The sequence below is a fragment of the Nocardia rhamnosiphila NBRC 108938 genome (assembly GCF_000720425.1).
Classification (GTDB): domain Bacteria; phylum Actinomycetota; class Actinomycetes; order Mycobacteriales; family Mycobacteriaceae; genus Nocardia; species Nocardia rhamnosiphila.
In genome coordinates, this window is record NZ_JOAJ01000005.1 from 341,574 (window position 1) to 399,244 (window position 57,671).

The following is a 57,671-nucleotide window of genomic DNA, read 5'->3' on the forward strand; positions in this document are numbered from 1 at the left end:
GGGTGCGGCCGAAGATGTTCCGCCGGGCCGGTTCGCGGCCGAGTTCTCTTGCCGAGGCGGTTTGCGGCAGGGGTTTTTGCCGAGCCGGTCGGTTCCGGTCCTCGGCCTACGGGTCTGACCGTTGTTATTGCTTGCCGGTTCGTGGCGCAGTCGTGTCGATATCCACCGCCGCCGCGCCCTCCGCGCGAAATGCTCCGACCCCGTTCCGGCCCGGCCGCAGTGGTCTGATTCGGCGGAAACCGGTACCGGTAGTAGGGGTGCCGAGTGGAGAGCAGCGCCCGGACCTGTGGTTTCACGAATTCCCTGACTTAGGCGGCCGTTTCGCGAGCGTATCCATGTAAGGTAAGCCTATGCGAAGTCGGGTGGATCGGATCGCGCCTGTGTGCGATCGCCACCACGCCGTATGAGGCGCGACGCCATGGGGTTGTCGGGAAAGTTGGGAGAACCAGTGGACAGACTTCTGGTCGTCGGTGCGGGTCCGAAAGCCATGGCGGTAGCTGCCAAAGCGTATGTGTTGCGGGAGCTGGGATTGCCCGCGCCGCGGGTCACCGTCGTGGAACCGCATGCGGTGGGCGGGAACTGGCTGGCCGCGGGTGGCTGGACCGACGGCAGGCATCGGTTGGGGACGAGCCCGGAGAAGGATATCGGTTTCCCCTACCACTCGACCTGGGCGCGTGGTCACAACCACGCGGTCAACGAGGCCATGATGGCGTTCGGATGGACGGCTTTCCTGGTCGAGCGCGGCACCTACGCCGAATGGGTCGACCGCGGCCGGCCGAGCCCGGAACACAATCTGTGGGCGAAATACCTGCAGTGGGTGGCGCGCCGATCCGGCGTCGATATCCTGCGCGGCCGGGTGCGGACCATTCGCGCCGACGGGGCGGGTTGGCGGGTCACGGTGGCCGATGCCGAGGGCGCCGCGGTGGAAACCGCCGCCGACCGGCTGATGATCACCGGACCGGGCGACAGCCGGCGTGCCCTCGCGCAGCACCCGAAAGTGCTGAGTATCGCCGATTTCTGGGATCTCGCCGGGCGGCGGCAGCTGCCGGTGTCCTCGCGGGCCGCGGTGATCGGCGGCGGCGAGACCGCCGGATCGGCCATGGACGAACTGGTCCGCCACGATGTGCTGACCGTCTCGGTGATCTCGCCCGGGGCGACCATCTACACACGTGGCGAGAGCTATTTCGAGAACTCCCTGTTCAGCGATCCCGCGAAATGGCGGGCCCTGAGTATCGCCGAACGCCGGGATGTGGTGCGGCGCACCGACCGCGGGGTGTTCTCGGTGCGGGTGCAGGAGTCGCTGCTCGCGGACAACCGGGTGCACCACCTGCAGGGCCGGGTGGTGCGGGTGGCCGATCAGGGCGACGGCGTCGCGCTGACTCTGCGCAACGAGTCCCGTCCCGACCAACTGCACGCCTTCGACCTGGTCGTGGACGCGACGGGTGGGCAGCCGCTGTGGTTCCTGGACCTTTTCGACGAGGAAGCCGCCGATCTGCTCGAACTGGCCGTCGGGGGGCCGCTCACGCAGGCCAGGATCGAGGCGGTGATCGATCACGATCTGTCGGTGGACGGATTGCCCGCGAAGTTGTACCTGCCGAATATGGCCGGTCTGGCGCAGGGGCCGGGCTTTCCGAATCTCAGCTGCCTGGGCGAGCTTTCGGACCGGATTCTGGCGAACTCACCCGCGACGGTGTCCGCGTCCGGGGTGTCGGGCGTGCGGCCCGGTACCCACCCGGCGGGTATCTGAAACTAGGCTAGGCTAGCCTTACTTTTATCGGCTATATGAGGATGAGGTTGGTTCATGCGTATCGTCTCGTTCGGGTTCCAGACCTGGGGGCGAAAGACTCTGCAGGCGCTGATCGACTCGGAGCACGAGGTCGTGCTCGCGGTCACCCACCCCGCCAGTGAAGACTCCTACAAGGGGATCTGGTCGGATTCGGTGGAAGAGCTCGCCCGCGAACACGGTATCCCCGTCCAGCTGACCGAACGGGCCGATGCCGAGACCATCGACCTGGTCAAACGCGCCGAACCGGACGTCATCGTGGTGAACAGCTGGTACACCTGGATGCCGCCGGAGCTGTACACCATGCCCACCCACGGCACCCTCAATCTGCACGATTCGCTGCTGCCGAAATTCACCGGTTTCTCCCCGGTGCTGTGGGCGCTGATCAGCGGCGCCTCCGAATTCGGTCTGACGGTGCACCGGATGGACGAGCAACTCGACACCGGCGATATCCTCGTCCAGCATTCGCTGCCCATCGGACCGCGCGCCACGGGTACCGAATTGGTGCTGGCCGGTATGGAACTCATTCCCGGCGCGGTGCACGAGGCGCTGGAAGCGCTCGCCTCCGGCACCGCGCAGTGGCGGCCGCAGGACAAAGCCGCGCGCACCTACTTCCACAAGCGGTCCGACCGCGACAGTCGTCTCGATTGGGCCTGGTCCGCGGTGGACCTCGAGCGATTCGTGCGGGCCCTGTCGGCGCCGTACCCGCGGGCGTTCAGCCACTACCGGGGCGAGCGGATCGAGGTACTGGCGGCCGAGGTGTCCGCCGCCCGCTACGGCGGCACCCCGGGCCGGGTCATCGTGCAGGAGAACGGCGGCGTCGTGGTGTGTGGACCCGAAGCCCATCGCGGTGACAACCACGGCCTGCTGATCACCCGGGTCAGTACCGCCGACGGAACCGAACACAGTGGCGCCGAATTCTTCCGGCGCGGTGGGTATCTGACCGACACGCCGGAATGACCCGGTCCAGCCGGTGCGCCCGCGCCGGCCGCACGGAAACGAACCAGTTCACGGGCCGAAGGGAATCATGTCGATCATCGCCAACGACGCGAATCACGAGGCCCGTCACGTCGAGACCGTTCCATCGGGACCGCTGGCGCCGCGGCGTCCGTTGTCGGCCGGGCAGCGCCGCGCCTGGTACCTGCAGACCCGCGATCCCGACGACAGCACGCTGAACGTTCCGGTGGGGTACCGGATGCGCGGCGCCCTCGATACCGAACGACTCTGCGCGGCGGTGGAGTCGATCGTCGAACGCCAGGAGGTGCTGCGCACCACCTATGGGCTGGGCGCCGACGGTGAGCCCTACCGGGTGGTGCGCGCGGATCTGCCCTTCCAGTGGCACGAACACGATCTGACCGCACTGGCCGAGGAAGCCGCCCGCCGCCGGGTCGAGGTGCTGACGCGGCGCGCGCTGGCCCGGCCCTTCGACCTGGCCGGTGAGGCGCCGCTGCGGATAATGCTGATCCGCCGGGGCGTACAGGATCATCTGCTGCTGCTGGTGGCGCACACCATCGCCTGGGACGACGTATCGGCGTCGGTTTTCGCCGCCGAGTTGACCGCGGAGTACAACGGCACCGCGCCGCCGGCCGGGCCCGGGGAGCGGCCGGCCGAACCGGACGTGGACGGCGGCGGTATGCAGTACTGGCGCCGGACGCTGCACCCGCTGCCCGAACCGCTGGAACTGCCGGGCAAACCCGCCGCGCGGTCGACGGGTCCGGATACCGTGGGGCACACCGCGGTTCCGCTACCCCCTGATCTGCTCGGCCGGATACGGGCGACCGCGGCCGCGCACGACGTGGACGATCACGCGGTGCTACTCGGCGCGTTCGCCGTACTGATCCATCGCTATACGGCCACCGGCGATTTCCTGGTCGCCGTCCCTGCCGATCTGCGCGGTCCGCGCGAAACCGGAACGATCGGATACTTCGGCAACACCGTGCTCGTCCGGGCCGTGCCGCGACCGGCGGATACCTTCGCCGAGTTCCTGGGCCGGATCGCCGGCACGGTGGCGGCGGGCCACGAGCACCGGCATATCGGCATCGATCGGGTGGTCCACGCGCTCAACCCCGACCGCACCGGCGCACGAGACGGCTTGCAGCAGATGGCCCGGGTCGGTTTCGGGGTACGCCCGCCGGTCGCGCTCCCCGACCTCGACGGTGTCACCACCACACTGGAAACCTTCGGCTCGCCGGTCGTGCCGGTTCCGCTGCGGGTGACGGTGGTGCTCGATCCGCGGCAGCCGCGAGTGGAAGCCGATCACCGGCTCGCCCAGCTGGACGGGCGACTGGCCGAACAGATGCTCGCGCACTACATCCAGTTGCTAGGCAGCGTGACGGAGGATCCGCGGGTCCGGCTGGGCGAGGTCGACCTCTTCGGCGCGGGGGACCGGGCCCGGTTGCTGGCGCGCTCACACGGCGAACTGGTCCCGGCCGGTGCCACGACCCTCGTATCGCTGTTCGAGGACCGGGCCGCTCGCGCCGGCACCGCCACCGCGGTGGTGGCGCCCGGCACGGACGGCGCACCCGATCTCGAACTGACCTATGCCGAGCTGAACATCCGCGCGAACCGCCTGGCACGCTGGTTCGCCGCGCGGGGGATCGGGCCCGAGGACCTGGTCGCCCTGCGTATCGCCAACTCCACCGAATTCGTGGTGGCGGTGCTGGCGGTGCTGAAGGCGGGCGCCGCCTATCTCCCCATCGACCCGTCCTACCCGGACAAGCGCATCGACTTCCTGGATGCCGACGCCCGGCCGCGGCTGGTGCTCGGCCGGGCGGAGTTGGCGGCCGCGGAGGCGGACGCCGGGGAACTGGCGGGGCACGACCTCGGCGACGCCGAACGCGTACGGCCGTTACGGCCCGGCAACCTGGCCTATGTCATCTACACCTCGGGTTCGACCGGAAATCCGAAGGGCGTCGAGGTCTCGCACGCCGCGATCGCCGACCATCTGATCGGGTTCGCCGCCGAATGGGATATGACCGCGGCCGACCGGCTGCTGCAGACCTCGTCGGTGAGTTTCGACGCCTCCCTGCTCGATATCTTCGTGACGTTGTCGCTCGGCGCCTGCATGGTGGTGCCCGAACCCGACGCGCTGCGCGATATCCCCTACCTATCGGACCTGATCACCCGGCACGGGGTGACCGTCCTGCACATGGTGCCGTCGTTGCTGAGCACCTTCCTGATGCTGCCCGAGGCGACCGAATGGCGGGCGCTGCGCCGGGTCCCGGTCGGCGGTGAGGCGCTGCTCGGGGAGGTGGCCGACCGGTTCGCCGGCGTCTTCGACGCCGAACTGCGCAACCACTACGGGCCGACCGAGGGCGTGGTCTCGGCCACCCATCTCACGGTGCGGGGGCCACAGGGCACCCGGATCGTGCCGGTCGGTGTACCCAACCGCAATGTCTACGTCTACCTGCTGGACCACCGGCTGCAGCTGGTTCCCGACGGGGTGATCGGGGAGATCTATCTCGGCGGTGGGCAGTTGGCCCGCGGCTATCTGCACCGCTGCGGGCTGACCGCCGAGCGGTTCGTGGCCGATCCCTTCCTGCCCGGGCAGCGGCTGTATCGGACCGGTGATCTGGCGCGGCGCAACAGCGCGGGGGAGCTCGAATTCGTCGGCCGCGCCGACGAACAGGTCAAAATGCGGGGCTACCGGATCGAATCGGGCGAGGTGCAGGCGGCTCTCTCCGCGCATCCCGGTGTCGGTGCCTGCGCCGTGGTGGCCTACCAGGACCCGGCGACCGGCACCGCGCTGGCGGCCTACCTGGTCCCTGCCGCGGGTGAGCTGGACGCGGCCGAGATCCGGGCGTACGCGGCGCGCTCACTACCCGGCTACATGCTCCCCACCGCCTGGGCGGTGATCGACGAGATCCCACTGACCGAACACGGCAAGCTCGACAAACGGGCCTTGCCGACGCCGCGGCGGCTCGGGACCGCGGCGGCCCGGCCGCCGGGCACGCCCACCGAGGCCCGGCTCGCCGCCCTGTTCGAGGAGCTCTTCGGGTGTGCGGGGGTGGGCGCGCACGATTCGTTCTTCGAACTGGGTGGGCATTCGCTGCTCGCGAATCGCCTGGTGCTGTCGGTGCAACGGGAATTCGGTGTCGTGGTCGACGTCCGGGCGTTGTTCGACGAGCCGACCGTGGCCGGTCTGGCGGCACTCGTGGACGCCGGCCCGGTGCGCGGAACCGGTCGTCCCGAACTGGACCGCGGGCCCCGGCCCGAGCGGATCCCGCTGTCCTACAACCAGCGCGCGGCCGCCGGGCCCGGCGTGGTCCGGGCGGCGGTGCGCCTGGCCGGTCCACTGGATCGCGCCGCGCTGACCGCGGCATTCGGTGATGTGTACGCGCGGTACGAGATCCTGCGCACGGTGATCGTGGGTGGCGGCGCGACGGGGTACCAGGTGGTGCTGCCGGAACTGCCGCCCGAGCTACCGGCCGCCGACCTCCCCGAGAGCGATTTGGCCGATGTCCTCGCCGCGCCGGTGGTATTCGATCGGGCGACCGGTCCGCTGGTGCGGCCGCGACTCTTCGTGCTCGGCGCGGACCGGCACGTACTCGTGCTCACCGCCGATCGGCTGGTGGCCGACGACCGGTCGCTGCGTATCGTGCTCGCCGATCTGGCCACGGCCTATCGCAGCCGGGTGGGCGCCGGGGCGGCGCCGCGATGGTCGGGCCCGGCCATCGACTACGCCGACTACACCCTGTGGCAACTGGCGGTCGCCGAATCGGCGGGGCCGCAGCTGGAGCAGTGGCGCGCCGCGCTCGCCGGATTGCCCGCGGTGGCGACTCCGGGCGTGCCGGAACTGGTCCGGTCGGCGGAGTTCGAGGTGACCGCGGGCCTGCGCCGCCGGTTGCGGGCCCACGCCGAAACGGTGGGGGCCTCGGAGTACATGCTCTATCAGGCGGTGGTGGCGGCCCTGCTGTACGGCCACGGCGCGGGAGTGGACATCGCGCTGGGCGCGCCGTTGTCGGGGCGGGCCGACAGCACGGTGGCCGAAGTGGTCGGGCCGCTGTCCGCGATGGTGGTGCTGCGCCACGATCTGTCGGGTGACCCGACCCTGCGCACAGTGCTCGACCGGGCCCGGGCGACCGCGCTCGGGATCTACGGCCGTCAGGACATGGTGGTCGACGGGATCGCCGCCGCCGTCCATCCGGACCGGTCTCCGTACGACCTGTGCCGTGCCGTGGTCGAATTCGGTGAGCAGTCGTGGCCGGACCGGGTCTGGCTGGGCGACGAGGTGGAAGGCCGGATACTGGACACCGGCGCGGCACACGCGCATCGGCTGGTCTTCGCGTTCGCTTCCACGGTCGCGGGGGATCTGCGGGTGACCGTGCGGACCGCCGCGGCGCTGTCCGGCGCGGACGGGGTGGAATCGCTGTCGCGGCAGCTCCGGCAGCTGCTGGCGGCCTTCGTCGACGCGCCGGATGTCCCGGTGTCGGAGGCGGTTGCGCTCGGCGATACGACCTCCGGCGGCTTCTGACCCTGGTGTGTTCCGGATTATGGCGTGAAGTCTCCACAACGCTTCCGGCATCGTTTAGGATAGGCTAACTTACCTCGGCGGGGCGCCGACACCGCTGTTCGTGCCCCTCGGGGTTTCGATCGGTGAGCTCGAGGATCGCAATGCCAGATTCGCTTGTGCAGCAGACGGTTACGCAGGAAACCGCCGGGGTACGCCCGGGGTCCGAGCGGGCCGGAGTGGGGCGCGCGGTGCCGCTGTCGCTGTCCCAACAGGCGGCGCTGCTACCGGAGCGGCTGCACGGTCCGGCCGGCCGAGGCGGGTCGCCGGTGCCGAATCTGTTCGTCGCGGTCGAGATCACCGGGGCGCTGGATCCCGTCGCGCTCGAGCGGGCGGCGGCGGCCCTGCTCGCCGAGCACGAGATCCTGCGCAGTGTCTTCCCCGACGACCGGCGCCTGCCGTATCAGAAACCGTTGCCCGTGCCGGAATCGGTGCTGGAGATCGTGCCGGGCACGACCGAGGAGGCCGCGCTGGTCGCGGCCCTCGCCGGCGACGCCGGGCACCGCTTCGACCCGGTACGGCGGATCCCGCTGCGGATGCGGCTGTACCGGCTCGCAAGACGCGATGTCCTCACTGTCGCCGCGCATCCGGTCGCGGCGGACAACCGCGCTCTGGACCTGATCGTCGCCGGCCTGTTCGCCCGCTGTACCGGTGAAAACGTGGAGGTCGAGGGGCAGTATCGCGATTTCGCCGCCGCCCAGCTGCGTCATCTCGCCGCGACCGCGACGGACGATCCGGCACTTGCCTATTGGACCGAGCGGCTTTCCGGCGCTCCCGAGCGGACGCCTGTCATCACCGTGGGCGCGGGCGGCGGTCTCGCGCATCGCACGGTGGAACTGCCCGCGGAGACCGTCGCGGCGCTGACTGTTCCCGGGGCGCCGAGCGCACCGCTGCTCGCGCTGGCGGCCGCCGCCCTGCGCGGCGCCGGCCTCGGCGACGATATCGTCGTCGGACTCGCCGACCCGGCGCGCACCGCGGAATCGGCGCAGGTAATCGGGAATTTCACCAACTATCTGGCGATACGCCTGGATGCCGCGAGCGGCACCGCGCGGGATTCGATCGACCGGGCGGCCGCGGCCGTCGCGGCGGCGAACGAATACCCCGGCCCGCGGATCGAACGACTGACCCATCTGCTGCGCGGGCACGCGGTGCCGGCCGAGGGCGGTGTGTTCCAGGCGCAGGTGCAGATCCGTGCCGAGGGCGCTCTCGCGCTGGAGGGGCACGGGTTGTCCGTCCGCGAGATCGGGCGGCAGGTGGCGCGTCCGTACGGTGTGGACATCGTCTTCGATATCGTGCCGGCGGCCGACGGTTCCGCCGCGGTGCATATCGTCTTCCCGCCGCAGCTGGCCGGTCGGCCGGAGATCGATGGTTTCGCCGCCGGATTCGCGCAGCGGGCCGCCGCCTGGGCCGCGGATCCCGGTACCCCGATCGGTGTCGACGACGCCGCGCCCGCCTTGTTCGCCGCGGCGACCGCGGGATTCGTATTCATGACCTCCGGTCTGGGCGGTCCGCCGCAGTCGGACGCCGAGCGGGTGATCGCCGCGGCGATCCGCACGGTGCTCGACCTGGACGAAGAAGATGAGATCGGCCGGGAGGACACCTTCTTCTCGCTCGGCGGCGACAGTATCGCGGCGCTGCGCATGGTGACCGATCTGGCCGAGCAGGGGTACGCGCTCGATGTGCAGACCGTTTTCGGCCATCCGGCCGTGCACGATCTGGCACGGCAGCTCGAGCGTGAGGAGACCCGCTCCGGCGCCGGCGCGGAGGCGGAACAGGCTCCCGCGGTGGCGCCGATGGGCGCATCGGGTCTGGACGCGGCGACCTTGAGTGCGCTGGGGAAGAAGTTCGGCGCTCGGTGAGCGACCCCGGGTGATCGCGCCCGGAGCCTCGCGGTAGTTCCGGCGCCGGTTCTATTCCGGTGTCTTGGCAGGTGAATCGGACTTTCCGGGCCGATTTCCGGTGCTGATCGGGAGGTTCCCCACTAGTGGGCATCTCCGCTATTGTTAGGCAAGGCTTGCCTATATTCTTTGCGCAAGTTCTTGTCGTTGAGGAGTGGGATGCTCGACAAATCCGAGGTACGCGATGCGGTGGCGGCAGCCATCGGCGTACCGCCCGAGTCAGTGGGTTACGACGACGATCTCGTCGGCCTGGGCATGCACTCGATGCAGCTCATGAAACTGTCGGCGACCTGGCGCAAACAGGGGTTGGACGTCCGGAGTTCGCAGCTGGCGCTGGAACCGACGATCACCGCCTGGGCCCGCCTGCTGTCGGCGGGCGAGAACACCGCACCCGCGGCACCCGCGGAGCCGGCCGCTGCCGAACCCGTCGAACAGGCCGGTGAATTCGCGCTGGCGACCATGCAGCACGCCTACTGGATGGGCCGGCGCGGTGACCAGCGGCTCGGCGGAGTCGCCGCGCATCTGTACGTCGAGTTCGACGGTCACGGTGTGCAGGCGGATCGTCTCGAACGCGCGGTCGCCCGGGTGGTCGCCCGCCACCCGCAGTTGCGCGCGCAGTTCCTCGACAGCGGTACCCAGCGGGTTCTTCCCGCCCCGCCGCCGGTTTTCGGCACGACCGATCTGTCCGGTCACGCCGATCCGGCCGCGGAACTGGAGCGGTTACGTCAGCACAAGAGTCACCAGCGGATGGATGTCGACAAAGGGCAGGTGGTCGATATCGCCCTGACCCTGCTGCCCGGCGGCCGCCACCGGCTACACCTGGACGTGGACATGCTCGCCGCGGACGCCCAGAGCTACCGGCGCATCCTGGACGACCTGGCACATCTCTACGAAGCCGATGCCGACAGCCTCGCGCCGCTCGGCTACACCTTCCGCGAATACCTCGCCGACACCGGACGCACCGCGCCGGACAACAGTGCCGATCGGCAGTGGTGGACCGAGCGCCTGGACGAACTGCCGGATATCCCGGCGCTCCCGGTGGTTCCGGAATCCGAGCGCGCCGATCCGACCCGCAGCATCCGGCTGCATCACTGGTTCGACGCCGGTACCAGGGCGCGGTGGCAGCGGCACGCCTACGGCAACGGGGTCACCCCGGCGGTGGCGCTGGCCACCGTTTTCGCCGAGGTGATCGCGCGCTGGTCGGTCCGGCAGCGGTTCCTGCTCAACGTCCCGCTGTTCGCACGGGAACCCCTGCACGACGAGATCGACTCCGTGGTAGGCGATTTCACCAACTCGGTACTGGTGGATGTCGACGCCACCCGGCCCGAATCCATGGCCGCGCGGGCCGCCCGGTTCCAGCGCGCGCTGCACACCGGGGCCGCGCATGCCCGCTACGAGGGCCTGGACGTACTGCGCGACCTCGGCCGGCTGCGGGGCGCGCCGGTTACTCCCTCGGTGGTCTTCACCTCGGGCCTGGACCTCGGGGAACTGTTCTCCGAACGGGTCACCCGGCTTTTCGGGGAACCGGTGTGGATCCTGTCGCAGGGGCCGCAGGTCGATCTGGACGCGCAGGTCGCCGAGGTCGGCGGCGGCCTGCTGGTGAACTGGGATATCCGCCGGGACGCGCTGCCCGACGGGGTCGCGGCCGCGATGTTCGAGCAGTTCCGGCTGACCCTCGAGACCCTGGTCGAACCGGAGGCCGACTGGTCGGCGCCGCTGGCGATCGCGCTGCCGGAGGCGCAGCGGGCGGTCCGGGCCGCGGCCAATGACACCGCGGCCGATTTCGGCGCGCGGACCCTGCACGGATCATTCTTCGACCAGGCGGCGCGGGAGCCGGGGCGCCTCGCGCTCGGGTGGCGGTCGGGCACACTCACCTACGGGCAGCTGGCCGCACAGGCGCTGGCGGTGGCCGGCGCGCTGGATGCCGCCGGGGTGCGGGCGGGCGATACGGTCGCGGTGGTCGTGCCCAAGGGGCCGCGGCAGATCCCGGCGGTGCTGGGTGTGCTGGCGGCCGGCGCGACCTATCTGCCGATCGGTACCGGCCAGCCGGCGGTGCGGCGGGACCGCATCCTGCGGCGCGGTGGAGTGCGGGTGGCGCTGGTGGACGGCGCCGGCGACTTCCCGGACGAGGTCGCCGAGCTTCCCCTGGATCGGGCCCTGTCCGCCGATCCGCTCGCGCGGCCCCGCGACTGCGACCCGGCCGCGGTCGCCTATGTGCTGTTCACTTCCGGTTCCACCGGCGAACCGAAGGGAGTGGAGGTCGGGCACCGTGCCGCGGCCAATACCGTGGACGCCCTCGCCGCGCATTTCGGTCTCGGTCCCGGTGACCGGACGATCGCGCTGTCCTCGCTCGAATTCGACCTGTCCGTTTTCGATATCTTCGCCCCGCTGGCGCTCGGCGGTGCCGTGGTCTGTGTCGACGAGGCCACCGAACGCGACGCCCAGGCCTGGAGCGCGCTGATCGAGCAGTACACGGTCACCGTCGTGAACTGCGCGCCCGGACTGGTCGCGATGCTGGCCGATACCGCCACCGCCGCTCATTCGGCCGCGGTGCGGCTGGTGATCACCGGCGGCGACCGGGTCCCGGCCGAACTCGGGCATCGGCTGCGGGCCCGGGTGCCGGGCCTGCGTTTCGCCGGACTCGGCGGTACCACCGAAACCGCCATCCACTCCACCGTGTACGAGGTCACCGACGAATTCCCGGCCGGGTGGGCCACCGTGCCCTACGGTGTGCCGCTGGCGAATGTCGCGCTGCGCGTGGTGAACGAACGCGGCGAGGACTGCCCGGACCACGTGCCGGGCGAGCTGTGGATCGGCGGGGTGAGCGTGGCCGACGGCTATCGCGGCGACCACGCCCGCACGGCCGACCGCTTCGTCGAGCTGGACGGAACACGCTGGTACCGCACCGGCGACCAGGCCCGCTACCTGCCCGACGGCACCGTGGAGTTCCTCGGCCGGGCCGACCATCAGGTCAAGATCCGTGGTTACCGGGTCGAACTCGGCGAAGTGGAAACAGCGCTGGGTGCGCTGCCCGGTATCCGCGCGGCCGTCGCGCTGGTCACCGAATCGGGGCGACTGGTCGCGGCCGCGGTCGCCACCCCCGGTGCGGAGCCCGCCGACCCGGTCGGCCGGCTCCGGGAGCTGCTGCCCGCGCATATGGTCCCCGAATCGGTCCGTCTCCTCGACGAGATGCCGCTGACCGCGAACGGGAAATCCGATCGCGCCGCGATCCGCGCGCTGTTCACCGATGCCGATACCGGGCGCGGTGCCGCCTACGTCGAACCCGAGGGCGATATCGAGACGGCGGTGGCCTATATCGCGGCGCAGGTGCTCGGTCTGCCGCGGCTCGGGGTGGAAACCGATTTCTTCGACGCCGGCGGTAATTCGATCCTGGCGACAACGCTCACCGCCAAGATCCGTGGTCTGCTCGCGGTCACCGATTTCGGGGTCACGGTGGTGCTGGAGGCGCGCACGGTGCGCGGGATCGGCGCGGCATTGCGCGCCGCCGACACCTCCGGCCGGCTGGAGCGGGTGGCGCGCATTCTGCTGGAGGTCGCCGCGGTGGGTGCTTCCGAGGACATGGAGGTCGCCTGAGATGCCGACACTGGATGAACTCGCGGAACTCATGCGGGTCCGGCTGGCCGCGGAAGGTCTGGACGCCGCACCCGAGGTGCCGGCCCGGCGGGATCCGCAGCGGGCCCCGCTCTCGTTCGGTCAGCGGTTCGTCTGGGCGCATCAGCAGATCGCGCCGGACAGCACCGCCTACAACGTCTGCCAGGTCCTGACCTTCCGCGGCGAGGTACACGACGCCGCCCTGCGCCAGGCTTTCCTGGCGCTGGCGCACCGCCACGAGGTGCTGCGCACCACGTATCACGTCGACGAATCCGGTAACCCCTACCAGCGGATCCATACCGAGCTCGCGCCCCGGGTCACCGAGGCGGACCTCACCGGCATCGATACCGCGACCGCGTGCCTGCGCGTCGACGAACTCGTCGCCGCCGCCGCGCACGGGAAATTCGACCTGTCCGCGGAATCGTCCCTGCGGCTCGCCTTCGTCCGCCTGGACGCCGAGACGGTGGTCGTGGCCGTGGTGATCCAGCACATCGCCTGGGACGGAATGTCGCTGGCGGCGTTGTCGCAGGATGTGCAGCGGTTCTACCGGGAGGCGCTGACCGGCGAGATCCGGGCCGAACCGCTGTCCCGGCAGGTCGCCGACTACGCGGAATGGGAACAGGACCGGTACGCGAACGCCGACCACACCGCCGCGGACGAATTCTGGGCCGGGCAATTCGACCGGGACCTACCCGAACTGCCGCTGCCCTACGACCGGCACCCGAGTGCGGTCACCGAACGGGGCATGCGGTCGGACCGGCTGCTGGGTCCCGCCGCGGAAGCGACACTGCGCTCGGTCGGCGAGCGGTTGCGGGCCACCCCGCTGCAGGTGTTCCTCGCCGCCTGCTATCTCTCACTGCGACAGCTCACCGGTTCCCGGGACATGGTGGTCGGGACCGCGGTCGCCAACCGTGAGGAAGCCGGGACCGAACAGCTGATCGGCAACCTGATCAATATGCTGCCGCTGCGGCTCACCGGCGGGTCGGCCGAGACGTTCGCCGACCTGGTCCGCCATATTGGCGAGGTGACCAACGCGGCCTTCGCGCACAAGCATTTCCCGCAGGAGGCGATCGTCCGGGCCGTCAACCGTGCCACCGGCAATATCGGCTCGCAATTGTTCGACGTGCTGGTGCTCTTGGCCCAGCAGCAGTTCCAGGGGCCCCGGCTTCCCGGGGTCACCACCACCTGGCGGCTGGCCGACCACGGCGCGTCGCTGCTGCCGCTGGCGGTCGAGGCGTTCGTGCACGCCGACCGGGTGGAAGTACAGATCACCTATCGCACCGACCTCTTCGACGCGGCGACCGTCGACCGGCTGCACGACTACCTCGACCGGACCCTGGCGCACGCGGACGCGGACACACCGCTGGACCGGCTGCTGGTGCTCAGCGATACCGACCGCGACAGGCTCGATGCCTGGTCGTCCGGCCCGCGCGTGCCTATCCAGCGCGACACCCTCGACGGCATGATCCGGGCCGCCACGGCCGACCATCCGGACCGGGTCGCCGTGGTGTTCGGCGATCTCGAGCTGACCTACGCCGAATTCGGTACCCGGGTGGCGGCACTGGCGCGGCTGCTGACCGAGCGCGGGGTCGGGCCCGGGGATCGGGTCGGTGTGTTCGCCGAACGCAGTGAACAGCTTCCGGTGATCTTCGCCGCGGTGTTGCGGGCCGGGGCGGTGTACACGCCGATCGATCCGAGCTATCCGGCCGACCGGATCGCGTTCCTGGTCGCCGACGCGGCGCCGGCGCTGCTGGTGCGTTCTGCCGGTGCCGAGCGCGCGCTGCCCGCGGCCGACGGAATCCCGGTCGTAGACCTGGCCGACGACGAGATCGTCGGCGCGCTGGAGCGGGCGCGGGGCCTGCCGGCCGAGCCGGTCCGCCCGGTTCATCCGCTGGACGCCGCCTACCTGCTCTACACCTCCGGCACCACCGGGCGGCCCAAGGGCGTCGTCGTCGGTCACCGCGCCGCCGCCAACCATGTGCAATGGATGCGCGACCATTTCGGTTTCGGTGCCGAACGGATTCTGCAGAAGGCGCCGATCGGGTTCGATGTCTCGGTATTCGAGCTGGTCAACGCCCTGTGTACCGGATCGGCGACAGTTCTGCCGCCACCGGACTGGTGGCAGGCCGATGTGGAGGCGCTCACCGAGATCATCGACCGGCATCGGATCACCCAGATCTCGCTGGTGCCCAGTGTGGTGCGCGCACTGCTGGACTCGGGCCCCGATCCGGCGCGTCTGCGCTCGATGCGGTTCGTCTATCTGGGTGGTGAGGCGGTGCCGCCGGCTCTGGTCGCGGAGTCGAGCCTCGTATTCGGCGGAACGGTACTGGGTCTGTACGGCCCCACCGAGGCCGCCATGGACATCACCCACGAAGATTTCGCCGGGGCTCCGGAAGAGGGTCCCGCGCTCATCGGTGTGCCGGAGGCCAACTCCTCGGTATTCGTGCTGGACGAGCAGCTGCGGCGGGCGCCCGCGGGGGTCACCGGTGAGCTGTACCTCGCGGGAGTGCAGCTGGCACAGGGCTATCACCGTCGCCCCGGTACCACGGCGGCGACCTTCGTGGCCTGCCCGTTCCTGGGCGAGGCCGGGGCACGGATGTATCGCACCGGCGATATCGCGCGGTGGAACTCCCGCGGCCGCCTGGAATACCTCGGGCGCGCCGACGACCAGGTGAAGATTCGCGGGCATCGGATCGAACTCGGCGAGATCGGTTCGGTCCTGCGCCGGGTGGCCGGGGTCGCGGACGCGGCGGCGATCGCGGTGGCCCACGGCGCGGATACGGCGTTGGCCGGCTACTACGTACCCGAGGCCGGTTCGACGCTCGCGACCGACGGCGAAGCCGAGAACGCCACGTTCCTCCGGGCCCGGCTGGCCGAACGACTACCCGACTACATGATTCCCGCGGCACTGGTCCGGCTGGACCGGCTCCCGCTGACCGCCAACGGAAAACTCGACCGCAAGGCATTGCCGCTGCCCGACCTGAGCAGCGACGCCGGGCGGGGTCGTGCGCTGCGCGATGCCGCCGAAAACACGGTGGCCGGGGCAGTCCGGTCCGTGCTGGCGCTCCCCGCCGCGACAGTGCTGGCCGCCGACGACGATTTCCTCGCGCTGGGCGGGGATTCCATCAGCGCGATCCGGTTGGTGTCGGCGCTGAAGAAGAGCGGTCTGGCCATCACCACCAGCGCGCTGTTCGAGGCACGCACCGTCGCCGCGATCGCGGCCGCCGCCGCACCGCTCACCGCCACCTCCGCCCTACCCGACGTGGGGGACACCGGCTGGATCCCGTTCGTCCCTTCCCCCTCCGAACTGTCCGATGCCCGCCCCGGGTACAGCCGGGCGGCGGCGCTGGTGACCCCCGCCGACAGCACGGCCCGGCAGCTCACCGCCGCGCTCGGCACCCTGGCCGAGCGGCACCCGCTGCTGCGGGCCCGGATCGGCACCGGTCCGGACGGTCGCCGCGCCTACTACGTTCCCGGGCCGGACGAGGGCATCGTGCGCCCCGCGGTCAGGGAGGTCGAACTACCCGCCGGGCAGTGGGATCGCGTCGCGGAGGTGCTGGCCGAACAGTCGCGGGCCACGGCGGCAACGCTCGATCCCGCGGGCGGGATCGTGATGGGGGCGGTCTGGGTCCGTACCCCGGACCGGACGGCCGGACGACTACTGCTGGTGATCCACCACCTGGTGGCCGACCGGGACTCCTGGCGGATCGTGCAGGACGATCTGCGCCGGCTGTGGTCGGGCGAACCGCTCGGCGCCGCCGCGGGCACCTCGGTGCGGACCTGGAACACGAACCTGCTCCGGTACGCGGAAACCGAGGCGGTGACCGGTGAGCTCGGCTACTGGCAGGCCGCTGCCGCGGGCACGGACCGGCTGGTGGAAACAGCGGCGTTCGACTCGGCCGACGCCACCGTGGAGGTCACCACCGAACTCGACCGCGACGACACGGTTTTCCTGGCGGAGACCGTGACCGAGGCCTTCGGCTGCGATTTCGATACCGTCCAGATCGCCGCGCTGGCGGTGGCCGTGCACCGGTTCCGGCGCGCTCGCGACCGGGACGCCGCCACCGTATCGCTCGCCGTCGACGGACGCGGCCGGGCCGAAAACCTCTTCCCCGGTGCCGATCCGGCGCGGACTGTCGGACGGCTGGCGAGTCAGTACCCGGTGATACTCGATATCGGCGGTGGGGGCGGCGAGCCGGATACGGTCACCGCGGTCAAAGCGGTGAAGGAACAGCTGCGCGCGGTCCCCGGCGCCGGGATCGGTTACGGCCTGCTGCGCGACCGCGCCGACGCGGTACTGCGGCAGGCACCCGCGCCACAGCTGAAATTCGGCTATCTCGGCACCCTCACCGTCGGCTCGGCCGCCGCGGTGGGCGGGATCGCGCCGGAGTTCGGTCTCCCGGGCGAGTTCACCGGACCGGACCGGCCGGTGGAGGCACTGCTCGATATCGCCACGGCGACGCTGATCGACGACGGCGACCCGGTGCTGCGCGCCACGGTGCGCTGCCCGGCGGGGGCGCTCGCCGCGGCCGAGGTCCGCGAACTGGCCGACCACTGGCTCGGTGCCCTGCGTGACCTGGCGAAGACGGTGCGGGAGAACCCGGGCCGCCGGCTCACCCCCGGCGATGTACTCGCCGGCGAAGTGACCCAGCTCGACCTGGACCGCTGGCACGGCACCTACGGCCCCTACGAGGACGTGTATCCGCTGGCGCCCATGCAGGCGGGTCTGTTCTTCACCGCACTGAGTGCCGGGTCCGCCGACCTCTACAACGTGCAGACGCTGATCGGTGTCCGCGGTGAACTCGATATCGATCGACTGGCCGCGGCCTACGACACGGTGCTCAACCGCTACCCGAATCTGCGGATCACGGTGTCGGTGTCCCATGCGGGGACCCCGTACGGCATCGTGGCCCCGCACGTCGGCATCCCGGTGCGCGAACTGGATTTCGCGGCGGACCCGGACCCGGCCGCGCGGCTGGCGGAGTTGTTCCGGACCGATCAGGCCGAACAGTTCGACCTCGACCGGGGTCCGATGTTCCGGGTCACGGTGGCGCGGTTGCCCGAATCCCGCCACATGATCGTGCTGACCATGCACCACCTACTGCTGGACGGGTGGTCCGGGCAGCTGCTGACCCAGGAGATATTCGCCGAGTTCGCGGTACCCGGCGCCGAGCCGATCGCCGATCCGGCGACTTTCGCGCGTTTCCTGGACTCGGTCCGTCGCGGCGCGCCGGCCGCCGAGTCGGCGTGGGGCCCGGTGCTGGATGGTGTCGAACCGTGTCTGGCCGCGCCCGGGCGGGCTCCGGGCGGTTCGGCGCCACCCGTCGCGTGCGAATTCGCGATCGAGGACGAACTGGTGCGGCGGCTCACCGCGCTGGCGGCCGAGCTCGGGACCACCTTCGGGGTGGTGTGCCAGCTGGCCTGGGCCAACACGCTGCGGTATGTGACCGGGGCCGAGACCCCGGTATTCGGGGAGTCGGTATCGGGCCGCCCGGCCGATCTCGACGGTGTGCACGAGGCCATCGGCTGTTTCGCCAATATCGTTCCCGCCGTGGTGCCGCTACGCCGGGAACGCACCTGGCGCGAGCATCTCGCCGACACCCGATCGCGGCGGGTGGAACTCATGGAACACCACCAGTACCCGCTGACCGCCGCCCTCCGGGCGACCGGGACGCGCAAACTCTTCGACAGCATGTTCGTGCTGGAGTCCTATCCGGCGCGCCGCCGGGAGCTGGCGGGTCTGCTCGGTGACGCGGGGCTGGAACTGGTGTCCTTCGACGCGGGTGGCGCCACCGACAACGCGCTGCTGCTCATGATCTTCCCGGCGAATTCGCTGCTGCTCAGCGATCAGGTGCAGGCCATCATCTTCTACGCCGAGGACGCCTTCGAAGCCGATGACGCGCGGATTGTGGAAACCGCCTTCCGCAACACCCTCCGCGATATCGCCGACCATCCCGACCGCCCGATCGAGGCGGCCCGGATCCTCACCGACGAAGACGAAGGACTGCTGGTGATGCGGAGGATGTGGCAGTGAACGCCGAGATCGAGGACGTCCTGGCGCTGAGCCCGCTACAGGAGGGGCTGTTCACCCTGGCGCAGCTGACCGCCGCGGGACACGATGTGTACACCATCCCGTTCGCGGTCGATATCACCGGACCGCTCGATACCGGGGTGCTGCGCGGGAGTCTGGCGGCACTGCTCGTCCGGCATCCGAATCTGCGGGCGGTGTTCTGGGACGAGGACCTGCCGAAACCCGTGCAGATCATTCCGACCGCGGTCGACCTGCCGTGGACCGAGCTCACGGCGACCGACGACGAGGTGGACGCGGTCACCGAGGCGGAGACCCGGCGGCCGTTCGATCTGCGGAAGGGCCCGGCGCTGCGCGCGGCACTGGTGACCCTGCCCCCGGCCCCGGACGGCGCGCAACGCCGCCGGCTGATCATCACCGCGCACCACATCCTGCTGGACGGCTGGTCGCTCGGCCTGTTCTTCGCCGAGTTGCGTGTGCTGTACGCGGCCGGCGGCGCGCCGGAGGTACTGCCGCCGGTACGGCCCTACCGGGATTACATCGGCTGGCTGGCCGGGCGCGATACCGACGAGGCACGACAGCAGTGGGTGCGCTATCTGGAGCCGGTGAGCGGCCCCCTCATGGTCGCCGAAGGCGGAGCCGCGCCCGGCCTGGGCGGGCCCGCCGAGGCGGCACCGCCCGAGGTCACCCGGGTCGGGCTGACCGTGGAGGAGACGCGGACACTGCGGAACTGGGCGCGCGAGCGCGGGCTCACCCTGAACACCGCGGTCCAGTTCGCCTGGACGGTGGTGCTGTCCCGGCTCACCGACCGCGCCGACACCGTGTACGGCACCGTGGTGACCGGGCGCCCCGACCAGATCTCGGGCGTGGACCGGATGATCGGCCTGTTCATCAACACCGTCCCGGTCGCGTTCCGCCTGGATCCGTCCGAAACCGTGACCGCGAGTTGCCTGCGCCTGCAGCGTGAGTCCAGCACGATGCGCGAGATCGGTTATCTGAGCCTGTCGTCGGTGCAGCTCGCCGCCGGGCACAGCGCGTTGTTCGACACGATGTTCGTCTTCCAGAACGCGCCGCTGGACGCGGTCGGTGATACCGGCGACAGCGGCGTCCACTTCGAACCCGTGCTGTCGAAGAATCTCACGCACTATCCGTTGACGGTGGTCGCCCACGTCTACGCGGACGAATTGCTGGTCGCGGTGGAGGCCGTACCCGGCGCGCTGCCCTACCGGCCCGGCGATATCGGGTCGATGATGCTCACCGTGCTGCGCCGGCTGCCCGGCGCCGCCGATAGCCCGACCGGTGCGGTAGAGGTCCACTCCGCTACGGTCGCGGCCGAATTGCTGCGCGGCGTCGCGACACCGGAACTGCCGGATACCGACGCCGCGGCCACGGTATTCGAGCTGTTCGAACGCCAGGTCGCGGCCACCCCGGACGCGGCGGCGCTCGCCGACGACACGGCGCGGTTCACCTACCGGCAGGTGCACGACGAGGCGACCCGGCTGGCCCGGGAACTCGTCGCCGCGGGAGTCGGGCCGGAAGACGCGGTGGCGCTGTGCCTTCCGCGCGGCGCGCGCTCGATCGTGGCCGTCCTCGCGGTATTCGCGGCCGGCGCCGCCTATGTCCCGGTCGACATCACGCTGCCGCCGGCACGGATCGAATCCATTCTGCGACAGTCCCGGCCGCGACTACTGCTGACCGCGGCGGGATTCACGGCCGACCCGGCCGGCCCGCCGGCACTCGACCTCGACGACCCGGCGGTCGCCGGCCGTATCGCGCGCCACCCGGCGGGTGCGCCACCGGTGCGCCGCCGGCCCGGTCACTGCGCCTACATCATCTTCACCTCCGGTTCGACCGGGGAGCCGAAGGGAGTGGCCAACACCCACCGGGCGCTGGTGAGCTATTTCGCCGACCACCGGGCCCGGGTGTACCGGCCCGCGGTGCGCCGGCTCGGGCGGCCGCTACGGATCGCGCACGCGTGGTCGCTGAGTTTCGACGCCTCCTGGCAGCCGATGATCGGGCTGCTCGACGGGCACCGCGTGCAGGTGTTCGGCGAGGAGACCATGCGCGACGCCGCGGGTCTGGTGTCGGGGCTGACGCGGTTCGGGATCGACATGATCGATACGACGCCGTCGATGTTCCGGCAGCTGGAGGCCACCGGGTTGCCCGGAGAGCAGCTCACCGTGCTGGCGCTCGGCGGCGAAGCCATCGACGGGCAGCTGTGGTCCCGGTTGCGCGCGCTACCCGATATCGCGGTACACAACTGCTACGGCCCGACCGAGACAACGGTGGAAGCGGTGGTCGCGGACGTGACCGCGCCCGGCGATCCGGCGACGGCCACCATCGGCCTGCCGACCGCCGGAATGTCGGCCTACGTCCTGGATTCGCGGTTGCGTCCGGTGCCGGCCGGGGTAGTGGGGGAGCTGTACCTGGCCGGGCCGCAGGTGGCGCGTGGCTATGTGGGGCGGGCCGCGGCCACGGCCGGCCGTTTCGTCGCCGATCCGGTGCACCCCGGCGAACGGATGTACCGCACCGGCGATCTGGTGCGGTACCGGCCCGAGGGCGGCCTGGAATATCTCGGGCGCGCCGACGACCAGGTGAAGATCCGCGGCTATCGGGTCGAGATCGGTGAGGTGGAGACCGCGCTGCGGAATCTGGCCGGGATCTCGGCCGCCGCGGCGATCGTGCAGCGCCGTGGTGAGAGCGCCGGACTGGTGGGTTTCGTGGTGCCAGAGGCAGGTGCGCCGGTGGATCCGGCGCGGATGCGTGCCGCGCTGGCCGGGGTGCTGCCCGCCTATATGGTGCCCGGACGGCTGGTGGCACTACCGGAACTGCCGGTCAACGCCAATGGAAAACTCGACGTCCGGGCGCTGTCCGGCCTGGCCGAAGAGTTGAGCACGCGGCATGGGGAGCGTGGGGCGGCGGCACCGGCCACGGCGACCGAACACACACTGAGCGCGGTACTCGCCGAGGTGTTCGACGGTGCCGCGCCGGGTGTCGAGGACGACTTCTTCGCGCTCGGCATGGACAGCATTGTCGCGATCTCGCTGGTCAACCGGGCCCGGCGGCACGGACTGCCGGTGACCCCGCGCATGGTGGTCACGGCGCCGACGATTCGCGATCTGGCCGCCGCCATCGACGCGGGTGCGGCGGTGGCGGCGGAATCGGACGGTCCCGACTACGGACCGGTACCGCCGTTGCCGATCGTGTCGTGGATGTACGCGCAACCGCACTTCCGGCGGCTCGCGCAGGGTGTGCTGCTCACCCTGCCCGAGGGGATGGCGCGTACCGAACTGGAGTCGGTGCTGCAGGCCGTGCTGGACGGGCACGACATGCTGCGTGCGGTGCTGGCCGAGACCCCGGACGGCCCGCGGGTCGTCACCCGGGAGCCTGGGGCCGTTTCGGCGGCGGAGGTACTGCGCGATCTCGACCTCGGTTCGGTCGGATCCGGGTTCACCGACGCGATCGGGACCGCGGCCCGCACGGCGATCGACGAACTCGATCCGTACCGCGCGCAGCTGGTGCGCGCGGTACGTTTCCGCGGTACGCCGCGCGGCGATCTGCTGTTGCTGACCGCCCACCACCTGGCTGTCGACGTGGTGTCCTGGCATATTCTGCTCGCCGATCTGGAACATGCGTGGGCTCAGGTCGCGGCCGGCGCCGCGCCGCGGGTTGCCGCGGAGAGCACCTCCTACCGGCGATGGTCGCGGTTGCTGTGGCAGCGCGCCCGGCAACCGGAGGTGCTGGCGCAACGGGACTACTGGGTGGCTCAGGTGCAGGCTCCTGATCCGCTACTGGGTGGTCGTGCCCTGCGGCAGAGCGATACGTGGGCGTCCCTCCGGTTCACCGGCGTACCGACCGCACCGGCGACGACCGCGCGGATCCTGCGGTCCGTCGCCGGGCAGGACGGCGTCCGGGACCTGCTGTTGGCGGCGCTGACCACGACGCTGGCGTCCTGGCGGCGCGAACGCGGCCAGGATCACCGGGCCGGCGCGCTGGTGGCGCTGGAGAGTCACGGGCGGCCGGATATCGCCGCCGACTGTGACACCTCCGCCACGGTGGGCTGGTTCACCAGTGTCTTCCCGGTCCGCCTCGGTACGGGCGAGCATGCCGTGGAGGTCGATCGGGCCGAGTCGGAACCGGCCGCCGCGCGGGCGCTGTTGGATGCGGTGAGCGCGCATATGCGCCGAATCCCCGAACAGGGCTTGGATTTCGGTCTGCTGCGCGATGTCGCCGGTGTGCCCAAACTGCTGGACGCCGCGTATCCACAGATAGAGCTCAATTATCTCGGCCGGATGGACCTCGGCGGGCATCGCGACCGCGCCTGGTCGATGATCACCGATCCGGACCTGGCGCAGGCCCTGCCCGTGGACACCGAACCGGATCTGCCGGTGCGGTCGGCCACGAGCCTGGTCGCCACTGTAGAGAGCACCGCCCAGGGCCCACAGCTGATGACCCGATGGGGTTTCAGCGAGGGGATCTTCACCGCTGCCGAGATCGACCGGATGACCGAGTTGTGGTCGCGGGCCGTCGCGGCACTGGCGGCGGCGGTGGACCCGTCCGGTGAAGCGGCGGGAGATCCGTGAAATTTCTCGACCTCGAACACCAACCGGTCCCGAGGTTGCGCCCGGCGGAAGTCGCTGGACGCGCCGGGCCGATCCGAGCAGCCGCGCCGGGCACCGTATTTCGCCGGCCGCCTCGACACCGAACCAGAGCGGAGTGATCGTATGCAGAGTCCAGGGTGGATCCGGAAATTCCACAGATCCAGAGCGGCCGATCCGCTTCCGTTGCTGATCTTCCCGCACGCGGGATCGGGGGCCTCGGCCTACCGGGCGCTGTCCAAGGCGTTCAGCGCGGATTTCGATGTTTTCGTCTTCCAATACCCGGGCCGCCAGGATCGGGCGAACGAACCGGCGCTCACCTCGCTGGCCGATATCGCGGCCGGCGCCTTCGCCGAATTCCGGGCGTCGGCGATACACCGTGGGCTGCCGTTCGTCACCTTCGGGCACAGTATGGGCTCGCTGGTGTCCTTCGAGTTCGTGCAGCTCGCCGAGGCGGCCGGGATGCCGGTGAACCAGGCCGTGATCTCGGCCGCGGTCGCGCCCTGCCGCGGCGAGCACCGCACACCCGCCCCGACCGACGACGACGAACTGCTCGACCATCTCGCCAAGCTCGAGGGCACCGGCTCCGATGTGCTCGCCAGCCGCGAACTGATGCGGATGGCGCTACCCGCCATCAAGGCCGATCACCGGGCTTCCGACGCCTACCGGTGCGACCCCGGGATCAAGATCGCCACCCGGATCCACGCGATCGGCGGGGACCGCGATCCGATCGTCGGCATCGCCGACCTCAACGGCTGGCGGCAGCACAGCGGTGAGGTCGAGGTGACGGTGTTCGACGGCGGCCACTTCTACCTGAACGACCACATCGCCGACCTCGCCGACCTGGTGGCCGAGAGCGCGCGCTCCGGATCGAACGCATGACACGAGGAGCAGCAATGGCTCAGGAATCCGATATCGACCATGTCGTCATCGCCGGTATGGCGGTCGAGGCGCCCGGCGGGATCGAAGAACCGCGCGCGCTGTGGGACGCGCTCGTGGAATCCCGGGAACTCATCGGCCCGTTCCCGCGCGACCGCGGCTGGAATATCGACGAGTTGCTCTCGCTGGACCGCAACGAGGGCTGGAGCCGGGTCCACGACGCCGGCGGATTCCTCGACGCCGCTGCCGAATTCGATCCCGCTGTCTTCGGTATCGGCAAACGGGACGCGCTCGCGGCGGACCCGCAGCAGCGGGTCGTCCTCCGCGCGGTGTGGCGCGCGCTCGAGAACGCCGGAGTGAATCCCGGCGATCTCGCCGGTGCGGAAGTCGGTTGTTTCATGGGTGCCTCGCCGATGGAATACGGTCCGCGCGGCTCGGCGGTCAACGAGTACTCCGGTCACCGGACCATCGGCTTCAGCACTTTCGGTATGGCGGGGCGGGTTTCGCACAGCCTCGGACTGGTCGGCCCCTCGGTGAATATCGATTCGGCGTGCGCTTCGTCGCTGACCGCACTGCATCTGGCCGCCGCGTCCATCCGCGCCGGAGAGTGCGACTGGGCTGTGGCGGGCGCGGTGAGCGTGATGGGGTCGCCGGGTGCGTTCTACGAGTTCTCCCGGTTGAACGCGCTTTCGGTGGATGGGCACTGCCGCTCCTACGCCGACAACGCCTCCGGCACGCTGTGGGGGGAGGGCGCGGGCGCGGTGGTGCTGGAACCGGAATCCCGCGCCCGCCGCCTCGGACACCGGATCTACGGCCGCATCCTGGCCTCCCATCACAACCACAACGGCGCGGGCAAACCGATCCTGGTGCCACGGACCGACGCACAGGAACGGGTGATCCGCCGGACGATCGCCGCGGCGGGTATCGATCCCGCGGTGATCGGCATGATCGAAGGACACGGCACCGCCACCCGCGCCGGCGACCCGGTCGAGATCCGGGCGCTACAGAACACCTACGGCGAGGCGGGCTCGTCCGCCCCGCTCGGCTCGGTGAAAGCCAATACCGGGCACGCCCAGGCCGCGGCCGGAATGCTCGGCCTGACCAAACTCCTGTTGTCCGGCCTGCACGGACAGATCCCCCCCACCCTGTACGCCGACACCCCGACCACCCGCGTCGACTGGGATCGCACCGGCCTGCGGCTGGCCACCGAACTCATCGAGTGGAAACCGGTGGACGGCTACCGCTACGGCGCCATCTCCTCGTTCGGAGCCGCCGGAGCCAATGCCCACGCGATTATCGCGATGCCTGCCTGTGAGGAGAACGGCGATGTCTAGCCATCGGATGCCCGACGGGTCCATTCCGGTCCTGTTGTCGGCGGATACGCCGGACCTGCTGCGCGAGGAGGCGGCGGCGATCGGGGCCTACGCGCGCGAACACACCGCGGTCACCGCGGGCGAGATCGCCGATATGCTCTTCCGGACCCGGGTGGCACGCCGGCACCGGGCCCTGGCCCTGGTGGACGGCGGGGAGACCCTGGCCGCGGCGCTGGCGGCGGTCGCCGCCGGACGGGAACATCCCGCGGTGGTCCGCAGCAGTGCGGTGACAGCCCGCAAGCACACATTCGTCTTCCCCGGACAGGGTGGCCAGCGACCGGGTATGGGCGCGGTGTTCTACGACCGTGCCCCCGTGTATCGCGAAGAAGTGGACCGTTGTGCCGCCGAGTTCGCCGAACTGTTCGGGAACGCGCCGCTGGATTACCTGCTCGACGATTCCGTGGCCGCCGACGATTCGGCGCGAATTGTGCAGCCCGCGCTGTTCCTGCAGATGGCGGGGCTGGCGGCGCTGTGGCAATCGGCCGGTGTGCAACCCGCCGCGGTGGTGGGGCACAGCCAGGGCGAAATCGCCGCGGCCTATGTGTCCGGGAGGATGACGCGCCGGGACGCGCTGCTGGTCGTCGGGGCACGGGCCGAAGCGGTGGACCGGATCGCCCCCGAGGACTACGCCATGGCGGTGATCGAGGCCGACCGGGAGGAGGCCGAGGCCCTGCTCGCCCGGCGGTCCGGCCGGGCCGAGGTGTCGTTGGTCAACTCGCCACGCATGGTGGGCATATCCGGCGATCGCGCGGTGGTCGGCGAGGTGGTCGACACCCTTGCCGAGGCCGGCCGGTTCGGCCGGGTCATCCGGGTCCGGTATCCGGCGCACACCGGCATGGTCAACAGCCTGCGCGCCGATCTGCGCGCGGGCCTGGGGGACCGGCTGACCGAGCAGTACTTCCGGGACAGCCCGATCGCCGCATTCGGCGCCACCCTGGGCGAGGCGTTCCCGGCCGAGACGACGCTGGACGACTACTGGTTCTGGAATCTGCGCAACACCGTCCGGTTCGACCGGGCGATCGCGGCCGCGGTGGAGTCCGGCTCCGATTCGTTCGTGGAACTGGCCGAACATCCCACCCTGCAGCTCCCGCTACGGGAGAATCTGGAAACCCTGGCGGCCCCGGCCGAGACCACGGTCACCGGCACTTCGAACCGGACCGCCACCGATCTCGCGCTCTTCACCCGGAACCTGGCGACGCTGGCGGTGAACGACCAACACTACCGATGGTCGGCACTGGCCACGGACACCGGCGGCACACCCCGGCCACCGCTCCTGGATTTCCCGAATCTGCGGATGAGCCGGCAGCGGCTGTGGCTGACGCTCGGATCCGATCCCGCGGCGGCACCCCGTCGGTCCGCCGACCCGGTTGTCGCCGCGCCGGTGGCGGTGACTCCGGCTCCCGGGCGGGTGATACCCGCCCAGCTGCTCGTCGAGGAATGGACCCGGCTGTCCCGCCGGAAACTGCTGGCGCCGCGCGCCCTCGGGCTGGTGGACGCCTCCGGTGCCTGCGCCGAACTGGCCGAAGCGCTCTGTGCGCAGGCCGAGAACCACGGGGCGACCGCCCGGCTCGTGTCCGCCGAGGCCGGCGGCGACCTGGCCGGTATCGACGCCGTGGTCGTCCTGCTGCCCCAGGCCGCGGACGCGGAGATGAGCGAAGCGGTCGCGGAATTCTTCGGCACCCGCGCCTGGTGGTCGAAACCGGATCCCGCGGTGTCCGACTTCTGGCTGGTCACGGTGGGCGGCGAAGCGGTGGTTCCCGGTGACGAACCGCATCCGGTACCCGCGGCCGCGGCGGCCGGCTTCCGGTCGGTCGGTGCCGAGCACCCGGGTATCGCCTTCCGGCACCTGGACCTCACCGCCGCGACCGCGGAGACGGCCGGGGCGGTGCTCGCGGCGCTGCACACCGCGGACGAATCCGAACTGGCGGTACGCGACGGGAACCTGTACGCCAAGCGGCTGACCGAGACCGAGCCCGGCGCCGGCCCACTCGCCGTACCGCACAATGTGCTGATCACCGGCGGCACCGGCAAGGTCGGCCTCGAGTTCTGCGCGCATTTCGCGCGGGCCGGGGCCCGGCAGATCACACTTGTCGGCCGCACCGGCGAAACGGCGGAGGTGACCCGCAAACTGGCACCGATCCGAGCGACCGGCGCCACCGTACGGGTGCTGTCCGCCGATATCGGTGACCCGGCCGCGGTACGTGCCCTGGCGGTCGAATTCGGCACTGCCCCGGCCGATCTCGTCCTGCACGCCGCCGCCGATTACGCGGGTATCGAGGGCATCGAACTGGCCGAGATCACCTACACGCAGGTGGTCGAACTGCTGCGTGCCAAGGTCGGTGGGCTCACGAATGTGCTCGACGCGCTCCCACTGGCCGCGAATGCCCGGGTGCTGCTGTGCTCCTCGCTGGCCGCGACCCTGGGCGGCCGCGGCACCGTTGTCTACGCGGCGGCCAACCGGATGCTGGACGCCCTCGCCTACCGGTTACGTGCCGCGGGTGTGGACTGTGTGTCGGTGCAGTGGGGGCAGTGGGCGGTCCACGAAGGTGTGGGCGCCTCCGATATCGCGACACTCGCCGAGGTCGGGTATCTGCCGATGGGTTCGGCCGATGCCATCGCGCTGGGGCTGAGCGGACTGTCCGGCAACGCGGTGATCACCGCCTTCGATTGGGACCGCGGCCGCGCGACGTTCGGGGCGTTCGGTTACGGGCCGCTGCTGTCCGGATTGGCCACCGCGGCGGCCACCGCGGCCGCCCCGGAACCGGCCCCCGCTGTGCCGGCCGCCGGCGCGGCCGTCTCCCCGGCCCGCCGGATCGTGGAACTGTTCGCGGAGGTCCTCGGGGAGGACGATCTCGACTCCATCGATACGACCAAGCCGCTGGTGGCGCTCGGCCTGGACTCACTACAGGCCCTGGAACTGCGTCGCCGTGTGCACCAGGAATTCGGGTACGAACTGCCGGTCGGCGACCTCGTCGGCGGTGCCACGCTCGACGATGTGGTCCGCCTGGTGGGAGACCGGCCCGCGCTGCGGCAGCCCGCGGCCGCGGTGCCGGCGGCCCCGGCCGCGGCACCGGCGCCCGCCGCGGCGTATCCGGTGGCCGCCGCTCCCCTGGACGCGGACGATCTCGGTGCCCGGGCCCGGTGGGCGGCCGAACAGGTCGTTCCCGCTGATCTGGATGTCGAGCGGCTCCGCTCCGCCCGGCGCGACCTCGACCTGTTCGGCGCGCGCGCCATGCTCCGCGCCCTGGAACCGGTACTGCGGGACCGAGCCGTGCACAGCGTCGAGGACATCACCGAACGGCTGAAGGTCGCGGCCCGGCATCGTTGGCTGCTGCGGCAGTGGTTACAGGAACTCGCCCGCCACGGCGCCCTGACCGGTGACCCGGACAGCGGTTACCGCTATGAGCGGGAGTTACCGCCGACGACGAGGAACGAACTGGTGCAGGCGTGCACCGATCTCGGCTACGCGCCGGAACTGGCCACCTTCGTGGGCGCTACGAACGGCCACCTCACCGAACTGGTCCAGGACCGGATGCGGGTGCAGGAGTTGCTGTTCCCGGGCGGCGATATGGTCACCGCGGAAGCGACCTATCGCGAGAACGCGATCAGCCGCTACCTCAACCACGCCGCGCGCGAGCTCGTCGCCGGGGTGGTCACCCGCCTGCGCGCGGACCGGTCGCCGGTGCGGATCCTGGAGCTGGGCGCGGGTGTCGGCGGGACCACCGACGACGTGGTGGCCGGGCTCACCGGTCTGCCGGTCGAGTACCACTTCACCGATGTGTCGAATTTCTTCCTCGACGCGGCGCGCCGGCGGTTCGCCGACCGTCCGTGGATGCGGTTCGCCATCGTGGACATGAACGCCGATCTCGCGCAGCAATCGCGCTACGACCTGGTGATCGCCTCCAATGTGCTGCACAACGCGCATCACATCGGTCATACGCTGGGCGAACTGCGCGAACTGCTGAACCCCGGGGGCGCGGTGGTGTTCATCGAGACGGTGGTGGCACACAGCCAGTTGCTGACCTCGGTGCACTTCCTGATGTCGCCCGCGCCCGGGCAGCCGCACGCGGGGGCGGCCGATGTGCGGGCGGGGACCGACCGGATCTTCCTGACCGAGGAGGAATGGGTGGGCCAGCTCACGGCAGCGGGCCTGCGCCCGGTGGTGGTGCTGCCGGCGGCCGATCATCCCTTGGCGCTGCTCGATCAGCGTGTTTTCGCCGCCGTGCGCGACGCGTAGGCAGCCCCGGATGTGAACGCGAAGTCGCCGGGTCGGCGGCGGGGAACAGCGAATGGAGAACACGATGTCAGAGAAACGGGCGGACTCCGGTGACGCGATAGTCGTCGAGTCCGTCGTGAAGTCGTTCGGCGAGGTGAAAGCTCTGCGCGGGATCGACTTCCGCGTACCGGCCGGGAGCGTGCTCGGTGTACTCGGGCCCAACGGCGCGGGGAAGACCACCACGGTCTCGGTGCTGTCCACCCTGATCCGGCCGGATTCGGGCCGGGCCGTGGTGGCCGGGTACGACGTCGTCCGCGATGCCGCCGAGGTGCGCAAATCGATCATGCTCACCGGCCAGTACGCGGCACTGGACGAGATGCTCACGGGCCGGGAGAACCTGGTGCTGTTCGGACGACTGCTCGGCCTGCGCCGCCGGGCCGCCCGGCAGCGCGCCGACGAACTGCTGGAACGCTTCTCGCTCACCGAAGCGGCCGACCGGCGGGTCGGGCAGTACTCCGGCGGTATGCGCCGGCGTATCGATATCGCGTGCGGACTGGTGCGCTCGCCGCGGGTGGTGTTCCTCGACGAACCCACCACCGGCCTGGACCCGGTGAGCCGGCAGCAGCTCTGGGCACTCGTGCGCGAGCTCAAGGCCCAGGGGGTGACCATCCTGCTCACCACCCAGTACCTGGAGGAGGCGGATGCGCTGAGCGACAACATCATCGTGGTCGACAAGGGCACGGTGATCGCGGAGGGCACCGCCGATGTGCTCAAGGCGCGTTCGGGTTCGAGCTACTGCGAGGTCGTACCGGTGGATCCCGGCGATGTGCCCGCCGTGGTGGCCGCGCTGTCGCCGCTGGCGGAGTGCACCGTCGCCGATTCCGCCGACCGGGTGTCGCTGCCCGCCCCCGACGGTGCCGCCACCCTGACCGCCGCGCTGGCCCGGCTCACCGAGGCCGATATCGAGCTGATCGATATCGCGCTGCGGCGTCCGTCGCTGGACGAGGTATTCATCCGCCTCACCACGCGCAGCGAGGAGACCGACGCGGTCGAGGTCACGGCATGAGCGAGTCAGGCCCGGAGGCGGTAGCGAAGCGTGACCACGCAGGGCCCTCGCTCATGCCCGGCAAACACGGCATGAGTGTCCTGGTGGCCTCGCCCGCCGCACAGCCGCCGGTGCAGGACCTGGAGGTCGCACCCGGTGTGCAGTGGGCCGCGCTCAGCGAGCGTTCGATCCGGGCGGCCGTGCGAGAGGGCGATCTGATTCTCGCCTTCGCCGCGCCGCTGACCTTCTTCGTCTGTTTCTATGTGCCGCTGCGGAAATCGGTGGAGGCCGGCGGTGTCGACTACGCGCAGTATCTGCTGCCGCTGATCGTCGTGCACGCCATGTTCTTCAGCTCCATGTTCGCGGGAGACCGCGCGGCGCGGGAGGTGGCCGGCGGTATGGGTACCCGGCTGCGGGCCATGCCGGTGGCGGCCTGGGTGCCACCGGCCGCCCGGGTTTCGGCGAATCTGGCCCGGGCGATCACCGCGATCTGCGGTGCGCTGGTGATCGGCACCCTGTTCGGGTTCCGTTTCCACGGCGTGGTCCCGGCCCTGGTGTTCCTGGCGCTGGTGCTCGGCTTCGGGGTGGCCATGATGCTGGCCACCGACGCGCTCGGTACCGCGACGGCCAACCCACAGGTGGGGGCCACGGTGCTGTTCGTACCGCAGCTGCTCCTGGTCATGATCTCCACCGGTTTCGTCCCGGCGGAGGGTTTTCCGGGCTGGATCCAGCCGTTCGTCCGCAACCAGCCCGTCTCCCAGGTGGCCGACGCACTGCGTGGGCTCGCCGACGGGCGGTATCCGGAAGGACTGCCGGTGGCCGTGGTCTGGGTCGCGGGTCTGCTGGTGGCGGGCGCGGCCCTGGCGGTATGGACGGAAAGGAAGCGGCGGTGACCGATTTCTTGGAGCAGGCGCTGGTGGAGACCGGCCGGCTACTGCGGCGCTGGAGCCGCCAGCAGGAGGTGCTGTCCACCACGCTGGTACTGCCGATCCTGCTGCTGCTCATGTTCGAACTGGTGCTCAGCCGTACGCTCGGTGTCCCCGGCGACGCGGAACCGCTGTACGGTTTCGTACCGCTGATCGCCGTCGCCGGCGCGATGTACGGCGCCATGGGCACCGGGGAATCGCTGTTCGGGGAGCGGCAGAGCGGCTTGCTGCGCCGCTTCTGGGTGTTGCCGGTGCACCGGGCCAGTGCGCTGCTGGGCAGGTTGATCGCCGAATGCGCGCGGGCCGCGGTCGCTACCCTGCTGGTGATCGTGGTCGGGGTGCTGCTGGGGCTGCGGTTCGACAACGGCTGGGCCGGGGTGCTCGGCGTGATCGCGGTCCCGGTGATCGTGGTCGCCGGCTTCACCCCGCTGGTGGTCGCGGTCGGCGTGAGCCGGGCCGGTGGTCAGGCCGTGCAGGTGTTCGCGATCGTGGTGCTCGTCGGCATGTTCTTCAATTCCGGTTTCGTACCGCTGGAGAACTATCCCGGCTGGCTGCAACCCATCGTGCGGGGACAACCGATGAGCTGTGCCATCGAGACCATGCGCGGCTTCCTGCTGGGCGGGCCGACCGCCACGCCCCTGGCGCAGACCGTGGCCTGGGCGGTGGGCATGATCGCGGTGTTCGGGGCGCTGGCCGTCCGCGGCTACCGCAAGGCGGCCGAGAGCTGAGCTCGGGCAGAGAAAGGGACCGCGGGCGGGCTGCCCGGCCCCGCGGTCCTTTCACTGCCTGGTTACGGGTGCGCCCCCGGTGCGCTCACAGCTCGATGCGCTGGTCCTCGGGCAGGAAGAGCTTGTCCGCTTCCACCACACCGAATGTCCGGTAGAACTCCGCGATATTGCGGACCACCTGGTTCACCCGGAACTCGTCGGGAGAATGGGTGTCGCCGGCGAGTAGCCGTTCGGTGACCTCGGGGGTCTGCTTGGAGCGCCAGATCCGCGAATACGAATTGAACATGGTGCGGTAGTCGGGATTCGTGACACCCTGGCGCTGCTCGGCGATCCGGTAGGCGGCCAGCGCGATCTGCAGCCCGCGCAGATCGGCCAGGTTCTCGCCGACGGTGAGCGCGCCGTTCACATGCTGTTCCGGCGGCAGCCCCTCGGGGACCAGGGTGTTGTACTGCTCGATGAGCGCCTGGGATTTGGCGTCGAAAGCATCCCGGTCGGCGGGAGTCCACCAGTCGCGCTGGTTACCGTCCCCGTCGAACTTCGAACCCTGATCGTCGAAACCGTGCCCGATCTCGTGCCCGATCACCGCGCCGACCCCGCCGTAGTTCACCGCGATCTCGGCGTCCTTGTCGAAGAACGGCGGCTGCAGGAACGCGGCCGGGAACACGATCTCGTTGTTGGTGGCGGAATAGTAGGCGTTCACCGTCTGCGGTGAGGCACTCCACTCCGCCTTGTCCACCGGCTTCCCCAACCGGTCGAAGGACCGCTTCACCTCGAAATCGTTGATGGCGCGCAGGGATTCGATCAGCTTGCCGCGGGTGACCTTCAACCCGGAGTAGTCCACCCACTTGTCGGGATACCCGAGCTTGGTGCCGATCTTGTCCAGTTTCTCGATCGAGGCCCGGCGGGTTTCGGGCGACATCCAGGTGGAATCGGTGAAATTCTCCCGGTAGGCCGCCATCAGATCGTCGACCATCGCCTCGACCCGTTCCTTGGCCTCGGGCGGGAAATGCTTGTCGACGTACAGCTTGCCGAGCTGTTCGCTCAAATTGCCGTCCACCGAGCCGACGGCCGATTTCCAGAGTTCGGGCCGCTGCTTCAGCCCGGACATCAGCCGCCCGTTGAAATCGAAATTGGCGTCGGAGATCTCCTTGGGCAGCACGTTCGCATAGGTTTTGAGCACCGCGAGCTTCAGATAGTCACGCCAGATCGCGATATCGGTCGCCGCCCAGATCTTGCCCGCCTCGGTGACGAACGAGGGCTGGTTCACCACCACCTTCGCGAACAGGTCCTTGGGTCGGTCGGTGATACCGCGCAGCCACGGGTCCCAGTCGTATTCCGGGGCCAGGGCGGTGGCCTTGTCCCAATCGAAGACGTTGTAGGTGGCCTCCGCGTCGCGGTTGCGCACATTGTCCCAGTGCGCGGCGGCGATCCGCTTCTCCAGATCCAGCAGCCGCCCCGCCACCCCGGTGGGGTCGGGCAGATCCGCGCCCTTGGCCAGGCGTTCCAGATAGGTCCGGTAACCGGCCAGTTCCTCGGCGAACTGCGGGTCGCGGTAGTACTGCTCGTCCAGGCCCAGCCCGGATTGTCCGATCGCGGGGATATGGGCCGAGGAGTTCTTCTGATCGACGCTCACCCCGATACCGATCAGCCCGCCGATCGGCAGCCGGCCCATCACCTCGGCCAGGGCCGGCTTGTCCTTCGCGTCGTCGATCTCGGCGAACATCGACTCCAGGGGCGTCAGGCCCAGCCGCTCGATCTCGTCCAGGTCCATCCGCGCGTCGTAGAGGTCGCGGATCTGCTGGGCCTCGGTCCCGTCCTCCGGGTCGCTGATGCTCTCGATTATCTCCCGCAGCTGCTGCTGGGTGCGTTCTCCGGCCTCGCTGAACGCCCCGTAGGCGGTTTTGTCCGGCGGCAGCTGGTACTCACGCAGCCATTTACCGTTGACGTGCCGGTAGAGATCGTCCTGGGGCCGGATCGCCGGATCGGAACCGCTCATATCGACGGTCACCAGCTTGATGGGTTGCGCCTCGGAACAGGAGGCCAGCCACGCGGCCGCGGGCGCCAGCCCCAGCGCGACCAGGAACCCACGGCGATCGAGTACCAATCGACGATCCGATGATTTCAACGAAACCTCTCCCCGATGCGGGACCCGCACCATCTCCTTGGCGAACCGGCCCCATGAGGCTACCGGCGCCCCATCCCGACGTCGCGCCGGGAGACACGGACCGGCTCGGCCCCGCGGTCGTGGCAGTCGGCAGCCGGGCTCGGGCTCCGCCGGGATTCCGAAGTGACAACGCGACGGATCGCAGCGGCCAAGCGCGTGCGGTCGTCTGTCCATAGATCGGCGACCATTGAGCACTTACAGTGATGTGAGCCTGCCCAGGCCGGTCGAGGCGCGACCGCATGCACGTTCTGTCTATTCCGGATGGTCCGCCCGCGCGCCGGAGGCGCGCAAATCAACACAGCCCCCGATTTCGGTTTGAGCTGCGGGTTCGCTATCCTTGACCGGTTGCCTGCGGGCCCGGTGCCCGCGATTCGGCCGCGAACCCCCGGTGGTTGATCGTCGAGATCGTAGAGAACCGCTGGTAGGCGTGCGTTCGGATGGCGACAGACCATGCCCGTCGGGTCGGCAATCCGGCGTGCTTATCGTCCAGGTCGAGGAGGCTGAAGTGATTCAGCAGGAGTCGCGGCTGCGCGTCGCCGACAACACGGGTGCCAAGGAGATTCTCTGCATCCGCGTTCTCGGTGGTTCGTCGCGCCGCTATGCCGGTATCGGCGACGTCATCGTCGCCACTGTGAAAGACGCCATCCCCGGCGGCAACGTCAAACGGGGTGACGTCGTGAAGGCCGTCGTGGTGCGCACCACCAAGGAACGGCGCCGTCCGGATGGTTCCTACATCCGTTTCGACGAGAACGCCGCCGTGCTCATCAAGGCGGACAACGACCCGCGCGGCACCCGCATCTTCGGCCCGGTCGGGCGCGAGCTGCGCGACAAGAAGTTCATGAAGATCGTTTCGCTGGCCCCGGAGGTGCTCTGACATGAAGGTGCACAAGGGCGATACCGTGCTCGTCGTCTCGGGCAAGGACAAGGGAGCCAAGGGCAAGGTCATCCAGGCCTTCCCGAAGGACAACCGGATCCTGGTCGAGGGCGTGAACCGGATCAAGAAGCACGTCGCGAACTCCGCGAACCTGCGTGGCGCCTCCTCCGGCGGCATCGTGACCCAGGAAGCGCCCATCCACGTGTCCAACGTGATGGTCGTCGACTCGGACGGTAACCCGACCCGGATCGGCTACCGCACCGACGAAGAAACCGGCAAGCGGGTTCGGATCTCCCGTAAGAACGGGAAGGACATCTGATATGACCACCACCGAGAAAGTGCAGCCCCGGCTCAAGCAGCGCTACCGTGCCGAGATCAAGGACGCGCTGAACAACGAGTTCAACTACGCCAACGTCATGCAGATCCCGGGCGTGGTCAAGGTCGTGGTGAACATGGGTGTCGGCGACGCCGCCCGGGACGCGAAGCTGATCAACGGCGCGGTCGACGACCTGGCCCTGATCACCGGCCAGAAGCCGCAGATCCGCAAGGCCACCAAGTCCATCGCGCAGTTCAAGCTGCGTGAGGGTATGCCGATCGGCGCCAAGGTCACCCTGCGCGGCGACCGGATGTGGGAGTTCCTGGACCGCCTGGTCTCGATCGCCCTGCCCCGTATCCGCGACTTCCGCGGCCTGTCGCCCAAGCAGTTCGACGGCAACGGCAACTACACGTTCGGCCTGAGCGAGCAGTCGATGTTCCACGAGATCGATGTGGACAAGATCGACCGTCCGCGCGGTATGGACATCACCGTTGTCACCACCGCGACCAACAACGAAGAAGGCCGTGCCCTGCTGAAGCACCTCGGCTTCCCGTTCAAGGAGAACTGAGACATGGCCAAGAAAGCACTGATCAACAAGGCCAACCGCAAGCCGAAGTTCGCTGTCCGCGCCTACACCCGCTGCCAGCGTTGCGGCCGGCCGCACGCCGTGTACCGCAAGTTCGGCCTGTGCCGCGTGTGCCTGCGCGAAATGGCGCACCGCGGCGAGCTGCCGGGCGTGCACAAGAGCTCCTGGTGAGCTGACGCACCGGTTCGTCCGGCGCGCACACTCGAACGAGGACCCGAGTCGACGACTCGGGTCCTCGGCGTGTTCGGCTGCCGGCCGCTTCTCGGATCCCGATCCGGTCTGGCACACTTGCTCGATGGTTACCGTGCTTTCGACTGCTGTCCCGACGGGGTTCGTCACAGTGGGCCGGATCGCGGCTCGGCTCGGTTGACCGGCCCCGGCCGATAAGGCGATCGCCGAGGTGATGACATGGACAGCTCCGGGCCGAGTCGAGACGATATCGCCTCCGTACTGAAAGATCTGAGCCCCGGAATGCTGGAGGCCAGAGCACTGGCTCGGCGTTTGAATCGAATTGTTTCGGAAATGGGCGAGGGCATTTCCGAGACGCTCTATCGCAGGGCGAGTGAGGCGGCGCGGCAAGGCGACCATCATTTGATCTTGGCCGACTCGAACAACAACCGGGTACTCGGAATGCTTTTACGGCAGGGGCCACCCGCCGCCCCCTCACGGATGACACGTCCGGATATCGGGTTGCCCGGTAATCCACGGCAGCTGCGGGACGCCTGGGAAAATCTCTCCTCATCCGACAGGTCGGAGCTTTTCCATTTGGATCCTTTTCTTGGGAACCGGGGCGGAATTCCGGCGGCAGACCGAGATTTCTACAACCGCCGCAATTTGGATGCGCTTCTACGGGAAGCAAAGGAAGCGAAGGATCGGCCGCGCGTCGAAAATTACGCCGGAATAAAGGCGATCCTGGACGAACCCGGGCTTTTCCTCACCCACATCGACAGCGATGGAGGGCTGGCGTTCTCGCGGGGCAATCCGGATTTCTCCCGTAATAACGCCATACTGCTGCAACCTGCTCACCGACCTGAATTCGTGCTCTCCTACGCGAGATCGATCACAGATCAGTTGCAGCAGGTCGCGCGGCTCGTCGCACCCAATTCCAGCACGGCGGTGAGCTACTGGGGTGGCTACAATCAGCCCGAGTCCATGGTGCAGGCGATATTCCCCCAGCCGGCCCAGGCCGGTGCTGCCGGAGTGCGCGATTATCACGAAGGTCTGCGCGCCAGCCATGAGGGGGCGCCCGCGCACACCACCACGGTCGGCCATTCCTACGGGAGTGTCCTTGCCGCCGAGTCGGCCGGTCGAGGGGCGACGCTGCATACCGACGATGTCGTTTTCATGGGCAGTTGGGGAACGGGCGCGGATCATGTCGGCGATTTGAGACTTGCCGGCGTTTCGCCGGAGAACAATGGCGATCATGTATTCGCGACCATTGCGTCCAGCGACTTCGTGAAACTGATGCCGGATACACACGGCCGATTACCGACAGACCCGGCATTCGGTGCGACGGTGTTCGGCTCCACGCCGTTGATCCCTGACCATTGGAACCAGTGGGACCATTCAGCGGAAGCATATCTGCACTCCGATAACCCGGCGTCGAGAAATATCGGTCTCATCATCACCGGGCACGGCAGCCTGGTGGCATGATTGCCCGCCCGGGCGCGGCCGGAAAACAATGAGAGGAGGCCGAAATGAATATCGAACCGACGCAGATGAAGGCGCGGGAACAGCTGTATCGGCACTTCCTGCGCACACTGCGTATGCTTCCGGCAGGGTCGGCGTTATCGCTTTCGCATCCCGAGCTTCCGCAGGCGCGACTGCATTCGGGAGTGGTCCTGCCCGTCGACGACTCCGCCGGCCGGGTCGATGCCGAGTTCTTCGATATTGCGTACTGGCTCGTCGCGGCAACACCCGGGGCAGAGAGCCGATACTTCGATTCGATCGTGCGGGCCTGGGAACGATTCGGATGGCCGACTCGCGCCGATCGCGATTTCCGGCCACGGGCGGCCTATACCCGCACTCCGGACCACGTCGGTTTTTCCGTGCAGGAGAGTGTGGACGGATTCGTGAGTCTTTCCGGTTCGACCGCTCCGTTCGCGGTCGGGTCGGCTGCCGGCCCCCCGTTCCCGGAGTTGATCGAACACCCGCTCATCACACCGGAGGTGCCGCCGAAGGGAAGTTCCGGCGGCGCAACGGATCCGCTGACCGGCCGGGCCCACCCGCGATAGCGCGACGGCGCCGAGGGCGGCTGTCCGACGCGCAGCAAACCGCGACGAGCGCATGCCGTGCCTGTGCACAAAGGATGGCTTCGCCTTTCGATGTGGGCGACGGTGGGTCTCGCCCCGGGAACAGCGCTCGGCGCGAGCCGGTAGGTGAGCTCGCGAGCGAGCCGAGCCGTTCCGTCGGATGTCGCCGGCAGCCGTCTCCGCGATCGGAGCGGCGGATGGGCTTCCGTGGACGTCGTAGCGGTAGCTATTGCGGCATAGTCGAATTCGTTCCCAAGCTCGAGGAGAACCGGAAAAATCGGGCGCGGGTGGCGTCGGTTAGTATCGGCGATTGTGAGGCAAATCGCGCGTGCGCCGCAGCTGCTGCGGGTGCTCGTGCTCGTTTTCGCCGCGGTGGTGCTGACGCTCGAGGTTCGCGACGGCCAGATGGTCGATCCGCGGGAAACCACCTATGTCTCGCTTGTGTCCTTCCTTGTCGCGGAGAGGAATTCGGTCGAGGCCGAGGACGAACGGCCCGGCGAATCCGGCGGGCAGTCCGTGCACTGCCGCTACGCCTGCGCACGTGCCGCGGTACCGCGTCCCCGGCTGGACGACCTGTGGCCGGTTGCGCTGATCCTCATGGGTCTCGTTGTGGGACTCCTGGATTACGCGCGCCGCGCCTCGCCGCGGGTGCTACCGGCGTCCGGTCCGGCCGCGACGGGAGAAGAGACTTTGCTGCGTCTGTGCGTCTGCCGGAGATGACAGATCTACATCGCACGGGCGCACCGCTGCCCGCACGCCGCTGAGAGCTGCCCGACACCGGGACGCGCGATCCAGGAGACAGCTGCCCCGGGTTGAGGCGCGTACCGCGGGTGAATCCGGGTACCGGTCCGTGATCGTGGCCTGCCGGGCGCGGGCCGAGTCGAATGAAGAGTCGGTGTGCGGCCCGGGCCGGACATGCGAATCGATTCGTTCGTAACGAACCGCTTCCGCCCGCTCGCCGCTGCCGGCTTCTGCTCCGGCGGTCCCCGCGGGTTGGCCGTCACGCACCCGAAAGGCGTCGGCGGAGCTGTCCGGTGACGGACGCTCCCGTCCCGGCGCCGGTCCCGCAGAAAGGAACGCGCCGAACGTATAAAAGCCTTTTCACCTCCGGCCCGGCCCTCGGTCGCCGAGTGGACAGGCGCCCTGCCGGCTGCCGTCCATGGCGGTGCAAGAACGCATCGAACACACGATCAAACGACTACACAGGAGATATTTCGTGAGATTTCACCTTCCACTGACCGTCCTCGCGGCCTCGGCCGGCTGTCTCGTTCTCGGGAGCGGCCCGGCTTCGGCGCTGTCGGTCGATCGCTCCGAGGAAGCGGTCACCGTGCACCTCACCGACGCGGAGGCCGGAGCGATCGGGGACCTGAACCTCGGCCCTCTGCTCGGCGCACTGCCGCCCAACTTCACCCCGGAGGCGAAACAACGTCTCGGTGAGAGCATCACCGAGTACGCCGGCCGGGCCGCGCGCCGGCCGGGATCGACCCTGTCGGTCATCATCGACCAGCCGATCGCGGCGCCGCCGGGTGTGAGCGTCACCGTCACCCGCTGATCCGCGAATGATCACCGCCCGGCCGGCGGAACCCGATTCCGGCCGGGCGGTCCGGTGAAGGCGAGAGCCCGGGCCGGGGATATACCGGCTGCGTGGCGAGTGCATCCTCGATCGACGCGATGATCCGGTACCGATGGTCGGGCCCGGTTACCAATTCGCTCAGGTCTTTCCAGTTCTCGGCCAACCGGGCGATCAGCTCGCCGGACTGCGCCGGCTGTGGATACCGATCGGCCAGGGCACTGCCGACGGGAACGAACGGCTCGGCCTGTGAGCACTCCTTTTCGGACGCGCAACGTGGACGGATAATCGCCGTTTTCGCGATCGGTGCGAGTGCACGGTCAGCCTGGCCGCTCCATTGGGCAACTTCGTACTGCATCGGCCGTTGGTCTACTGGCTCGGTACCGGACTCGTGCTGGGGGCGGTGGCATTGCTGCTCGTACAGGTACAGCGTCGAGCGACCGCGGTATCGGCCGACGAGCAATAAATCAGGGGGAAACGATGGATTTCGGACTCTACGCCAGATATCGGCCTTCCTATCCCGCCTCGGTGCTGAACATGCTGCGGGAATCGGGAATTCTGGACGGTTCGCGCACTGTCGCGGATATCGGTTCCGGAATCGGACTATTCACGGATCTGCTGCTCCGCGCCGGCCACGAAGTGTTCGGCGTCGAGCCGGATGACGACGCCCGCGCGATCGCGGAGCGACGCCTGGCCCGGCATTCGGCATTCACGAGTGTGGACGGTTCGGCGGAACGCACGAATCTTCCCGCAGGCGCGGCCGACCTGGTCACGGCCGCCTCTTCGCTGCACTGGTTCAGACAGGACAGCGCCGTGGCGGAGATGCGGCGCATACTGCGCGGCGCACGATGGTGCGTGGCGCTGTGGAACTTCCGGGAGCCCGCCGGCTCGGCATTCGGAGAGGCTTTCGAACGCAGGTGGCGTGATCTGCTGGGACCGCCGCCCGCCGGTGCGGTGACAGTGGGCGGTCGGGGCTCTTGTGGTGATATCCGACCGTCCCGAGTCCGCCAACTATGCGACCACTACACCCAGACGGAGGCCATCGTGAACGGATGTCCGCGCAGATCGGACCATTTGGGCTTCGCGGCGATCCAGGAATCGTCGATCGAACTCTCGGCGAGTTCGGCCAGGTGCCATCCGGCCGCGATTCCGGCCGTCACATGGTCGCTGAACGTGTGCAGGTGGGTGGATATGGCCAGGGGTTCGCCGTCGGAGCCGGTGTAGTGAGTGGGCATACCGGTGACCATCATGAACTGCGGATGGTAGCTGACCAGGACGAATACTCCGCCGGGTGCGGCCAGCCTGCGCGCTTCGGTGTAGAACGGCGCGAGATCGGGCAGATGTTCGTCGATCAGCGAGGAGATCACGAGATCGTAGGCGGCGCCGGGGAATCCGGTATCGCGGACATCGCCGTGCGCGAGCTCGGTGTGGACACCGCGCTGCCGGGCGCGGCGCAGCATGCCTTCGCTGAGATCGATGCCGTCGATCTGTGCGGTGCCGCGCTCGCGCAGCCAGGCCGCGGTGCGGCCGGTGCCGCACCCCAGGTCGGCTGCCCGCCGCACCTGTGGCCACGCCGGCCGGTGCAGACGATCGAGCAGCGCGAGATCCATATCGTCGAGCACGGTCTGCTCGTAAGTGGGTGCCCATCCGTCATAGCCGGTGGTTACATCGACTGTTCGGTAGTGGCGACGGTCGAAATCGGCGAAGGTCGGCATGGCCCCATCGTGCGGCCGCGTCGGGGACCGCGCAAGAAATTATCGGGCGCCGGGTCCTCGGCTGCCGGGCGAAACGGGATCGGTAATTCTGCCCGTGCCCGGTCACCGCGCGGTCCGGTGAGCGCTACATTCGGTGACATGCCGACCTCGAACAACCCGCTGCGCCGGATCGTGTGGTTCGTGCTCGGCCTCGTGTGCGTCACCGCGGTGGCGGCGCCGGGCGCGGCGGCGGAGCAGCCCACCCGGATGGACACCTACGTCACCGATTCGGCCGGTGCGCTCGACGCCGGCGAGGCCCAGCGCGTGCGCGCGGCGATCGATACCCTCTATGCCGATCACAAGGTGCGGCTCTGGGTCGCCTATGTGAGCGATTTCGCCGGGAACAGCCCCCAGGACTGGGCCACGCAGACCGCGCGGGAATCCGGCTTCGGCAACCGGGATCTACTGCTGGCGGTGGCCACCCGGGATCGCGCCTACGCCTTCGACGGTGAGCGCCCGGCCGGGGTCAGTGAATCCGAGGTCGACCGGCTGCTCACCGACCGGGTCGAGCCCGCGCTGCGCGACAGCCGGTGGGCCGACGCGGGCGTCGCCGCGGCCCAGGGGATCGGCTCGGCAATGAGCGGGGGCGGGGTGAGTACGGGCCCGGTGTTGCTCATCGGCGCGCTCATCGTGCTCGCCCTGGCAGGTCTGCTGCTGTATCAGCGCTACCGGCGCCGGGCCCGGGACCGGGCCGAACTCGAACAGGCCCGGCAGACCGATCCCACCGACCCCGCCGCCCTCACGGCGCTACCACTCGAGGCGCTGCACGCGCGGTCGCGGGAGATCCTCGTCGAACTCGACAACGCCGTACGGACCAGCACCGAGGAATTGGACCTGGCCGTCGGGGAATTCGGGGAGCCGGCGGTGCTGCCCTTCCGCACCGCGCTGGAGAACGCGCGAGCCGCCACGGCGAAGGCCTTCACGATACGACAGCGGCTCGACGACGCCGTCCCGGAGACACCGGACGAACAGCGCACACTGCTGATCGACCTGATCACCACCGCCGGCCGCGCCGACCGCGAACTCGACGCCCGCGTCGCCGAGTTCGACGCGATGCGCGATCTGCTCATCGATGCCGGGCCCCGGCTGGACGCGCTGACCCGCGATATCGTCGACCTCACCGGCCGCATCCCGGCATCGGAGGCCGAACTGGCCCGGCTCGCGGGCGCCCATCCGGCCAGTGTCCTCGCGCCGATCGCCGACAATGTCACCATGGCCCGGGAACGGATCGCCTTCGCCGACGACTGCGTCGACGACGGTCGGCGGGAAATCGCCCGGCCCGTGGGAGAACAGGGCGGGGCGGTCGCCGATATCCGGGCGGCCGAGGGCGCGATCGGTCAGGCCCGCACCCTGCTCGATGCCGTGGACGGTGCGGCGGCCCATATCCAGCAGGCGTGGGCAGGCCTGCCCGCCGTCCTCGACGAGTTGCGCGGCGAGCTCGCCGCTGCCGCCGAACTGACCGAACACGGCGGCCCGGAACTGGAAACGGCCGTCGCCGCCGCCCGGGCCGTGCTGGCGCGTGCGGACACCGCCGCCGCGGCCGATCCGCTGGGTGTGTACCACGACGCGGTCGCCGCCGACGGGGACCTGGATCGCGCGCTGGCCGCGGCCGGGGCCCGGAAGACGGCCGCCGCGGGCCTGGCGCGCCGGCTGGATCAGACGCTCGGCGACGCGGCCACCCGGGTCCGGATGGCCACCGACTTCATAGCCACCCGCCGGGGCGCGATGGACGCGATGCCGCGCACCCGGCTGTCGGAGGCCCAGCGACACCTCGACGAGGCGCAGCGGTTGCGCACCGCGGACCCGGCCGCCGCGCTCGATCATGCGCGCAGTGCTGCCGATCTCGGCGGTCGCGCACTGCAGGAAGCGCAGGCCGGGGTGCAGACCTGGGAGGTGCGGCGGCCGCCGTCGGGTGGGGCACAGGCCGGCGCGATCCTGGGCGGCATTCTCATCGACAGCATGCTGCGCGGCGGGATGGGCGGCGGTCACGGTCATCGCGGCGGGTACCGGGCGGGGTCGTTCGGCGGGTCGGGCGGATCGCGGCGGATCAGCCGCGGCGGACGTTTCTGACACGAGTGCCGCCCGCGGCGGTGGTGCGGGTGCAGGCGCGTGTGCCGACCCCCGGGCGGCCCGCCCCGGGATCGGTGTACTCGGTTCGCGCCGATCCTCCGGACTCAGCGCGACACGATGAGCGGTACCAGTTGTTCGTCCGGTGTCCGGGCGCCGTGGTGGCCGGTCATCGCCGACTCCAGCGGTTCGTGCTCCGGTCGCACCAGCACGGTGCGGCCCTCCGCGACGGCGAGCAGATCCCCGATCCGATCGGTGATCACCGGAGTGGGCGGGGTGGGGCCGAACCAGTGTTCGTCCAGGGCTTGCTCACGGGGCACCACCTGGGCGTGGCCCGACAGCTGCTCCCGCCACGTCGCCAGCGCGTCGGCTCGCGCGGCGGTGCGTTCGAGGTAGACGTGGCGGACCCGGGCCTCGCCCGCGATCAGGGCTACGTCGTGGTGCAGCGCCTCGGACGCGTCGAGGTCGACCGCGTGGTCCGCGTGGATCATCCCGTGATCGCCCGTGACCAGCAGTGTGCAGGTGCCGGGTAGTTCGCCGAGCAATTCGGCCGCGAACGCATCGATATCCCGCAGGACCGCCAGGGCCTCGGGTGATTCGGGTCCGTGCAGGTGACCGGTCGAGTCGAGGTCGGGGAAGTAGGCATAGGCGAATCGCGACCCTGTACCCGGATGCCGGGCCACCGCCAGGATTCCGGCGCGGACCTCGTCGAGCGTGGTGGCGGGGTGCAGGATTCCCGCCGCGCGGAACGATGCCCGGGTCAGGCCGGAGCGCACCTGATACTCCGGGACCACATAGTGCACCTCCACGCCGCGCGCGGCGAGGTCCTGTAGGCGGCTCGGGTGCGGTTGCGCCGATTCGGGCGGGTAGGTCTCGCGCGCGTCGTCGCCGGTCGCGGAGTCGAATCGCCAGCGCAGGGAGTTGAACAGCCGCCGCATGCCGTCGGTGGCGGCGGGCACGGCGAAGCTGTAGCCGATGATGCCGTGTGTCGCGCAGGGCGCGCCGAGCGCCAGGCTGGTGAGGCTGGTCGCGGTGGTCGCCGGGAACCCCGCGGTGAGCGTGGTGGTGCGGTGTGCCGCCAGCGTGGGGGCGAGATCACGGTGGCGCGCCAGTAGTTCGGCGCCCAGGCCGTCGATCAGCAGCAGCACGACATCCCTGTTGGGGGTGAGGCCGAGTGGGTCGGGCGCGTCGGACCCGAACGACGCGGTGACGGACGGCAGGATATCGGCGAGCGTGTACTGCACAGGTTCCAATGGTGCAGCACCGAGGCGATCCGGGAGGGACTCCGCGTGGAGACCGGCTGCGGCACAGGCGTCCTGCCTCTGGCCGCCGCGATCGCCGCGCTGCGGGATCATGCCGGTCGGTCGGGGTCGCCGCGATCGACCGGCGGCGATTGTCGAGGTCTGTCGCGCGTGTGGGAAGCCGTGTCTCGCGCACTGCCGCCGAGCTGTGACTCGGTAGCGCGTTCCGCTCCACGGCGACCCGGACGGCGCGGAATGTTCACACAGGCGAATTGGTTAGATTGCATCATGCATGTTATGTGTACTATGCACATCGGCTGACTTTCGCATATCGAGGAGCACGCTCGTGACCAAACCCGAACCCGTCGTCCGCCCCGCGGCGGTACTGGCGGTGCTCGCATACGCCGGGATTGTGGCGTCGTTGACGCAGACCCTGGTGATGCCGTTGCTCGGGCAGCTACCGGAGATCCTGGACACCGAACCCTCGAACGCGACCTGGGTGGTGACCGCGAGCCTGCTGGCCAGCGCGGTGACGACCCCGGTCGCGGGCCGGCTCGGTGATCTGCTCGGTAAGCGGCCCGTGCTGGTGGGATCGGTGGTCCCGCTCGTCATCGGCTCGGTGATCTGTGCCGTGTCCTCTTCGCTGTGGCCGATGCTGATCGGCCGCGGTCTGCAGGGGATGGGCGTGGGCCTGATCCCGGTCGGTATCGCCGCCCTACGCGATCTCCTGCCGCCCGCCAAACTCGGTTCGGGTATCGCGCTGATCAGTTCCTCGCTCGGTGTCGGTGGCGCGCTCGGGCTCCCGCTGGCCGCCGCGGTCGTCGAATACAGCAGCTGGCGGTACCTGTTCTGGGGCGTCGCCGCGCTGGCGGCGGTGGCCGGTGCACTGATATTCGCGGTGGTGCCGTCGACGCCGCCGCGGGCCGAACGCGGCCGGTTCGACGTACTGGGCGCGCTCGGTCTGGGCGCTGCCCTGGTCTCTCTGCTGCTGGCCGTATCGAAGGGCGCGAGCTGGGGCTGGACCAGTGTCACGACGATCTCCCTGTTCGTCGCTGCCGTGGTGGTGCTGCTGCTGTGGGGCGTGTGGGAGCTGCGCTCGCGTGATCCGCTGGTCGACCTGCGCGTCACCGCCCGTCCCCGGGTACTGCTGACCAACGCGGCCTCGATCGTCATCGGTATGTCGATGTTCGCGCAGGCGCTGATCTTCCCGCAGCTGCTGCAGCTGCCGGAGGCCACCGGCTACGGCCTGGGCCAATCGATGGTCGCCATGGGTCTGTGGATGGCGCCCGGTGGTCTGATGATGATGCTGTCCTCGCCGCTCAGCGCGAAACTGTCCGCACTGGCCGGGCCCAAGGTGACGCTGATCCTCGGTGCGATCATCATCGCGGCCGGATACGGCGCCTCGGTGCCGCTCATGGGCGAGCCCTGGGGCCTGATGGTCGGCGCGATCATCATCAGCCTCGGCGTGGGCTTCGCCTACGGCGCCATGCCCGCCCTGATCATGAGCGCGGTGCCGATCACCGAGACCTCGGCCGCCAACAGCTTCAACACCCTCATGCGATCGATCGGAACCTCGGTGGCGTCGGCGGCCATCGGCGCGGTGCTGGCCGAGATGAGCACCACCTTCGCCGGTGGGTTCTCGGTGCCCACCGAGAACGGTTTCAAGGTCGGCATCCTGATCGGTTGCGGTGTGGCCGCGGCGGCCGCGGTCATCGCCCTGACCATCCCCACCGCCAAACGCGCCGCGGCGGCTGCCGTCGCGGGTGCACAGCCCGGGACCGAGAAGCCAGAAACCGTGCACGCGATGGCCCAGGCAGTACCCGCGGCTCCGGCCGGACTCTCGGTGGAAGCCGAGCGGGTCGTCGACGAGGCCGAAGCGGGCCGGTCCGAGGCCGACGGTTCGGTGCCCACCGCGGCCCCGCGGCATGCGGCCCCCGAATCGGCGATGTTCGCCGCGACGGAAACCGACCCGATCGCCTCGGCCGGAACTGCGCCGCAGCCGAGCGGCAGCGGCTCCATCCTTTTCGGCCGGGTATACGACGCGCGGGGTGTCGCCGTGATCGGCGCGACTCTCACGCTGATCTCCCCGTCGGGCCGGCAGCTGGGCCGGGCCCTGGCCGGGCAGGACGGTTTCTACGAGATCGAGGCCCCGGCTCCCGGTACGTATGTGCTGATCGCCTCGGCCGAGGGACGCCGCCCCGACGCGTCCACCGCGATCCTGGGGAGCAACCCGGTCTCCTACGACGTCACCCTCACTACGCTCGTCGGCCTCACCGGCACGGTCGCGCGTACCGGCGACGGCGCCCCGGTGTCCGGCGCCACCGTCACCGCCCTGGACATGCGCGGTGAGGTGCTGGCCGCCGCGGAATCCGACGTCACCGGCGGATTCGACCTCGCGGGCCTGCCCGAAGGCGAGTTCACCGTGGCGGTCAGCGCGTTCGGTTATCACCCGACCGCGGTGTCGGCGCGGGTCGGCAGCCGGGACACCGCACTGCTCGAGGTGCTGCTGCGCCCGGGTGTGCGGGTGGCGGGCGTGGTGCGCGGCGGCGGTCGGCCGCTGGCGCAGGCCCGGGTCACCCTGACCGATTCCCTCGGCAATGTGATCGAGACCGTGGCGACGGACGCGGACGGGTCCTATACGTTCGGGAACCTGGACGAGGGCACCTACACGGTCGTGGCGACGGGGTACGCGCCGTCCACGGCCCAGGTGCATGTCGGCGAGCACGACGTGGACGGCCTCGATATGGACCTGCGCGCGGAGCCGCTCCCCGAGCCGGCCGGATCCGGCGATATGGGATCCGAGCAGTTCGGCGAACTGCCGGAGGTACACAAGAGCTCCTGGTGAGCTCCGGTACGGAGACAGAGTGAATCAGGGCCCCGGAGCAACTGCTCCGGGGCCCTGATCGTTGCTGGCCGGCGGTCGGCATATCGAACTTGCTCCGCCTCCGTCACAACGGACGGATTACCTGGTCGGGGCATTGTTCCGGGGCCCTGATTTTGTCGTAACCGAGCCAGCTCCTACACTAGACCGGTTGCCAGGGCACCTCTGTGTCCGTGGGCGGCCCGATGCGGCTGCCCGGCGATACGAACTCATCCGGCGGTGACTGCCGTCCGGACCAGCCGAATTGCTGTAGGCCCACGGCCCGCGCCCACTGGCGTGGGTGTTGTATGGGAACCGCAGCGAGAAAGGTGTCGAGGTCGAACTATGACCATGACCGATCCGATCGCAGACTTTCTGACTCGTCTGCGCAACGCCAATTCGGCGTACCACGATCAGGTGAAGGCTCCGCATTCGAAACTCAAGGCGAATATCGCCGAGATCCTGAAGCGCGAGGGCTATATCGCCGATTACCGCACCGAGGACGCGACCGTGGGTAAGAGCCTCGTCGTCGACCTCAAGTACGGCCCCAGCCGTGAGCGCAGCCTGCAGGGCCTGCGCCGCGTGTCGAAGCCGGGTCTGCGCGTGTACGCGAAATCCACCAACCTGCCCAAGGTCCTGGGCGGCCTCGGCGTGGCGATCATCTCCACGTCGACCGGCCTGCTCACCGACCGCCAGGCGGCCAAGCAGGGAGTGGGCGGGGAAGTCCTCGCCTACGTCTGGTAAGGGGAGGTACGGACAATGTCGCGTATCGGTAAAGATCCCGTCGCGGTTCCCGCGGGCGTGGAAGTGACCGTCAACGGCCAGGACATCGCGGTGAAGGGCCCCAAGGGCCAGCTGTCGCTGACCATCGCCGAGCCGATCAGTGTCGCGCAGGAAGACGGCCGCCTGGTGGTCTCCCGCCCGGACGACGAACGTCGCAGCCGCTCGCTGCACGGCCTGACCCGGACCCTGATCGCCAATATGGTCACCGGTGTCACCCAGGGCTACGAGAAGAAGATGGAAATCTTCGGCGTCGGCTACCGCGTGCAGCAGAAGGGCAGCAACCTCGAGTTCGCCCTCGGCTACAGCCACCCGGTGCCGATCGAGGCGCCCGAGGGCATCACCTTCGCGGTGGAATCGCCCACCAAGTTCTCCGTATCCGGGATCGACAAGCAGAAGGTCGGCCAGATTTCGGCGGTCATCCACGGACTGCGCAAGCCCGACCCGTACAAGGGCAAGGGCATCCGCTACGCCGGTGAGGTCGTTCGCCGCAAGGTCGGAAAGACGGGTAAGTGATCATGGCGCAAACCGAGAATCAGAAGGCCAAGCGCATTCCGCTGGGCAAGGATGCTTCCACCCGCCGGCGGCTGTCCAAGACGCGTCGCCACTTCCGCCTGCGCAAGAAGATCGAGGGCACCACCGCGCGTCCGCGGCTGATCGTGCACCGCTCCTCGCGGCACCTGCACGTGCAGCTCGTCGACGACTCCGCCGGTCGTACCCTCGCCTCGGCGTCGACCATCGAGGCCGACGTGCGGGCGCTGGAAGGCGACAAGACCGCCAAGGGCAAGAAGGTCGGCGAACTGATCGCCGAGCGTGCCAAGGCCGCCGGTGTGGAGGCCGTGGTGTTCGACCGCGGTGGCCACGACTACCACGGCCGGATCGCGGCGCTCGCCGATGCCGCTCGGGAAGGCGGGTTGAAGTTCTGATGACCAACATGACTGCACATACCTGTGTGAACGGAAGGAACGTCTGATGCCGGGACGTCAGCGGCGTGACGGCGGAAACGGACCCGCCGGACAGAACTCCAATGCCCCCGACGGAGGCCGCGGCGACCGCCGTGGCGGCGACCGCCGTGGCGGTGGCGACCGTCGTAACGACCCCGCCGAGAAGAATCAGCTCGAGCGCGTCGTAGCGATCAACCGTGTCTCCAAGGTGGTCAAGGGTGGTCGGCGCTTCAGCTTCACCGCCCTGGTCATCGTGGGTGACGGCAACGGCCTGGTCGGTGTCGGCTACGGCAAGGCCAAGGAAGTTCCCGCGGCCATCCAGAAGGGTGTGGAGGAAGCGCGTAAGGGCTTCTTCCGCGTCCCGATGATCGGCTCCACCATCACCCACCCGGTGCAGGGCGAAGCGGCGGCCGGTGTGGTCATGCTGCGCCCGGCCTCCCCGGGTACCGGTGTGATCGCCGGTGGCGCCGCGCGTGCCGTGCTGGAATGCGCGGGCATCCACGACATCCTGGCCAAGTCGCTCGGTAGCGACAACGCGATCAACGTCGTCCACGCCACCGTCGCGGCGCTCAAGATGCTGCAGCGGCCGGAAGAGGTCGCGGCTCGTCGTGGTCTGCCGCTCGAGGACGTCGCTCCCGCGGGCATGTTGCGTGCCCGTGCCGGACAAGGAGTCTGATATGGCAGATCTCAAGGTGACCCAGATCAAGAGCTCGATCGGCGCCAAGCAGAATCAGCGCGAGAGCCTGCGGACCCTGGGTCTGCGGGGTATCCGCAAGTCGGTTGTCCGTGAGGACAACCCGCAGAACCGCGGTCTGATCAATGTCGTGCGCCACCTCGTAACTGTTGAGGAGGTCTGACATGACCATCAAACTGCATCATCTGCGGCCCGCTCCGGGCGCGAAAACCGATAAGACCCGGGTGGGTCGTGGTGAGGGTTCCAAGGGTAAGACCGCGGGTCGCGGCACCAAGGGCACCAAGGCACGCAAGAACGTGCCGGCCGCGTTCGAAGGTGGGCAGATGCCCATCCACATGCGCCTGCCGAAGCTGAAGGGCTTCACCAACCCGTTCCGGGTGGAGTACCAGGTCGTGAACGTGGGTGCCATCGCCGAACTGTTCCCCGAAGGGGGGACCGTCGGCAAGGACGAGTTGGTCGCCAAGGGCGCTGTGCGCAAGAACCAGTTGGTCAAGGTGCTCGGCGAGGGCGATATCTCCGTCGCCGTCCAGGTCAGCGCGGACAAGTTCTCCGGCTCCGCCAAGGAGAAGATCACCGCCGCCGGTGGCACCGCCACCGAACTGGGCTGACGTTCGCCGGTTTCGACGACAGGGCGCCGGACGAGTGCAGGCTCGTCCGGCGTCACTGTTAGAGTTCAAGTGTTGTCTGCCAAGACCCGTCATGGGTTCGGCGATTTCCGACCGGGACACGCTGAAAAATTCCATGGCCTGACCATGTCGTTCGCCAGGAGGATCTGTGCTTTCCGCCTTCGTTACGGCCTTCCGGACTACGGACTTGCGGCGGAAGATTCTCTTCACGCTGGGGCTGGTCGCGTTGTACCGCCTCGGTGCCGCGCTACCGTCGCCCGGGGTCGACTACAGGGCGGTCCAGGAATGTATCGACCTGGTCTCCGGTGGTGACTCCGCCGGCATCTACCAGCTCATCAACCTGTTCTCCGGTGGTGCGCTACTGCAGCTGTCGGTGTTCGCCATCGGCATCATGCCCTACATCACAGCGAGCATCATCGTTCAGCTGCTGACCGTCGTCATCCCGCGGTTCGAGGAACTGCGCAAGGAAGGCCAGGCCGGCCAGACCAAGATGACGCAGTACACCCGCTACCTGTCGATCGCGCTCGCGATCCTGCAGGCCACCGGTCTGGTGGCGCTGGCCGCGCGCGGTCAGCTGCTGCAGGGCTGCCAACAGGACATCCTGGCCGACACCAGTGTCTTCGGCATGATCATCATCGTCCTGGTGATGACCGCGGGTGCCGCCCTGGTGATGTGGTTCGGTGAGCAGATCACCGAACGCGGTGTCGGCAACGGTATGTCGCTGCTGATCTTCGCCGGTATCGCCGCCCGGATCCCGGGCGAGGGCAAATCCATCCTGGACAGCCGCGGCGGCCTGGTGTTCGGTCTCGTCTGTGCGGCCGCGCTGCTCATCATCATGGCGGTCATCTTCGTCGAGCAGGGCCAGCGCCGGATTCCGGTGCAGTACGCCAAGCGCGTGGTCGGCCGCAAGATGTACGGCGGCTCCTCGACCTATCTCCCGCTGAAGGTGAACCAGGCCGGCGTCATCCCGGTCATCTTCGCCTCCTCGCTGCTCTACCTGCCGAACCTGATCGCCCAGCTCACCGGGTCGACCTCGGCTACCGATCCCAGCTGGTGGCAGGAGGCGATCCAGAAGTATCTGGTGAACCCCGGCAACCCGGTGTACATCGCCATCTACTTCGGCCTTATCGTCTTCTTCACCTACTTCTACGTCGCCATCACCTTCAACCCGGAGGAACGCGCCGACGAGATGAAGAAGTTCGGCGGCTTCATCCCGGGCTACCGCCCCGGTAAGCCGACGGCCGATCACCTGACCTACGTACTGAGCCGGATCACCCTGCCCGGCTCTATCTACCTCGGTCTGGTCGCTGTACTGCCGAATCTGTTCCTCGATATCGGCGCGTCCGGTGGAACACAGAATCTGCCGTTCGGTGGTACCGCCGTGCTCATCATGGTGAGTGTCGGCCTGGACACCGTGAAGCAGATCGAAAGCCAACTCATGAATCGCAATTACGAAGGGTTCCTCAAGTGAGAGTTGTACTACTCGGGCCGCCGGGAGCGGGCAAGGGCACTCAGGCCGTGCTGCTATCGGAAAAGCTGGGGGTACCACACATCTCTACAGGTGACCTCTTCCGCGCGAACATCAGCGAGCAGACGCCGCTCGGTCTCGAAGCGAAGCGCTACATGGACGCGGGCGAACTCGTGCCCAGCGATGTCACCAACCGCATGGTCCGGTCGCGGGTGGCCGAGCCCGACGCCGCGCGCGGGTTCGTGCTCGACGGCTACCCCCGCACGGTCGATCAGGCCGACGCGCTCGCCAAGATCCTCGACGATCTGGGCAGCGAATTGGACGCGGTGCTGTGCTTCGTGGTCTCCGAGGACACGGTCGTCGATCGGATGCTGGCCCGGGGCCGCTCGGACGACAACGAGGAAACCATCCGCACCCGGCTGCGGATCTACCGGGACGAGACACAGCCGCTGCTGAACTACTACGACGGCCTGGTCGTCTCGGTGGACGGCGTCGGTGAGGTCGACGAGGTCAACACGCGGGCCCTGGAGGCACTGGGTCGCAATGCCACGACCGGTTAGTCCGGGCCGCGGGTGCGGCGGTAATCCTTCGGCGATGGGGAGCTGACCCGATATGGTCTTCGGTCGAAAGAGCAAGAAGGTCGTTCCGTTCCGCTCCGCCGGTGAACTCGACGCGATGGCGGCGGCGGGCGCCGTCGTGGGTCGCGCGCTCGTCGCGGTACGCGCGGCCGCCGCGCCCGGGGTCTCCACGCTCGAACTGGACCGGATCGCCGAACAGGTGATCCGGGACGCCGGCGCGGTGCCGTCGTTCAAGGGCTACCACGGCTTTCCCGCCTCCATCTGCGCCTCGGTGAACGACCGTGTGGTGCACGGGATCCCGACCGAGGCCGAGGTGCTCGCCCCCGGCGACCTGGTATCCATCGACTGTGGCGCGGTGCTGGACGGCTGGCACGGTGACTCCGCGTGGACGTTCGGCGTGGGCGACCTGATCGAGGCCGACCGGATGCTCAGCGAGGCCTGTGAGAAGTCCATGGTGGCCGGTATCGCGGCCATGGTCCCGGACAACCGGCTCACCGATGTCTCGCACGCGATCGAACTCGGCACCCGAGCGGCCGAAACCGAACACGGCCGCTCATACGGCATCGTCGACGGTTACGGCGGGCACGGGATCGGCCGGGAGATGCATCTCGACCCGTTCCTGCCGAACGAAGGCGAACCCGGGAAGGGACCGCGGCTGGTGGTCGGTTCGGTCCTGGCCATCGAACCGATGCTGACCCTGGGCACCCACGACACCAAGGTGCTCGACGACGACTGGACCGTGGTGACCACCGACGGGTCACGCGCGGCGCACTGGGAGCACACCGTCGCGGTGACCGAGGACGGACCGCGCATTCTCACACTGCGACCGGAATAGCCGGCGAGCGTTTCGCCGAAGGCCCCGGGGGACGGCGATGTTCTCCGCCGGATCAGATCTCGAGCATGACCGTGACCGGTCCGTCGTTGGTGAGCTCCACCTCCATATGCGCCCCGAAGCGGCCGCCGGCCACCGTGGCACCGGACTCCCGGAGGGTTTCGGCGAGGCGGTGGACCAGTGGTTCGGCGAGCGGACCCGGTGCCGCCGCGGACCACGACGGACGCCGGCCTTTACGGGTGTCGGCGTAGAGCGTGAACTGGCTGACCACCAGGATCGGCGCGCCGAGATCGGCGGCACTGCGTTCGTCTTCGAGAATGCGCAGCCGCCAGATCTTTTCGGCCAGCGCCCGGGCAGTGGCCTCGTCGTCGGTGTGGGTGACGCCGATCAGCGCGAGCAGGCCGTGGCGGATTCCGGTGGCCGACGGTTCGATCCGGCCGACCACTTCGCCGTCGACGGTCACCTGAGCGGAGGTCACACGTTGTAGCAGGGCACGCATACCGCTCGATCTTGCCGTCTCACGACGTCGGCGCGGTATCCGGGCCGATCTCTTTCCCATGATGGGGAAACCGGGGAGTGCGTGTAGCGCGATCCGGTGGGATATCCCCGACGCGGTTCACTGTGCGTGCGAGTGCGCGGCACTGCTCGATTTCTCTCCGCGACAAGACATCCCTGTTCGCAACCGCCGGAAAAGGCCCTGTTCACGTCCGTGTCACACCGGATTCGCTCCCGGCTGCCATGGTCGAGTCGATGGATTCGGCCGGGACGGGGGAGGTCCGGCATGCGGGAGGAGTGGACATATGGGCGACAGGGTCGATTACAACGACGAAGCCTTTCGCGCGGCCGCCGAGCGCACCGGTGGAGTGCGGGACCGGATCAACGGGGTGATCTCGAGTCTCGAATCCAGGATCAATGGTCGTGGTGCGCCCTGGGGCAGCGATTCGCTCGGTCAATCCTTCGCCGTCGGTCAGGACGGCAACGGCTATGTGCCGTCGAAGAAGAACCTGCTCGACAGTGCCCGCAATGTATCCGGCACCATGGGGCAATTCCATGACGGCCAGGTCGAGAGCGCCGACTACCTGCAGGACATGGAAGACGGCAACCGCGACGGCCTACGTTGAGCCGGACGGTTCCGCGACGATGACCAACGAGCAGGCCAAGGCCGAACTGGCCGCGATCATGGACGGTGTGCAGGAGCAGATGCGCACCATCGCGCGCATCCAGCAGCAGCGCGCCGAACTCACCGCGAGCGCCACGGCACGGGGCAAGAAAGTCACCGTCACCGTGAACGCGGACAACACGGTGATCGATGTGAAATTCTCCGCCGATATCGACGAACTGAGCTATTCGGAGATCGCCAAGGCGGTCGTGGAAGCCACCCAGCGGGCCGTCCGGCAGGTCTCGGAGAAGACCACCGATCTGATGTCTCCCTTGGAGATCCAGCGATCCCGGATGCCGAAACTTTCCGACCTGGTCGAGGGCCTGGCCGATATCGAGATACCGAACCCGGTCGCCGCGTCCACCGAACGACCCGCCACCGCGGCACGCCGGCAGGTTTTCGACGGTAGCGGCCCGCCGCCGGGCGGGAATGAGCCGGACGATACGCGCCGGGGCAGGTCTGTCACCGACTCCAGCTGGTGAACCCGGGTAATCGGCCATGATCGAGCTCTGGGGTCCGCTGCAGCATCTCGCCTGGCTCGCGGGCGTGGAATGGCCGCAGGGCAACGAGGACGAGATGTGGGCCCTAGGCGGCGATTGGCGTACCGCCGCCGACGAACTCGACGATATCGTCGCCGACATCATCGAGGCCAAGCGTGCCTCGCTGCACGCCTATCCCGAGGGTGACGGCGTCACCGAGATGATCGCCGCCTTCGACAGCCTCATCTCCGGTGACGGTTCCGACTCCGATCAGTCGGTGCCGAAACTGGCCGACTACTTCCGTCAACTCGGTACCTCCGCCTACGACACCGGTACCGAGATCGAGTACACGAAGCTGATGTACATCTCGTCGCTGGTGCTGCTGGCGGCGGAGATCGCGGCCGCGTGGATCTTCCCGCCCACCGCGCCCGCGGTGCAGGCCGCGGCGGTCGCCCTCACCAGGTTCGCGGTCCGCATCCTGGGCCAGCGGGTCATGCAGGCGATCTTCCGGCTGGTGGCAAACAAATTCGTCGGCTTCCTGCTCCGGCATGTCGCGATCGACACCATCCTCGGAACCATTCAGGAAGTCGGCATCCAGGCCTACCAGGTCGAGGCGGGGCACCGCCCGGATTTCGATCTCGGGCAGATCGCGGTCACGGTGGTCAGCTCGGCGGCCGGCGGCGCGGCGGCCGGTCCGGTGGGTGACATCATCGGGAACAAACTCCAGAACGAGGCCCGGGGGATGGGTCGCCAATATCTGAACGGGGCAATCACCGGTACCGCCGCCGGTTTCGTCGGCGGGCTCGCCGGGACCGCGGCCGCCATCCCGACCCAGTTCGCCGTGATCTGGGCCGACACCGGCAGCTGGGACCAGGCTATGGACCAGACGATGTCGACACTGCCCCAGCAGTTCGGCCCGCTCGCGCTGGTGTCCGGCGCCACCAACGGCCTGGCCACCGGTGTGAACAAGGTCGGTGCCAATCACGCCTTCAGCAGCCTGAAAGTCGGTGTGCACAGCGACAGTTACCGCAACACCTGGGGCGACCGGACCTTCATGGATCGGCTCAACGACGCGGTGAGCGGGCCCGGCACCCGCAGCGGTGGCCTGCCCACGGGAACCGGCGCGCCCGCCGGCGCGGACGGCACCGGCGGCTTCGGCGGCGACGGATCACAGACCAGCAGCCCGGCCCGGACACCGAACGGTGTGGGGGGCAGCGGCGAGGGGAACCTGTCTCCGGCCGGCAACAACGGGCACAACGGTGACTCGCCGGGCGGAGCCGGGGAGGCCGGCGGAAACGACCGCGGCAGGTCTGTCGGCAGCGGTTCGAACGACGGCGACGACGGCCCCGGAACCCGTGAGGGTGCGTCGTCGGCGGACGGCGAGGGCGGGCGGCAAGACAACTCCGGAGCTGTCGCGGGACAACAGGGCCCACTCGGCGACGGCGAGGGTGGCGATGGTGGGTCCGCGCAGCACGGGGATACCGGGCCGGCCGACCGCTCCGACTCCACGCCGGGCCCGGCCGATCGTTCCGATTCGGGTGCGGGTGTGGCCGACCGTTCGGATTCCGGTGCGAACGCGACCGATGGTCCCGATTCCGGTGCCGGCGCGGCCGACCGTTCCGACCCGGCCACCGGCGCGGCCGACCGTTCTGATTCCGGCACCGGTGTGGCCGACCGTGCCGAGTCGGCAGGGGCGAGGGACCGTACCGACTCGGACGGCACTGGTTTCCCCGCAGCCGATTCCGGCTCGACCGCGCGGCAGGGCCGGGCGGACGACTCCGGTCTCGCGGTCGGGCAGCAGGAAGCCGGCGGGGCGGGGACCGGGCGTACTG

Annotated in this window: 40 protein-coding genes and 3 pseudogenes (1 of these 43 only partly in view); 39 read left to right on the forward strand and 4 right to left on the reverse strand. The window is 69.2% G+C overall.

All coding sequences use genetic code 11. The annotated features are described in order from the left end of the window. The first annotated feature begins 448 nt into the window (after nt 1-448). The 14 genes and pseudogenes from IG75_RS0119300 to IG75_RS0119360 all read left to right on the forward strand — a co-directional run bounded on the left by IG75_RS0119300 (nt 449) and on the right by IG75_RS0119360 (nt 32,595). A complete protein-coding gene (locus IG75_RS0119300) occupies nt 449-1,747 on the forward strand; it encodes a SidA/IucD/PvdA family monooxygenase (RefSeq protein ID WP_030522677.1) in 1,299 nt (432 codons plus the stop codon). A 54-nt stretch (nt 1,748-1,801) separates the two neighbouring features. Further along, entirely contained in the window at nt 1,802-2,743 is a 942-nt protein-coding gene (locus tag IG75_RS0119305; RefSeq protein ID WP_030522676.1) for a methionyl-tRNA formyltransferase, read from the forward strand. Between the two features lie 67 nt (nt 2,744-2,810). Then, nucleotides 2,811-7,256 carry a non-ribosomal peptide synthetase gene (locus IG75_RS0119310; protein ID WP_051714725.1) on the forward strand — a complete coding sequence of 1,482 codons (4,446 nt, stop codon included), beginning with the start codon at nt 2,811-2,813 and terminating at the stop codon, nt 7,254-7,256. Nucleotides 7,257-7,396: 140 nt separating this feature from the next. Next, on the forward strand, nt 7,397-9,151 hold the full coding sequence (locus tag IG75_RS0119315; protein WP_030522674.1) for a condensation domain-containing protein: 1,755 nt from the start codon (nt 7,397-7,399) through the stop codon (nt 9,149-9,151). A gap of 198 nt (nt 9,152-9,349) precedes the next feature. Continuing rightward, entirely contained in the window at nt 9,350-12,784 is a 3,435-nt protein-coding gene (locus IG75_RS0119320) for a non-ribosomal peptide synthetase (RefSeq protein ID WP_030522673.1), read from the forward strand. Nucleotide 12,785: 1 nt separating this feature from the next. Next, a complete protein-coding gene (locus IG75_RS0119325) occupies nt 12,786-18,836 on the forward strand; it encodes a non-ribosomal peptide synthetase (protein ID WP_030522672.1) in 6,051 nt (2,016 codons plus the stop codon). Then, the gene (locus IG75_RS0119330; protein WP_081877009.1) at nt 18,833-23,413 is read left to right on the forward strand and encodes a non-ribosomal peptide synthetase; all 4,581 of its coding nucleotides are present in this window, start codon (nt 18,833-18,835) and stop codon (nt 23,411-23,413) included. The genes IG75_RS0119325 and IG75_RS0119330 overlap by 4 nt, the downstream gene beginning before the upstream one ends. A 141-nt stretch (nt 23,414-23,554) precedes the next feature. After that, complete coding sequence (locus IG75_RS0119335) at nt 23,555-24,310, forward strand: thioesterase II family protein (RefSeq protein WP_030522670.1); 756 nt, start codon at nt 23,555-23,557, stop codon at nt 24,308-24,310. A 14-nt stretch (nt 24,311-24,324) separates the two neighbouring features. Continuing rightward, complete coding sequence (locus IG75_RS0119340; RefSeq protein WP_030522669.1) at nt 24,325-25,641, forward strand: beta-ketoacyl [acyl carrier protein] synthase domain-containing protein; 1,317 nt, start codon at nt 24,325-24,327, stop codon at nt 25,639-25,641. Nucleotides 25,642-25,696: 55 nt separating this feature from the next. Further along, nucleotides 25,697-28,681: pseudogene (gene nbtC / locus IG75_RS36410) on the forward strand (nocobactin polyketide synthase NbtC); the annotation flags it as partial. Between the two features lie 567 nt (nt 28,682-29,248). Next, a complete protein-coding gene (locus IG75_RS40300; protein ID WP_245713329.1) occupies nt 29,249-29,917 on the forward strand; it encodes a class I SAM-dependent methyltransferase in 669 nt (222 codons plus the stop codon). A gap of 64 nt (nt 29,918-29,981) precedes the next feature. Further along, the gene (locus tag IG75_RS0119350; RefSeq protein WP_030522667.1) at nt 29,982-30,962 is read left to right on the forward strand and encodes an ATP-binding cassette domain-containing protein; all 981 of its coding nucleotides are present in this window, start codon (nt 29,982-29,984) and stop codon (nt 30,960-30,962) included. Then, nucleotides 30,959-31,834 (forward strand): ABC transporter permease, encoded by an 876-nt coding sequence (locus tag IG75_RS0119355; protein ID WP_245713320.1) that lies wholly within the window; start codon nt 30,959-30,961, stop codon nt 31,832-31,834. The genes IG75_RS0119350 and IG75_RS0119355 overlap by 4 nt, the downstream gene beginning before the upstream one ends. Beyond that, nucleotides 31,831-32,595: an ABC transporter permease gene (locus tag IG75_RS0119360; RefSeq protein WP_156058993.1), complete on the forward strand. Its 765-nt coding sequence runs from the start codon at nt 31,831-31,833 to the stop codon at nt 32,593-32,595. The genes IG75_RS0119355 and IG75_RS0119360 overlap by 4 nt, the downstream gene beginning before the upstream one ends. Nucleotides 32,596-32,680: 85 nt before the next feature. Here IG75_RS0119360 and IG75_RS0119365 read toward each other — a convergent pair whose 3' ends face one another. Beyond that, complete coding sequence (locus IG75_RS0119365) at nt 32,681-34,720, reverse strand: M13 family metallopeptidase (protein WP_307688362.1); 2,040 nt, start codon at nt 34,718-34,720, stop codon at nt 32,681-32,683. Between the two features lie 544 nt (nt 34,721-35,264). On the opposite strand from IG75_RS0119365, the gene rplN reads away from it, so the two are divergent. From rplN to IG75_RS40895, 10 genes and pseudogenes are all read left to right on the forward strand, one after another. Beyond that, the gene (rplN, locus tag IG75_RS0119370) at nt 35,265-35,633 is read left to right on the forward strand and encodes a 50S ribosomal protein L14 (protein ID WP_014349098.1); all 369 of its coding nucleotides are present in this window, start codon (nt 35,265-35,267) and stop codon (nt 35,631-35,633) included. Nucleotide 35,634: 1 nt separating this feature from the next. Beyond that, nucleotides 35,635-35,952 carry a 50S ribosomal protein L24 gene (gene rplX, locus IG75_RS0119375; protein WP_030522663.1) on the forward strand — a complete coding sequence of 106 codons (318 nt, stop codon included), beginning with the start codon at nt 35,635-35,637 and terminating at the stop codon, nt 35,950-35,952. Between the two features lies 1 nt (nt 35,953). Then, entirely contained in the window at nt 35,954-36,517 is a 564-nt protein-coding gene (gene rplE, locus IG75_RS0119380) for a 50S ribosomal protein L5 (RefSeq protein WP_030522662.1), read from the forward strand. 3 nt (nt 36,518-36,520) lie between these two features. Beyond that, a complete protein-coding gene (locus IG75_RS0119385; protein WP_030522661.1) occupies nt 36,521-36,706 on the forward strand; it encodes a type Z 30S ribosomal protein S14 in 186 nt (61 codons plus the stop codon). A 237-nt stretch (nt 36,707-36,943) separates the two neighbouring features. After that, nucleotides 36,944-38,188, forward strand: a complete 1,245-nt coding sequence (locus tag IG75_RS38355) for an alpha/beta hydrolase (RefSeq protein ID WP_081876982.1) — start codon at nt 36,944-36,946, stop codon at nt 38,186-38,188. 44 nt (nt 38,189-38,232) lie between these two features. Beyond that, a complete protein-coding gene (locus IG75_RS0119400; protein ID WP_030522658.1) occupies nt 38,233-38,769 on the forward strand; it encodes a hypothetical protein in 537 nt (178 codons plus the stop codon). A 330-nt stretch (nt 38,770-39,099) separates the two neighbouring features. Beyond that, the gene (locus IG75_RS0119405) at nt 39,100-39,507 is read left to right on the forward strand and encodes a hypothetical protein (RefSeq protein WP_030522657.1); all 408 of its coding nucleotides are present in this window, start codon (nt 39,100-39,102) and stop codon (nt 39,505-39,507) included. Nucleotides 39,508-40,003: 496 nt separating this feature from the next. Next, nucleotides 40,004-40,339, forward strand: coding sequence for a hypothetical protein (locus tag IG75_RS0119410; RefSeq protein WP_030522656.1), 336 nt, complete (start codon nt 40,004-40,006; stop codon nt 40,337-40,339). Nucleotides 40,340-40,694: 355 nt separating this feature from the next. Then, on the forward strand, nt 40,695-40,823 hold the full coding sequence (locus IG75_RS40625) for a hypothetical protein (protein ID WP_281181633.1): 129 nt from the start codon (nt 40,695-40,697) through the stop codon (nt 40,821-40,823). A 14-nt stretch (nt 40,824-40,837) separates the two neighbouring features. Continuing rightward, nucleotides 40,838-41,185, forward strand: a pseudogene (locus IG75_RS40895) (class I SAM-dependent methyltransferase); the annotation flags it as partial. Nucleotides 41,186-41,379: 194 nt separating this feature from the next. Here the strand turns inward: IG75_RS40895 and IG75_RS0119430 are convergent. Further along, nucleotides 41,380-42,072, reverse strand: coding sequence for a class I SAM-dependent DNA methyltransferase (locus tag IG75_RS0119430; protein WP_030522654.1), 693 nt, complete (start codon nt 42,070-42,072; stop codon nt 41,380-41,382). Between the two features lie 138 nt (nt 42,073-42,210). Here IG75_RS0119430 and IG75_RS0119435 point away from each other — a divergent pair, with 138 nt between their 5' ends. Continuing rightward, nucleotides 42,211-44,181, forward strand: coding sequence for a TPM domain-containing protein (locus IG75_RS0119435; RefSeq protein ID WP_030522653.1), 1,971 nt, complete (start codon nt 42,211-42,213; stop codon nt 44,179-44,181). 104 nt (nt 44,182-44,285) lie between these two features. On the opposite strand, the gene IG75_RS0119440 is transcribed toward IG75_RS0119435, so the two are convergent. Then, a complete protein-coding gene (locus IG75_RS0119440; protein ID WP_030522652.1) occupies nt 44,286-45,422 on the reverse strand; it encodes an alkaline phosphatase family protein in 1,137 nt (378 codons plus the stop codon). A gap of 343 nt (nt 45,423-45,765) precedes the next feature. On the opposite strand from IG75_RS0119440, the pseudogene IG75_RS40305 reads away from it, so the two are divergent. The 11 genes and pseudogenes from IG75_RS40305 to map form a co-directional block, all read left to right on the forward strand. Next, nucleotides 45,766-47,193: pseudogene (locus IG75_RS40305) on the forward strand (MFS transporter); the annotation flags it as partial. Nucleotides 47,194-47,364: 171 nt separating this feature from the next. Next, the gene (locus IG75_RS40310; RefSeq protein WP_245713330.1) at nt 47,365-48,264 is read left to right on the forward strand and encodes an MSCRAMM family protein; all 900 of its coding nucleotides are present in this window, start codon (nt 47,365-47,367) and stop codon (nt 48,262-48,264) included. A 360-nt stretch (nt 48,265-48,624) separates the two neighbouring features. Next, nucleotides 48,625-49,023, forward strand: a complete 399-nt coding sequence (gene rpsH, locus IG75_RS0119450) for a 30S ribosomal protein S8 (protein WP_014981717.1) — start codon at nt 48,625-48,627, stop codon at nt 49,021-49,023. Nucleotides 49,024-49,038: 15 nt separating this feature from the next. Continuing rightward, nucleotides 49,039-49,575, forward strand: coding sequence for a 50S ribosomal protein L6 (gene rplF, locus IG75_RS0119455; RefSeq protein WP_030522650.1), 537 nt, complete (start codon nt 49,039-49,041; stop codon nt 49,573-49,575). Between the two features lie 2 nt (nt 49,576-49,577). Further along, nucleotides 49,578-49,985 (forward strand): 50S ribosomal protein L18, encoded by a 408-nt coding sequence (rplR, locus tag IG75_RS0119460; RefSeq protein WP_030522649.1) that lies wholly within the window; start codon nt 49,578-49,580, stop codon nt 49,983-49,985. Nucleotides 49,986-50,031: 46 nt separating this feature from the next. After that, nucleotides 50,032-50,679 carry a 30S ribosomal protein S5 gene (gene rpsE, locus IG75_RS0119465; protein ID WP_030522648.1) on the forward strand — a complete coding sequence of 216 codons (648 nt, stop codon included), beginning with the start codon at nt 50,032-50,034 and terminating at the stop codon, nt 50,677-50,679. 1 nt (nt 50,680) lies between these two features. Beyond that, nucleotides 50,681-50,860 (forward strand): 50S ribosomal protein L30, encoded by a 180-nt coding sequence (gene rpmD / locus IG75_RS0119470; RefSeq protein ID WP_030522647.1) that lies wholly within the window; start codon nt 50,681-50,683, stop codon nt 50,858-50,860. 1 nt (nt 50,861) lies between these two features. Then, a complete protein-coding gene (gene rplO, locus IG75_RS0119475; RefSeq protein ID WP_030522646.1) occupies nt 50,862-51,305 on the forward strand; it encodes a 50S ribosomal protein L15 in 444 nt (147 codons plus the stop codon). A gap of 166 nt (nt 51,306-51,471) precedes the next feature. Next, nucleotides 51,472-52,794, forward strand: coding sequence for a preprotein translocase subunit SecY (gene secY / locus IG75_RS0119480; protein ID WP_030522645.1), 1,323 nt, complete (start codon nt 51,472-51,474; stop codon nt 52,792-52,794). Further along, a complete protein-coding gene (locus IG75_RS0119485) occupies nt 52,791-53,351 on the forward strand; it encodes an adenylate kinase (RefSeq protein WP_030522644.1) in 561 nt (186 codons plus the stop codon). Before secY ends, IG75_RS0119485 begins: the two co-directional genes overlap by 4 nt. Nucleotides 53,352-53,403: 52 nt before the next feature. Then, entirely contained in the window at nt 53,404-54,204 is an 801-nt protein-coding gene (map, locus tag IG75_RS0119490; RefSeq protein WP_030522643.1) for a type I methionyl aminopeptidase, read from the forward strand. Nucleotides 54,205-54,256: 52 nt separating this feature from the next. On the opposite strand, the gene dtd is transcribed toward map, so the two are convergent. Continuing rightward, nucleotides 54,257-54,700 carry a D-aminoacyl-tRNA deacylase gene (gene dtd, locus IG75_RS0119495; protein WP_030522642.1) on the reverse strand — a complete coding sequence of 148 codons (444 nt, stop codon included), beginning with the start codon at nt 54,698-54,700 and terminating at the stop codon, nt 54,257-54,259. 301 nt (nt 54,701-55,001) lie between these two features. On the opposite strand from dtd, the gene IG75_RS0119500 reads away from it, so the two are divergent. The 3 genes in view from IG75_RS0119500 to IG75_RS36420 are tightly spaced (at most 19 nt apart) and all read left to right on the forward strand, a layout consistent with a single transcriptional unit that may run on beyond the window. Beyond that, a complete protein-coding gene (locus IG75_RS0119500) occupies nt 55,002-55,322 on the forward strand; it encodes a hypothetical protein (protein WP_030522641.1) in 321 nt (106 codons plus the stop codon). A gap of 19 nt (nt 55,323-55,341) precedes the next feature. Then, a complete protein-coding gene (locus tag IG75_RS0119505) occupies nt 55,342-55,842 on the forward strand; it encodes a YbaB/EbfC family nucleoid-associated protein (protein WP_030522640.1) in 501 nt (166 codons plus the stop codon). Nucleotides 55,843-55,858: 16 nt separating this feature from the next. Beyond that, a protein-coding gene (locus tag IG75_RS36420; protein ID WP_036514497.1) for a WXG100-like domain-containing protein crosses the window boundary here: on the forward strand, nt 55,859-57,671 show its 5' portion. It continues 23,906 nt past the right edge of the window; 1,813 of the gene's 25,719 nt are visible here — the first part of the coding sequence; the start codon lies at nt 55,859-55,861; the stop codon falls past the right edge of the window.

Coding starts and splice junctions, on each gene's coding strand:
- IG75_RS0119320 (WP_030522673.1), top strand. CDS start 9,350: ATGCTCGACAAATCCGAGGTACGCGATGCGGTGGCGGCAGCCATCGGC.
- IG75_RS0119435 (WP_030522653.1), top strand. CDS start 42,211: ATGCCGACCTCGAACAACCCGCTGCGCCGGATCGTGTGGTTCGTGCTC.
- IG75_RS0119310 (WP_051714725.1), top strand. CDS start 2,811: ATGTCGATCATCGCCAACGACGCGAATCACGAGGCCCGTCACGTCGAG.
- rpsH (WP_014981717.1), top strand. CDS start 48,625: ATGACCATGACCGATCCGATCGCAGACTTTCTGACTCGTCTGCGCAAC.
- rpsE (WP_030522648.1), top strand. CDS start 50,032: ATGCCGGGACGTCAGCGGCGTGACGGCGGAAACGGACCCGCCGGACAG.
- rplX (WP_030522663.1), top strand. CDS start 35,635: ATGAAGGTGCACAAGGGCGATACCGTGCTCGTCGTCTCGGGCAAGGAC.
- IG75_RS0119430 (WP_030522654.1), bottom strand. CDS start 42,072: ATGCCGACCTTCGCCGATTTCGACCGTCGCCACTACCGAACAGTCGAT.
- map (WP_030522643.1), top strand. CDS start 53,404: ATGGTCTTCGGTCGAAAGAGCAAGAAGGTCGTTCCGTTCCGCTCCGCC.
- IG75_RS40310 (WP_245713330.1), top strand. CDS start 47,365: ATGTTCGCCGCGACGGAAACCGACCCGATCGCCTCGGCCGGAACTGCG.
- IG75_RS0119305 (WP_030522676.1), top strand. CDS start 1,802: ATGCGTATCGTCTCGTTCGGGTTCCAGACCTGGGGGCGAAAGACTCTG.
- rplO (WP_030522646.1), top strand. CDS start 50,862: ATGACCATCAAACTGCATCATCTGCGGCCCGCTCCGGGCGCGAAAACC.
- IG75_RS0119335 (WP_030522670.1), top strand. CDS start 23,555: ATGCAGAGTCCAGGGTGGATCCGGAAATTCCACAGATCCAGAGCGGCC.
- IG75_RS40300 (WP_245713329.1), top strand. CDS start 29,249: ATGGTCACCGCGGAAGCGACCTATCGCGAGAACGCGATCAGCCGCTAC.
- dtd (WP_030522642.1), bottom strand. CDS start 54,700: ATGCGTGCCCTGCTACAACGTGTGACCTCCGCTCAGGTGACCGTCGAC.
- IG75_RS0119325 (WP_030522672.1), top strand. CDS start 12,786: ATGCCGACACTGGATGAACTCGCGGAACTCATGCGGGTCCGGCTGGCC.
- rplF (WP_030522650.1), top strand. CDS start 49,039: ATGTCGCGTATCGGTAAAGATCCCGTCGCGGTTCCCGCGGGCGTGGAA.
- IG75_RS0119340 (WP_030522669.1), top strand. CDS start 24,325: ATGGCTCAGGAATCCGATATCGACCATGTCGTCATCGCCGGTATGGCG.
- rplR (WP_030522649.1), top strand. CDS start 49,578: ATGGCGCAAACCGAGAATCAGAAGGCCAAGCGCATTCCGCTGGGCAAG.
- IG75_RS0119505 (WP_030522640.1), top strand. CDS start 55,342: ATGACCAACGAGCAGGCCAAGGCCGAACTGGCCGCGATCATGGACGGT.
- IG75_RS0119315 (WP_030522674.1), top strand. CDS start 7,397: ATGCCAGATTCGCTTGTGCAGCAGACGGTTACGCAGGAAACCGCCGGG.
- IG75_RS0119400 (WP_030522658.1), top strand. CDS start 38,233: ATGAATATCGAACCGACGCAGATGAAGGCGCGGGAACAGCTGTATCGG.
- IG75_RS0119350 (WP_030522667.1), top strand. CDS start 29,982: ATGTCAGAGAAACGGGCGGACTCCGGTGACGCGATAGTCGTCGAGTCC.
- IG75_RS38355 (WP_081876982.1), top strand. CDS start 36,944: ATGGACAGCTCCGGGCCGAGTCGAGACGATATCGCCTCCGTACTGAAA.
- IG75_RS0119355 (WP_245713320.1), top strand. CDS start 30,959: ATGAGCGAGTCAGGCCCGGAGGCGGTAGCGAAGCGTGACCACGCAGGG.
- rplE (WP_030522662.1), top strand. CDS start 35,954: ATGACCACCACCGAGAAAGTGCAGCCCCGGCTCAAGCAGCGCTACCGT.
- IG75_RS0119385 (WP_030522661.1), top strand. CDS start 36,521: ATGGCCAAGAAAGCACTGATCAACAAGGCCAACCGCAAGCCGAAGTTC.
- IG75_RS0119500 (WP_030522641.1), top strand. CDS start 55,002: ATGGGCGACAGGGTCGATTACAACGACGAAGCCTTTCGCGCGGCCGCC.
- rpmD (WP_030522647.1), top strand. CDS start 50,681: ATGGCAGATCTCAAGGTGACCCAGATCAAGAGCTCGATCGGCGCCAAG.